Below are 57671 nucleotides of genomic sequence, written 5' to 3'. Positions count from 1 at the left end.
AGATGCAACTGTTGATTGGGAACGTAATTATGTAAATGGTAGTTTATTTCGTTCTGTATTAGGAAATATTACGAGTAGTGAAGAAGGATTACCGAAAGAAAATTTAGATTCTTATTTAGTACGTGGATATAACCGTAATGATCGTGTCGGAAAAAGCTATATTGAACAACGATATGAAGATGTATTACACGGCACAAAAGAAGAAGTGAAAAATATTACTGATAAATCAGGAAACATTGTTAGCGCAGAAATAATCTCTAAAGGAAAAAGTGGTAATAGTTTAACATTAACGATTGATATGGAATTACAAAAGAAAGTGGAAGAAAGTATAGAGAAAAACTTGAGAGCTTTTAAGAGTTCAGAGCCACTGCTCGATCGAGCTTTTGTTGTCATGACGAATCCAAATAACGGACAAATTTTATCTATGGCAGGCAAAAAGATTGTAGAAAAAGAAGGGAAAATAGAGGTTGAGGATTTGGCATTAGGTAACATGACAACTTCGTATGAGTTAGGGTCAGCTGTAAAAGGTGCTACTTTATTAACTGGATATGAGACAGGGGCAATACATCCAGGGGATCAATTTTATGACGCGCCGATGAAATTTAAAGGTACACAAGCTAAGAAATCGTGGAATGTATCCGGATTTGGTAATATTAATGATTTACGGGCTTTACAAGTATCTTCGAATGTATACATGTTCCAGACAGCTTTAAAAATTGCGGGAGTTAATTACGTACCAAATGGCTCATTGGATATTAAACAAGGAGCATTTGATACGATGCGCTATTATTTCAAGCAATTTGGTTTAGGTGTCCCAACAGGTATTGATTTACCGAATGAAATAATTGGACAAACGAGAAAAGTAGATAGTCAACCTGGGTTTTTACTAGATTTTTCTATCGGTCAGTATGATACGTATACGCCGTTGCAATTAGCGCAATATATTTCAACGATTGCGAATGGTGGTTATAGAATGCAACCTCAAATTGTACAAGAAATACGAGAACAATCAATAAAAGAAGAGGTTGGCAATGTTATACGTTCCATGGAGCCTGTCGTATTAAATCGAATTGATATGAAGAAAGAACATATCGATCGGATAAAAGAAGGGTTTAGATGGGTATTCCAAGAAGGTGATGGAACTGGCGTGAAGTATTTCAAAAACGCGCCATATAAACCAGCAGGAAAGACAGGAACAGCCCAAACTGTATATGGTGGAGATGACCCAATTGGCAGAAATGCAAAAGGAGAACGTATGGAATGCTATAACTTAACGTTAGTTGGATATGCTCCATATGATAATCCAGAAGTAGCATTTTCCGTAGTAGTTCCATGGCTCCATGATGATAAAAATGGAATTAATTCTATAATTGGAAAGGAAATTTTAGATGTATACTTTGATTTAAAACAGCAACGTATACATGGTGAAGCTACTAGTACAAGTAGTTCTAAGCAAAATTAGAGTACTTTTCTCAGGGAAGAGACCTGTTCATATAAAGCCATTTATAAGTAAAAAAATGAAATGTGAAATAAGAGATAGCGGCGATCATAGCTACTATCTCTTATTTTGTTAATAACTCTCATACTAGCTATAAATTTTTTTCAGTTTATGGAACAAGTTTGGTTCGGTGATTGTCTATTATGTGTACGTATAAAAAGGTGCTAAAAATTTGGAAGGAATGATGGTTTTGAAAAATAAGAGGATGCTAAAAATAGGAATATGCGTTGGTATATTAGGTTTAAGTCTTACAAGCCTAGAAGCTTTTACAGGAGGGGCACTGCAAGTTGAAGCGAAAGAAAAGACTGGACATGTGAAACATAAAAATCAGGCGACGCATAAAGAGTTCTCTCAACTTGAGAAAAAATTTGATGCTCGATTAGGTGTATATGCGATTGATACTGGTACAAATCAAACAATCTCTTATCGATCTAATGAAAGATTTGCCTTCGCATCAACCTACAAGGCTTTAGCGGCAGGAGTATTACTACAGCAAAACTCAATTGATACATTAAATGAAGTGATTACATTTACGAAAGAAGATTTAGTGGATTATTCACCTGTTACAGAGAAACATGTAGATACTGGAATGAAACTAGGAGAAATTGCTGAGGCTGCTGTTCGTTCAAGTGATAATACTGCAGGGAACATTTTATTTAATAAAATAGGCGGACCGAAAGGATATGAAAAAGCGCTTAGGCAGATGGGGGATCGGATTACTATGTCTGATCGCTTTGAAACAGCATTAAACGAAGCTATTCCAGGAGACATTCGTGACACTAGTACAGCGAAAGCAATTGCTACGAATCTTAAAGCTTTTACGGTCGGAAATGCACTTCCAGCTGAAAAACGTAAAATTCTTACAGAGTGGATGAAAGGAAATGCTACAGGGGACAAACTTATTCGTGCAGGCGTACCAACTGACTGGGTAGTTGGAGATAAATCAGGTGCTGGCAGTTACGGGACAAGAAATGATATTGCTATCGTTTGGCCTCCAAATAGAGCACCAATTATCATCGTAATTTTATCTAGTAAAGATGAGAAAGAGGCTACCTATGATAATCAACTCATTGCAGAGGCAACTGAAGTTATAGTTAAGGCTCTTAGGTAATAGTATTTTAGTTCTCGCATTTTTAACATGAAAGTATTAAAAGTATAAAGTTAGAAAACGACTCTTTTCGTGGGATAAGAGTCGTTTTTGTGTTCTTATTATTAAAAAGGTAAAAGTAAAAATATAACGAATATATATGACGTATCTCATATGAAATTTCAAGTACTGTATTATTTTATTAATTTAAACAAATATCAAGAAAGTATAATATAATTCAGTTAGCATATAGAAGTGTTTGATGAGAATATAAAGGAGAAAATATGAAAAAAAGATTAATAGAATCGTAATGATTATTTGTATATTAGTAGGTTTTACAATCTTTTTATATTTACAGAACAATTTAATAAGTATAACTGAGGTTAAAATAACCTCTAGTAAAATACCCTCCTCTTTTAAAGGGTATAAAATTCTACAAATTTCAGATTTACACAATAAACAATTTGGAGATAATCAAGAGGTATTAATTCAAAAAATAAAAAGCATAGATCCAGATATTATTGCAATTACGGGTGATTTAATTGACAGTACATCATACGATGCAGAAGTTAGTATGCAATTAATACGAGAAATTGTAAAGAAGTATCCTGTATATTTTGTGACAGGAAACCATGAACAATGGTCTGGAAAGTATAACAGTTTAGAAAAAGAGTTGAAGAAATATGATGTAAATGTTTTAAGGAATGAACATGTAGGCATTCGAAAGGGTGAGCAAGAAATAAACTTGCTAGGTATTGATGATCCAGAGTTTGTTACTGGAAACGGTGATGAAGGAAATATTATAATAGATGAAATTAAAAAAGCGAAAATTGAAATGCAGCCAGATAGATATAATGTATTATTATCCCATAGGCCTGAATTTATAAAGGAATATACGAATGAGAGATTGGATTTGGTTTTATCGGGACATGCTCATGGAGGGCAAGTTAGATTGCCATTTATCGGAGGATTAGTCGCGCCAAATCAAGGTGTTTTACCTAAATATACAGCGGGTTTATATGTAGAACAAAATACATCAATGGTAGTGAGTAGAGGATTAGGAAATAGTATCATTCCGCAAAGAATTTTGAATAGGCCAGAAATTGTAGTCGTGCAGCTAAATTAAGTTGTACGATTTTTTAATACAAAAATGAGTAAAGGGGCTTTATGTATTTTGTACGAGTTAACATTACAATTTTGTTAAAAATTTTCTACGTTACATAAAGTAACAAAATTTGACCCTGAGTGTTTGTTATAGTGTAAATAATCAAAAAACTTAAAATTTGTCGAGTGAAAATTGTGATAAGTAATTCATATAAAAAACTTAAAGGGGTGTACACATGCATAAAGAATATGAAATTGAAGAATACACGGCGATTGAGGAACAAATACATTATTATTGTAAATGTTTATTAGTAAGTCATCCTGATCAAATAATAAAGTATTTAGAAAAAAGGTTAGAAAAATATGCAGAAACATTACAATATGCCCATTTATATCCTGACACAGTTATTTTACCTTTACAGCAATTAGTTATCGAATATTCTTTAGATGTTGCTAGAATTCGGAAGTATATGAATTTAAAAACGTAAAGTGAAATTTATAGTTTAAATGAAACAGAGTCGACGTTAGGAAATGAAATTCTAATGTCGACTCTGTTTCATTGTTTAATATCGTTGAATGAACATACATACTAATCAATGAAGTTTGACATATAATTAAGCAAGAGTAAAATAAAAGTGAGTACTCACTCATTTTATTGGAAAAGGAGGATGAAACGTGCAACAACCTTCCATTATTTTACGGACTGTATCAAAAAGTTTTGGGAAAAAAGAAGTGTTATACAATCTTTCATTGCAAGTTGAAAAAGCAGAGATTTTTGGTTTTGTTGGACCTTCTGGATCGGGGAAAACAACGCTCATTAAAATGATTGCAGGTATTAATGAGGCAACGAAAGGTGAAGTGCTTGTTAATAATACTAATATGCCTAATTTAAATGAAATGAAAAGAATTGGTTATATGGCCCAGGCGGATGCATTATACGAAGAATTGTCAGCATATGAAAATGCAGATTTTATAGCTACGATGTATGGACTAAAGGGAAAACGTAAAAAGAAAAGAATTGCAGAGGTTTTTGAACTTGTACAATTATCACAGTATATGAAAAAGCAAGTACAACAATTTTCAGGTGGAATGAAAAAACGCTTATCATTAGCAATAGCACTCCTCCATGAACCAGAAATATTAATTTTAGATGAGCCTACAGTGGGGATAGATCCGCTTCTTAGAAAAACGATTTGGGAAAAATTTCATGACCTTAAAAAGAAAGGTACAACGATTATTGTAACGACGCACATTATGGATGAAGCTGAATTTTGTGAGCGTCTAGGATTAATTAGAGAAGGGAAGCTAGTTGCGGTTGGAACAACTGAAGAATTGAAAAAACGCGTGTCATCTGGACGGATTGAAGATGTCTTTTTGCTAGAAGAGGTGGTGCAATCATGAGAGTTACTGGTGTAATCATTCGTATTATTCGCCAATTTTTTCGAGATAAGCGTTCGTTAGCAATGATGTTTGGAGCACCGATGTTATTACTTTGGCTATTATCGCTAGTGTTTACACAGAAAGACTATATACCGCAAATTGCTGTTGTTGATATGCCCGCTCAAATAGTAAAAGTGATGAAAAATCAAGAAGCGTCAATTTATGAATACAGTAAAGAAAAGGCGATTTCTGAGTTGGAAAAACAAAAGGTAGATGCAGTACTTCGAATAGAGAATGGAAAAATGAAACTTCTGTTGGAAGGTAGTGATTCGTCAAAAAATCGTGCTGTACTTCAAGTATTGCAAAAAAGCACAGAGAAGAATGAAGTATCAATTATGAAACCTGAAGTAAATTATTTACATGGCTCTAAAGACTTTACGATGTTTGATGGGCTTGGTCCTGTATTAATTGGTTTTTTTACATTTTTCTTTGTATTTATATTATCAGGTGTATCTTTCGTAAGAGAACGTTTAAGTGGTACGCTAGAAAGGTTATTATCCACCCCAGTAAGAAGATGGGAAATAGTCGCAGGTTATATTATTGGTTTTGGAATCTTTGCCTTTATACAATCCATTATTATCGTAAGTTTTTCCGTTTATATTTTAGAATTATACGTAGCTGGATCCATATGGCTAACGCTACTTATTACATGTATGCTCTCTTTAACTGCACTAACATTAGGTACGTTTTTATCGGCATACGCAAATAATGAATTTCAAATGATTCAATTTATACCGCTTGTTATTGTGCCACAAATCTTCTTTTCTGGATTGTTTCCAATGGAATCTATGAATAAGTGGCTACAAATGTTAGGGAAAGTATTTCCACTCACATACGGCGCTGACGCAATGAGACAAGTGATGATTCGGAATCAAGGGTTTACAGAGATTGCATTAGATCTTACTGTATTATTACTTTTTTCAATATTATTTGCAGTAGGAAATGTATTTGCTTTAAAGAAACATCGCAAAATATAATAATGACAAAAAGGAGCTTTATAAATGCAGAAGGATTGGCTGGAGGAATTAATAGCTGCAACTAATACGGATAAACGAAATGAACGTCAAATGCGAATATTAGAGGCGGCTGTTGATATGTTTGGAGAAAAAGGATACGCTTCAACTTCAACAAGTGAAATTGCAAAACGGGCTGGTGTAGCGGAAGGAACAATCTTCCGCTACTATAAGACGAAAAAAGATTTATTACTAGCGGTCGTAATGCCAACTTTAACTAAGTTCGCTGCACCATTTTTCGTACAAACCTTTGCAAAAGAAATATTTAAATCGGAGTATGAATCGTACGAAGGACTTTTAAGGGTTGTAATTCATAATAGATTTAAATTTGCTCAAAAACACTTCCCTATGATAAAAATATTAATTCAAGAAGTACCATTTCAACCAGAACTGAAAAATGAAATACAACAATTAATAGAAACAGAACTGTTTTCACATTTCAAAAAATTGATTGTGAAATTTCAAGAAGAAGGGGAAATTATTGAGATACCGTCATCTTCCGTACTACGTCTTACTTTATCAGCTGTATTAGGATTACTCGTAACAAGATTTTTATTATTGCCTGAAGAAAAGTGGGATGATGAAATGGAAATTGAAAATACGATTCAATTTATATTGTACGGATTAACGCCACGGAGGTAATGAAATGCGACAATTTGCAAAACCAACAATCGTTGTAAGTAAATGTTTAGAATTTGATGCCTGTCGATATAATGGAGAGATGATTCCAGATGTAACAATACGAAATTTGCAGCCATTTGTTACATTTATACCTGTTTGTCCAGAAGTCGAGATTGGATTGGGGACCCCTCGTGAAACGATACGAATTGTAGAAGAAAATGGTGAGAATAGACTTGTACAACCGTCGACACGAGAAGATGTAACTGAAAAAATGGAGCAGTTTTCAAATGACTTTTTACAAACGATATCGGATGCGGATGGTTTTATTTTAAAGAATCGTTCACCAAGTTGCGGTACGCGTGATGTGAAAATTTATTCTGGTTTTGAAAAAGCGCCAGCAAAAGGAAAAGGATCGGGCTTATTTGGCGGAGCAGTAGTAAAAAAATTTTCGCATCTTCCTATTGAAGAGGAAGGCAGATTGTCGAATTTTATTATTAGAGAGCATTTCTTTACAAGGCTATTTACAATCGCATATTACAAAATGATTAAACATAATAAAAATATGAAAGACCTTGTATCGTTTCAGTCGGACAATAAATATTTATTTATGGCATATAATCAGGTGAAACAAAAGGAATTAGGGCGTATAATTGCAAATCACAAAAATGAAAAGATTGAAGTGGTATTTGAAAACTATGAGAAGACTTTATATGAATTATTTATGCGCACACCTCGCTATACATCGAATGTAAATGTATGTGAGCACATTTTTGGATATTTTAAAACAAAGCTAAAAAAACAAGAAAAAGATCATTTTATAGAATTGTTGCAAAAGTATTCGGAAAAGAAAATACCACTTAGTAGTTTACTCACAATTTTAAAATCATGGGCCATTCGATTTGATGAAAAGTATTTATTAAGACAAACATATTTCGAACCATACCCAGAAGCATTAGTAGAAATTTCTGATTCTGGAAAAGGTAGAGATTATTAAACAATAAATTACATAATTCGACACAAAACCTCCTATGTTGTTGTAGAACAATGTAGGAATTTTTTTGTGCATTAGTACAGAATCTGTTTTAAAATTAAGTTATGACAGAATTATAACAATTGTCTAACTAATATTCTTGTCTTTTAAGTTGTTATGTTTGTAGTAGAAACTCGCACGCTGTCGAAACTCAATATTCGATAAGGGGTGTGTAGCGGAATGGAATTTACTCTAACTCGCGAAAAACAAATGATTAAAGAAATGGTACGTGACTTTGCTGAAAAGGAAATCGCACCGAAAGCTGTATATTATGACAAAACTGCAGAGTTTCCATATGAAACATTTCAAAAAATGGGCGAACTAGGATTACTAGGCATCCCATTCCCAGAAGAGTATGGAGGTTCAGGTGGCGATACGGTATCGTACGCATTAGCAGTTGAAGAAATTGGTCGTGCTTGTGGTGGCACTGGTTTAAGCTATGCTGCAACAATTTCATTAGGTGCTTCTCCAATTTATTATTTCGGTACAGAAGAACAAAAACAAAAGTATTTAGTCCCAATGGCGTCAGGTAAAACATTAGGTGCCTTCGGATTAACGGAGCCGAATGCTGGATCAGATGCAGGTGGTACTCAAACGAAAGCGGTATTAGATGGCGATGAGTATGTAATCAGTGGTGAGAAGTGTTGGATTACAAACGCAGAGTATGCAAATACCATTATTGTAACCGCTGTCAATGGTATTGAAGAGAATGGTAGAAAACGCATTTCAGCATTTATCGTACCTACTACTAGTGAAGGATTAACAATCTCAAGTCCTTACGATAAGATGGGTGTTCGTGCTTCTAATACATGTGAAATCGTACTTGATGGTGTACGTGTACCGAAAGAAAATATTCTTGGTGATGTAAATAAAGGTTTTAAACAATTTTTATATACACTTGATGGAGGACGTATTTCAATCGCAGCATTGGCAGTTGGTATTGCGCAATCAGCTTTTGAACGTGCATTGCAATATGCGAAAGAACGTCAACAATTTGGAAAGTCAATTTCTAATTTCCAAGCGATTCAATTTAAATTAGCTGATATGGCGACTGAAGTAGAGTTAGCTCGTAATTTAGTACATAAAGCAGCTTGGTTAAAAGATAACGATAAACCTTTCGGCAAAGAAGCGGCAATGGCAAAACTATTTGCATCGGAAGCGGCAAGCCGTATTGCGAATCAAGCAGTACAGATTCATGGTGGATATGGCTATATGCGTGAATATGAAGTTGAACGACATATTCGTGATGCGAAACTATTAGAAATTGGTGAAGGAACTTCTGAAATTCAACGTCTCGTAATTGCTAGACATTTAGGATGTAGATAAAAGGGAGGAATCACTATGTTTCAAAAAATATTAATTGCGAATCGCGGAGAAATCGCTGTTCGTATTATGAAAACTTGTCAAAAACTTGGCATTCGCACTGTTGCTATTTATTCTGAAGCAGATGAAAATGCCCTGCATGTGAAAATGGCAAATGAAGCTTACTTAGTAGGTGGACCGCGTGTTCAAGAGAGTTATTTAAACCTTGAAAAAATTATTGAAATAGCTAAGAAGACAAATGCAGAAGCAATTCATCCGGGTTATGGTTTATTATCAGAGAATCCGTCTTTTCCGGTTCGTTGCAAAGAAGAAGGAATTGTATTTATCGGTCCTTCAGAAGAAATCATTACGAAGATGGGAAGTAAAATCGAATCACGTATCGCAATGCAAGCAGCAGATGTCCCAGTAGTCCCAGGTATTACTACAAATATTGAAACTGCTGAAGAAGCAATTGAAATTGCAAAACAAATTGGTTATCCATTAATGCTTAAGGCATCCGCAGGCGGCGGAGGCATTGGTATGCAGTTGATGGAAACTGAGCAAACGCTCACCAAAGCATTTGAAAGTAATAAAACAAGAGCGCAAAACTTCTTCGGTAACGGAGAAATGTATTTAGAGCGATATATAGCAGACGCGCATCATATTGAAATTCAGCTATTAGCAGATACACATGGTAACACAGTGTATTTATGGGAGCGTGAATGTTCGGTGCAGCGCCGAAATCAAAAAGTAATCGAAGAAGCACCTTCACCATTTTTAGATGAAGGTACACGAAAAGCGATGGGAGAAGTTGCTGTACAAGCTGCCAAAGCACTTGGCTATACAAATGCAGGTACAGTTGAGTTTCTTGTAGATGATCAGAAGAACTTCTATTTCTTAGAGATGAATACGAGATTACAAGTAGAGCATCCAGTGACAGAAGAAATTACGGGATTAGACCTTGTAGAACAGCAACTCCTTATCGCAAGTGGAGGGAAACTATCATTTACTCAGGATGATGTAAAACGTAGTGGTCATGCCATTGAAGCTCGTATTTATGCAGAGGATCCGAAAACATTCTTCCCGTCACCTGGGAAAATTACAGATTTAACATTACCGTCAAATGTACGGATCGATCACTTCTTAGAAAATCATGTAACGATTACACCTTTCTATGATCCGATGATTGCGAAAGTTATTGCACATGGCGAGACTCGTGAAGAAGCAATTTCGAAATTACATGATGCTCTAGAAGAATTAAAAGTAGAAGGTATTAAAACGAACACACCAATGCTACTGCAAGTTTTGGAAGACGAAGTGTTCAAAGAGGGTATTTATACAACGGGTTTTGTAACAAAACAACTCGTTAAAAAATAATATTTAACAATATTAAGGGGGAAAAATGATGACGAAAGTATACGCATCGATGGCAGGAAACGTTTGGAAGATTGTTGTAGGAATAGGAGATACAGTAGAGGAAGAGCAGGATGTCGTCATTTTAGAATCTATGAAAATGGAAATTCCAATCATTTCAGAAGAAGCCGGCACAGTTATGAAAATTAATGTGCAAGAAGGCGATTTTGTAAATGAAGGAGATGTATTATTAGAAATTGAATAGGGAGATATAGGGGGAAGCGAATTGAAACTACCTAATTTTGCTGTCATTAAAGAAGTAGGACCACGTGATGGTTTACAAAATGAAAAAAAGATTGTTGGCACAAAAGATAAAGTAAAATGGATTCAACTACTTACAGAAGCAGGATTGTCGTATGTTGAAGTTTCCTCATTCGTTCACCCAAAATGGGTCCCAGCATTAGCGGATGCAAATGATGTGTTTTCTGAGCTGAAAAGGGATCCAAATGTTACATATGCTGCGCTTGTTCCGAATCAAAATGGTTTGGAACGAGCTTTTTTGCAAAATGTAGATGAGGTGAATGTTTTTTTATCAGCAAGTGAATCTCATAATAAAAGTAATATTAATAAATCGATTAAAGAAGCATTAGTTGTAATCGAAGATATAACAAAACAGGCATTATTCGAAGGGAAAAAGGTAAGAGGCTATGTTTCTACTGTATTTGGATGTCCTTATGAAGGGGATATAAGTCTCGCAGCAGTTGACGAATTATGTAATCAACTATTTTCATACGGCATTTATGAAGTTTCTCTTGGGGATACAATCGGTGTAGCGAATCCATTACAAGTAGAACAAGTATTAGAACACCTATTAAAGAAGTATGATGCTTCGCAGTTTGCAATGCATTTTCATAATACGTATGGAATGGCTCTAGCGAATGTAGTTAAATCATTAGAATACGGTATTACAACATTTGATAGTTCTTGTGGTGGACTCGGGGGCTGCCCTTATGCACCAGGAGCATCAGGTAATGTTGCTACTGATGACCTAGTACATATGCTCCATAAATTAGGAGTCCAAACGAATATAGACGAAGAAAAGTTATTGAGAGCTAGTCAATTTATTCAAAGTAAGTTAAATATCCAATTACCGAGTCATGTGTATAGAGCGCTTCAACATAAAACGATAAGTAGGTGAGTAGATGCTACAATTACAAAACATTTCCGTTGATTACGTAACACCTCACGTAGTAAAGATTTCGTTAAATCGTGCAAGACAAGCAAACTCATTATCTTTGGCATTATTAGATGAATTACAAACTATATTAACTCAAATAAGTGAAGATTCAAACGCGCGTGTAGTTATTTTGACTGGTGCTGGTGAAAAAGCATTTTGTGCTGGTGCAGATTTAAAAGAGCGTGCCGATATGAATGAAGAACAAGTTCGCCATGCTGTTAGTATGATTCGCACTACTATGGAAATGGTTGAACAATTACCACAGCCAGTTATCGCGGCTATAAATGGAATCGCCCTTGGTGGTGGTACAGAATTAAGTTTAGCTTGTGATTTTAGAATTGCGGCTGAATCTGCAAGTCTTGGTCTTACTGAAACGACTCTTGCAATAATACCAGGAGCAGGTGGTACGCAGCGTTTGCCAAGATTAATTGGTGTTGGTAGAGCGAAAGAATTAATTTATACAGGAAGACGTATTTCGGCGCAAGAAGCAAAAGAATATGGTCTAGTAGAATTTGTTGTACCATCTCAGTTACTTGAAGAAAAAGCGATTGAAATAGCAGAAAGAATTGCTAGTAATGGCCCTATTGCTGTTCGATTAGCAAAAGAAGCGATTTCAAACGGTATTCAAGTTGATTTACATACCGGATTACAAATGGAAAAACAAGCGTATGAGGGTGTAATCCATACGAAAGATAGATTAGAAGGATTACAAGCATTCAAGGAAAAACGCACACCAACGTATAAGGGGGAGTAAATATGTTAGATCAAAAACAACAATCGAATACATTTGAAGAACGAGTTGAAACGATTAAACAAGGCGGGGCACCGAAATATCATGAACAAAATAAAGCAAAAGGAAAATTATTTGTTCGAGATCGTTTAGCGCTTCTATTTGATAATGGCGAATATGTAGAAGATGCATTATTTGCTAACTGTGAACAAACAGGCTTACCTGCGGACGGCGTTGTAACGGCAACGGGTAAAATACATGGTCGTACTGCGTGTGTAATGGCCAATGATTCTACTGTAAAAGCAGGATCATGGGGATCACGCACAGTTGAAAAGATTTTACGTATTCAAGAAACAGCTGAAAAATTACGTGTTCCGTTATTTTATTTAGTCGACTCTGCCGGAGCGCGTATTACAGATCAAGTAGAAATGTTCCCAGGGCGCCGCGGTGCAGGAAGAATCTTCTATAATCAAGTGAAATTATCAGGTAAAGTTCCTCAAGTATGCTTATTATTTGGACCTTCTGCAGCTGGTGGTGCGTATATTCCAGCCTTTTGTGACGTTGTAATGATGGTAGAAGGAAATGCATCTATGTATTTAGGATCTCCTCGTATGGCTGAGATGGTTATCGGTGAGAAGGTAACTTTAGAAGAAATGGGCGGAGCTCGTATGCATTGCTCTGTATCAGGATGCGGAGATGTTTTATGTAAGACAGAAGAAGATGCGATTACGCAAGCAAGACAATACATTTCATATTTTCCAAACAACTACTTAGAAAAGACTCCATTGGTTACACCTCAAGAACCGAAACAATTCGATAAAACGTTAGAACAAATCATTCCAGAAAATCAAAATGCTCCTTTCAATATGAAAGATCTCATTAATAGAGTTATTGATGAAGGTTCATTCTATGAAGTGAAAAAATTATTTGCTCAAGAGCTAATTACAGGCTTAGCACGTATTGATGGTAAGCCAGTTGGTATTATTGCAAATCAGCCGCGTATGAAGGGCGGCGTATTATTCCACGATTCAGCTGATAAAGCTGCTAAGTTTATTAATTTATGCGATGCATATCATATTCCATTATTATTCCTTGCGGACGTACCAGGATTTATGATTGGTACAAAAGTAGAGCGTGCTGGTATTATTCGCCACGGTGCAAAAATGATTTCTGCAATGAGTGAAGCAACTGTACCGAAGATTTCTATCGTTGTTCGTAAAGCATATGGCGCTGGTTTATATGCGATGGCAGGTCCAGCATTTGAACCAGATTGCTGCCTGGCATTACCGACAGCCTCTATTGCGGTAATGGGTCCAGAAGCTGCGGTCAATGCTGTATATGCAAATAAAATTGCAGCTTTACCAGAAGAAGAGCGTGCTAGCTTCATTGCTGAAAAACGTGAAGAGTATAAGAAAGATATTGATATTTATCATTTAGCATCAGAGATGGTGATTGATGGTATTGTTCATCCAAACAATTTACGTGAAGAGTTAAAAGGACGTTTCGAAATGTATATGAGTAAATATCAAGTATTCACGGATCGTAAACATCCTGTATATCCAGTTTAAAAGCCCTATTTAGGGCTTTCTTGCTCAAAAAGTTAAGGAGGGGAAAACATTGAAACAAGCAGTTTGGTTTCCAACAGAAGAGTACAAGGAAAAAACACGTTTATATAGTTGGATGAAATCATTGGGATATGAAGACTATGAAACTTTTTATAATAAATCTATTGAGGAAACAGCATGGTTTTGGGGAGAGGCAGAAGAAGCAGTTGGCTATCAATGGATGAAACCTTATACAGAAGTGTTAGATTTAGAAAATGGTACACCGTTTGCACAGTGGTATAATGGCGGAACATGTAACGTTGTAGAATCAGCTTTATCCCGCTGGCTTGCGGATGAAGAGACAAGAATACAGCCAGCACTTCAGTACGAAGGAGAAAATGGAACTTCAAAATCATTTACATATGAAGAGCTTGATAACTGGGTAAGCCGTGTTGCCAGTGGTTTGAAACACGCGGGTATTGAGAAAGGTGACCGTGTAACAATTTATATGCCGATGATTCCAGAAACAGTTGTTGCGATGCTAGCTATAATGAAAATCGGAGCAATTATTTCACCAATATTCTCAGGCTTTGCGTCTGATGCAGTTATGACACGTGTGCAAGCGGCAGGTTCAAAAATGATTATTACCGCAGATGGATTTTCACGCCGCGGAAAAATTGTTTCTTTAAAAGATGAAGTAGATAAAGCCTGTGAACATTGCCCAACTGTTGAAAAAGTGGTAATCGTTCGTCATGCAGGAAATGATTTTACACCACATAACTATGACTTTTCCTGGAGTACGCTAGAAAAAGAAAAACCATTTATACATGCCGAAGAAATGCAAAGTGATGATCCATTAATGCTCATTTATACATCAGGAACGACTGGTAAGCCGAAAGGAACAGTACACACGCATGCAGGATTTCCTTTGAAAGCAGCTTTTGATGCAGGATTCGGAATGAATATTAAACAAGGTGATCGTGTATTATGGGTAACTGATATGGGCTGGATGATGGGGCCATTTCTATTATTCGGTTCACTCATTAATGGAGCAACGATGGTTATGTACGAAGGTGTTCCAGACTTCCCAGAAGCAGACCGGTTATGGGAGACAGTTGATAAATATGAAATTACTCATCTAGGTATTTCACCAACGTTAATACGAGCATTAATGGCAAAAGGTGATGAGTATGTCAATAAACATTCTTTAAAGAGTTTGGAAGTATTCGCATCAACAGGAGAACCTTGGAATCCTGATCCATGGATGTGGCTGTTTGAAACAGTTGGAAAAGGAAATGTCCCAATCTGTAACTACTCAGGTGGAACTGAAATCTCTGGTGGGATTTTCGGTAATGTTCTTATTAAGCCAATCGCACCGATTAGTTTTAACGCATCTTTACCAGGAATGGCAGCTGTCGTACTGGATGATCAAGGTAAACCAATTCGAGATGAAGTCGGAGAATTATGCTTAGAGAAACCTTGGGTAGGTATGACGAAAAGCTTCTGGGAAGATGATGAACGTTACGTAAACACATATTGGTCGCGTTTTGAAAATAAATGGGTCCACGGTGACTGGGTCATTTACGATGGTGAACAATATATCATCACAGGGCGTTCAGACGATACGTTAAATATTGCAGGTAAACGTATTGGACCTGCTGAATATGAATCTATTCTTGTGAAACATAATGATGTAATCGAAGCTGCTGCAATTGGTGTACCTGACGAAGTAAAAGGTGAAGTTTGTCATTGTTTTGTAGTATTAAGAGATCATGTAACATTCACAGGAGAATTAAAGAAAGAATTAATGTGTTTAGTAAACTCTCATATTGGAAAAGCGTTGTGTCCTAAAGACATCCACGTTGTAGAAGATTTACCGAAAACACGTAATTCTAAAGTAATGCGCCGTGTTATTAAAGCAGCTTACTTAGGAAAAGAATTAGGTGATTTATCATCGCTTGTAAATCCTGAAGTAGTTCCGTTTATTCAGGGGTTACAGTCTAGTAAATTATAAAGTTAGAAAGGAGCTCTATATAAATAGAGCTCCTTTTTTATGTTTATAAAAAGAGAAGGAGTGAAGTTGATGAAGAAGAAAAATTCTACTATTAGTGTTAAGTATGTCTGTTTTATAGTTTTTATTAAAATACGATACTGTGGCATGTTTATTCATTGGAGTAATTAAATTTTGTTAAGGATGAAATTCAATAAAAGCGTTATTTTAATAGGTTGTTACGAAATTTAATTTGAAAGGCAAATCCAAATGATAAAAAAAAGCACTATAAATCAGTGCTCTTTTTATTAGAAATTGCTTAGTTCTTAAAAATAAAATTATTACGGACAATTTACAATGGTAATAATGACGCTAGCCATTGTTCCAGGAGAATCAAGAAGTGAAGCAGTAACGGTTACTGTTCCAGGCCCATTAGCGGCTAGAAATACAGCGGTAAAGTTACCTGAGGCATTGGTAATGACAGCAAGAGGAACCATGAAAGCAAGAGATGGGTTACTAAATGAAAAACTGACCACTACCCCTGGAGTAGGACTACCGTTTACTAATACTTGACCCGAAAAAAATAAAGTATTATTTCCTTGAGTGGATACACATGCTGTGGTTTCGTTAGAAGTCAAGGTAATAGATGCAGGTCCAGCAGGAAGATTAAATCCAGTTGGTCCAGTTGGTCCAGTTGGTCCAGTTGGTCCAGTTGGTCCAGTTGATCCGGTTGGTCCGGTTGATCCGGTCGATCCGGTTGATCCGGTTGGCCCAGTCGGTCCAGTTGATCCGGCTGGTCCGGTTGATCCGGTCGATCCGGTTGATCCGGTTGGCCCAGTCGGTCCAGTTGATCCGGTTAATCCAGTAGCTCCTGTAGAACCGGTGGGACCGGTAGGGAATTGAAAAGGTTGAACAGGTGGAAGTGTAGGTCCAATAGAACCCGGATTAAGTGCAGCAAAAGATAAAAACTCGTCCATTATTTATCACCTCTAAAAATCGTATTACTAATAGTAAATGTAATGATAGAGCAAAGTGAAACGGACAAGCGGTTGTATTTTAACAAATTAAACAAAGTAGTTATATGATAGAAAGAGAGATTAGTATGATTCCTTTAGAAATTAAATATAAAAAGGCGATTATCTTCAAATCGCCTTTTAGGTAATGCCGTGTAATTTTATTCAGTTATTTGAAATATAGTTTCATTTTGTTTAGAAAATCCATACAGTTTCCTTGCGAATTTTAAAATTTCTTCTTCACTACTTGTTAAAGCCTTAACATCATTTTTAAGGGAATGACTATCCTTCTTTATAGAAGATAATTTTTGTTGCTCCGTATTAAGTGTGATCTGTTTTTCTTTAATCATTTCTTGTTGATTATTCAGAGAATATTGAAGGACAAAAATTATAGGTAATATAAAAGCCAAAGTAGTTATAATACGGCGTCTTGTTTTTTTTATACTACCTTGTTGGGTATTAGGATTCACTTGCTGTGAGGGTATATTAGGATTTGATTGGTGTGATGATACTTTTGGGATGTTTCCCATTAAAATGCCTCCATTACTGATCGTAGAATTTAAACCGTTTAAAAGTATTATAAATGTTCAATAGGGATTTTAGAAGATATTTTGATATAGGTGAGTTTTGTAAAATTTAAACAAAATCTTTATTTAAATAAAAGAAACCCCGATTGTCTGTGGGGCTCCTGAAGATAATGAAAGTACTCGACTAATTAAAGATTCCATGAATTTTTTGGTGAAAATGCTGGTAAATTCGTCTGAATTAATGAGAGCATCTAAAGCTTTATACGTATGTGAAGTAATTAAAAATCGATTTATAAGAGTTAACTTCTTTTTTCTTAATACCCCACTTAATCAGTAAATATATATGTCTGTTGAAATCTTTATGTGTTCATTGACAAAAAGCTGACTATATTCAGTCAGCTTTTTGTATAATACATTCTAGTATTTATCGGTTCCAAAAGACATATTCTTTCCTTTAAGTTGACATTAAAAATATTACCAATTTTTTCTTTTGCAATGGCAACAAATAAAGAAACATTTACAACGACACTTATTTCGTTTAGAACTCCAATCATCATCACGATGACACTTTTCTTTAGATTTCCACCAATCATCATTACAATGTTTTTTCTGAGAACTCCAATCATCATCACAATGACACTTTTCTTTAGATTTCCACCAATCATCACAACAATGCTTTTTCTGAGAACTCCAGCAATCATTTTTCCAGGACATTCATTTCTACCTCCTTTCAATAGTGTTCATATTATTCTATGTTTTAATAAAAAAATGGCTTGTTTATTAACCTACTATTTTATCTTTATATGATAGAGTGTTTTCTACTCAATATAGAGTTCATACAAACTATGGTAATTTTTAAGAGATAGTGGAGGGAACTACTACTAGTTATGGTATTTTTTAATAAACATTTGTTGAAGAAAGCGTTCTGATTACAAATAATATCTTATTTTCGAGTACGCTTTTTTGAATGTATATTTCACAATAACAAAGGAAAAATCCACAAATAAAGTCTATGTATATGTGAGTTAATGGGAAAATTTAGTGCGTTTTTAAGGAGCGTCTTATTTAAAAGAAAAAAGATTTGTTTTAGAAAGCGGTGTCTAAACATTAAATGGAGTAGGACTAAATTCACGGCCGCTCATTAAACAAGCTTTTAATTAGGAGAGGTCTGTTTTTATAATGAATAATGAAAAGAAAGTTTGGTACAATTGCTTGTTTTTTTCTTTTTATGTGTTTGCCTCGTACCCTTTTAAGCTAGTGGACATACTTTACTAATAGAAAGGATTAGGGGGTGAGGTATTGGGTTCTCGATTTAATAATTGTAAAAAGAAGTGTACATGTAAACAAGATGATTGTTGGGAAGTATTCGAAGAGTGTAAAAAAGAACAGCATGAGAAATGTGATAATTCTTGTGTACAAGGAATTAGAGATGAACTTAAGAAATTAATTAATCGAACAGTTCAAATTAACACAGAGGGACGTACTTATGTAGGTACTGTTTCGTCTGTAAGTTGTGATGTAGTTAAGCTTGCAGCTATTCCTGGATCGGTTGGAGTAATTATTTCCATTTGCAAAATTGAAGCAATTTTCCCACCTGTTACAACGGTTACTGCTGACTTTGATTTTAATGGTATTGATGTAGCAAACAAAGCATAATTATGCTGCTTTTTTGTAAAGCCATTCACATGAATGGCTTTATTTTAATTTCATATAAAAGGAGAATATATTCTTTATATAGAAATAAGTTTGAGGTTATAAAGTATGATGTACGAAAGGAGCATGGAAGTGATTAAGCTAAAAACCTTTAAAAAATCTGATTTTAAACAATTAATAAATTGGATTAATTCTGAAGAATTTCTAATACAATGGTCAGGAAATGCATTCACATTCCCTTTAGACGAACAGCAATTAGAGAAGTATTTAGAAAGTGCAAATACACTCGCTTTCAAAGTGGTAGATGAAGAGACTTCAGACGTTATTGGTCACATTTCGCTTGGGCAAATAGATAATATTAATAATTCGGCTAGAATTGGAAAAGTATTAGTTGGTAATACGAAGATGAGAGGACGTTCTATAGGAAAAAATATGATGAAAGCAGTACTTCATATTGCTTTTGACGAATTAAAACTACATAGAGTAACTCTTGGTGTGTATGATTTTAATATATCGGCCATTTCATGTTACGAAAAAATAGGGTTTGTAAAAGAAGGCTTATTAAGAGAGTCAAAAAGAGTAGGAGAAACGTATTGGAATTTATGGGAAATGAGTATGTTAGAATATGAATGGAAGAAGTAGCAACGATAGTAATTTATAATTATATTATGTTAACAAAAGGGGCTTGGTGGGTATAGTGGATAATAAAACAAAAATAATCTCAATTGCAGCTGTTTCGGGGGGAGGTAAAACTACAATTACAGAAAGATTAAAGCATAAGTTTAAAAACTCAAAAGCTCTATATTTTGATAGTTATACATTTGATAACTCTCCTGCTGATATTTGTAAATGGATTGATGATGGGGCGAATTACGATGAGTGGGTATTAACACCATTAATTCATGATATTGAGCAACTTATACAAAATAATACCTTAGACTATATTATTGTAGATTATCCTTTTGCATACTTAAATAGTGAGATGCGAAAATTCATTGATGTAACTATATTTATTGATACGCCTTTAGATATTGCGATGGCTAGAAGGATTTTGCGAGATTTTAAGGAAGGTACAATAGATGAAATACATAATGATTTGGAACATTACATGACATATGCGAGAAAAGCTTATTTAGAGGCAATTCATACTGTTAAGCCGAATTCAGATATCATATTGGATGGTTCTTTATCTGTAAGTGAAATAATTAATCACGCTGTCGAGGAACTTGGCCGAAGAGAAGTGATTGTCAATGGTTAAATGTATAACAGATGCTGTTAGGTGGATAATTGAAGTAAGGGAGAGATAAATGTGTATACTTTATTTTAATATAATTGGCAAGTAAGAGATGATTGGTTTAAGAGGTGTGAACAACTTTCAGAGGAAGATTTACTTTGCAAACTGGTGGTATTTTAGAAACATTATTTCATATTGTAGATGTAGAGTATAGTTGGATTAGTGCTCTTCAAGGAGAAGAAGATAGAGAACCGTGATTTAAAGATATTCAAAAAGTGAAAGCGTTATCTGATTTATATAAACGAGAACTTGAAGGTTTTTTGCAGTCATGGTCATCTAGCCTAGAATGCTAGCACACTTAAAATAAGACGTATAAAAAGTTAATCATTGTGTGCTTTGATTATATAATGTCGCGAAATAAATAGTGTGAAGGACAGCTATCTTAGCAAGTGTTTCATGTAACGTTCATATACTTTAATTTTTTATAATTAATCAAATTTGAATTTTGTTTGTTGTTAAGAAAAGGTGAGAAGAAAATAAAAAAAGAGGGCTAATGCCCTCTTTTTTTATTAATTTGGTAATTAATCACAGATTGGTATCCCAAGCACTCTTAGAGCTAATGCTACTTGAAGGGAAATCTCTAATCTAGCAATTTCAATACCAGCTACCGAAAGAACTAAAAAAGGTTGTCCGTTTACAAATACAACGCAACTATCCATAGTTAAGCCTCCTTTGTAGTAATCTACTATAGTATATGGATTAAACTTTAATATGTAATAGTTAAATTGTTGGATTTAATAGAATTAATAGATTAACCTATTTAAACTAAATAAACGAACACAATGAATGGGAACAGAGATGGATGTATGCCTCAAAAAGCATAAGTTTTAAGACATGTAATTGTACATGAAATTCATAATATTGGGCAGCTATCTATATGGGCGAGGGAGTTAAACTTGCAACCAGTTTCAGCAAATTTGATTGGAAAAGGATTATAGAATTAGAAACCGACTTGCATCTCAAACGCAAGTCGGTTTTTATATATAAGAAGATTTCTTAATTGAAATCCTCGGATTTTTTCTGACGTATATGTAAAAACATTAAGGTGGTAATGATTAAAAAAATCATTATAGTTTGTATAATTAAATTTTTAAACTGAAGCAATATTGTCCACGATGTAAGGGTGTCTTTAAAAGCTTGGAGTGCAGAGTACGAGGAAGGATCAAAACCATACTGTAGCAACTTTTTTGTTTCAATAAATGAAATGTTTTCTTCATCTGCATCTAATATTACTGAAATTAGTCTTGTATCTCCTAGTTTTGCTGTACTGACAAAACTATAATTACCGTTAGTTGAAAAACTAGTTTGTAAGCCATCAACACCTTGAAGTTTAATGTTTTCATTAAGGGAATATATCATTTTATTCGTATTGAAAACCTGGGAATCTTTGAAGGTAAATTGGTAAGAGGTTAGTTTCGTAATATTCAATACATCTGGAAAATCTTTTACTAATCGTGCTGCTAGTTTAGCTGCGTCTATTGCTGTTGTAGTTGATTGTTTATTTGTATCATGATTAATTCCAGTAGAGTTTAGAAATGGAGATGGTTGTAATAACTTTAGTTCTTTTGCTTTTTTATTCATTAACATTGTAAAGTTATCTTCATTTCCAGCAATGTGTTCTGCGAGAGCGAGTGCAGAACGATTATTCCCTGCCAGTAGCAATGCATGAAGTAAATCACGAACCGTCGTTTTGTCATTCGATGTTACTTGTATAGGACTTGTTTCTACTCGGAAAACTTCGTTACTTATTTGTACGAAGTCATCTAACTGTATTTTTCTATCATTTAGTTGCTCCAATACGATATATTCTGTCATTAATTTAGATAAAGCAGCTGATTGTACTGGAGTTTCTTCATCTTTTTTATAAACAATTTCACCTGAATTAGCATTTATTAAAATAGCTGATTTAGCTTGAATAATCGGACCATTTACATAAAGGTAAAAATATAAAACGATAAGTGCAGTAATGAAAAAAGATAATAATAAAATAGCGAATTTTTTTAAGAATTGCATAAGCGATCCTCCTATTATGACATCAATAATAGTATTGTAAAAAGGAATGCTTAATTAGGAAGAAAGAAAAGGTAAAGAATTTCTAAAGAATTATAAAGGATTATTTATTTTTTGTAATTAATGGAAAAAGTTCAATTTCTTATATGTTAAGAAATTGAACTTTTTATTTGTGATATTAACCTTTGTAAGGGAGTAGTTTTACAGTGAAAGTTGTTTTTTCGTCATCACTATATACTTCAATTGTTCCTTTATGCAATTCGACTATACTTTTTGCAATTGCTAATCCAAGTCCAGATCCACCAGTGTTTGTAGAGCGTGATTTCTCAACGCGATAAAAACGTTCAAAAATATGAGGTAAATCCGTACTAGGAATAGGTTGTCCGTAATTTGTTATATCAATTGTAATCATATTATTGCTTTCATAAGCAGTAAGGTCAATATAGCGACCTTCGCTTCCATAAGCGATAGCGTTTATAATAAGATTTTCAAACACACGCACTAATTTGTCACCATCAGCTAATACCATGAGCTTTTGAGATGGGAAAGAAGGTCGACATTCTATATTAGCTTCTTGAACCTGTATTCGGAATTGAACAGTTAATTGTCCAAGTAACTCTACAATATCAATGGGGACAGAATACAGGCTTAATTCTTTATTTTGAACACGTGTATATTCGAACAAGTCATTCATTAATGCATTAAGACGAGTTACTTTATCGTAAATGACTTGAATATAGTATCGCAATTCCACTTCATCTCTATAATTATCATGATGGATTAAATTTACGTATCCAACTATAGAAGTAAGAGGAGTGCGTAAGTCATGTGATACATTTGTAATAAGTTCACTTTTGGCTTGTTCCGCTTGTCTTTCTTCATCAATTGAGACTTTTAATTGTTCAACAATTTCATTGACCCCGATTGCTAACTCTTCCAGATAATTATGATTTACAATAGAAACTTTATGATTGAAGTTTCCATTTGCAATATAACGAATTTCTTCTATCATTTTTTTAATACAAGTTTCATAGTAAAGTTTTCTCTCGTGACGATAAAAAATGTAAAGATAGGATGAAAAAATAGAAAATAAAAACAAATAAGAAACAATCATCATCCATAACGACTCTTTAATCCCTTTATACTTTTCATAACCAAAAATTCGAATGAATTCTTTACCAAGTTCGGTTAGAGTAAGTGAACTCTCAATTACACTCGTAACGAGGCGATAAATAATTAATTCAGTAATAGGAGTGAGTGTGATAGCTAATAAGAGCCAAAAAATAAGTTTCCATTTAGGAATATCTTTTAATATATCAAATGCTTCATTTCTCAATTTTATAGCCAACTCCCCAAACAGTATGAATCAATTTTTCTCCATTCATTACTGTTTCAAGTTTATCCCGTAAGTTGCTAATATGGACCATTACCGTCTTATTTGAACCATAACCATCTTCATTCCAAACGCGTTCGAAAATTTCTTCTGAACTAAATACTCTTCCTGTATTACTCGCAAGTAAATATAAAATATCGAATTCAATAGAGGTTAGTTTAATATACTCTCCATTTACTTTAACAGTATGATTATGTTTGTGTATTTCAACAGAGCGAATACGAATAATACCATCTTCATTCTTTTGCGAAGTAGCATTTTGGAAAGATGATCTTCGTAGTAAAGCTTTCACTCTAGCTACTAATTCTAATGGATTGAATGGTTTGATCATATAATCATCGGCACCTGTCATAAGACCTAATATTTTATCCATATCTTCTGCTTTTGCACTAAGCATTAGAATTGGTACAGTATTATTTTCACGTACTTCCTGACAAACTTCTAATCCGTTTCGTTTTGGCATCATAATATCCAAAATCATAAGGTCAACTTCATATGTAGAAACCTTTTGTAATGCTTCATCGCCATCATAAGCTTTATAAATGTTATAGCCTTCATTTCGCAAATAAACAGCAAGTAATTCAACAATTTCTTTATCATCATCAATAATTAATATGTTTTTATTCATTTTGTAGTTCCTTTCCTTACAAATCATCAACATTACTATAATATCAAACATTTATGTACTTGTAGCAATGATTCTGTATAAAATTTCATGTAACGTATTAAAAAGGAGTAAAAAGATTAATAACGAATATAAAATAACAAAGATATTTAAATTCTGCATTATAATGAAAGTTAGTTATAAGGGGGATTTTCTATGTTATATAATGATATATATTCATTTACTCCAACTGGAAAAATAGACAATGATATTAAAGATTTTCTACTAAAATATAATAAAGAGTTTACATATAAACATTCAATTCGTGTGGCAAATGAGGCAAAAAAGATTGCAGAAAAGTTTCACGTAGATAAAGAAAAAGCAGCAATTGCAGGATATTTACATGATATTAGTGGCATTTTTCCGAACGAGGAGTGGATTGCAGTTGCTGAAGAATTTGGGGTAGAAATAGAGGAAGCAGAAAGAAAGTTTCCTATGATTATTCATCAAAAACTATCGAGAGTAATCGCAAAAGAAATATTTAAAGTAGAAGATGAAGAAGTATTAGATGCAATTTGTTGTCATACTACACTGCGTAAACACCCAACAAAGATGGATTTAGTTTTATTTGTTGCAGATAAAATAGAATGGGATCAAAAGGGGACACCACCATATTTAATAGAAATAAAAAAAGGATTGGAAAAATCTTTAGAAAAAGCTGCTTTTGTATATATTTCATATTTGTGGGAAAGGAAAGATACATTGAAAGTTATGCATCCGTGGCTAGAAGAAGCATATTGGTATTTAAAAGAAATTGTAGAGTAGAAGGGACAAAAAAATGCAATTAAAAGAATATATGAATCAAACATTTCCAGGAGTTACATTAGTACCGTACTTATATTCTCAGTGGGGAAATCATTTGCATTTTGATTTTGGAAAAGATAAATATCAAATTGTAGAAGGAACCGACGATTTAAATATGGAATACTTTTCTCAACTATATACATATAATAAATTCTTATTTGAAGACATATTTTCAAAAGAAGATGTAGTGTTTGTAGTGACAAATGTTTATAGATTTAAAAAGGAAAACACAAAAACTCCACAGAAAATAAATGTATACAATAAATATATTAAGAAAAGAGATTTAAGATTTCATATAAGACAAGAAACGTTACCGTTTCTATTTGAAGATGAAGAGGCAGATTTATCCCGCTATTTGCCGGGCAGTAAGACCCCCACCTCAAAATTCAGCGAAAGCAAAGAAGGTAGGTGGGAATCAACTGCCCCTAAAAGCCCGATTGGTGAGGGCTGATAATCAGTGGGGGATGAACAAAACCCCCACTGATTAAAGTTTCACTTTATATTGTACATATCAATTTTCTTTAAAATGTCTTGCGGAAGATATTAAATATGAATCGCTTATACAAGCTGCTAATCATGAGGATTTCTCTGATTTGTATCCTCGATTTGGACGGAAAAAAGGAATTTCTTATCCAGATGTATTTCTCATAAATGCAACGAAAGATATTGTCATGTTTATGTATGATGATAGAGGATGTGAAGTAATTGCGAAGAATAAAGAAATAATACGAGATTTATATAAGAAATATAAAGAATGGATTCCAGATTATGAACGAGAAAGTATAGATAACTTATTTAAATGACAATAGGGGAAGTGAAGCGTGTAATGAAACGTATTGCAATTGTATCTGCATGGGAACCAGAACTGACGTATTTGCATCAACATTATCCGAGTGAACGTGTTGAAAAAAGAGCAGCTTGGGAATTTCATTTTCATACTATTAATGAGCTGGAAATTATATCAGTTGTTACTGGTGTTGGTAAAGTAAGCTGCGCTAGTTGTGTACAATTGTTAATTAGTGAGTTTCAGCCAGATGAGTTGTTTATGACAGGAATATGCGGAAGTTTATCAAACAAGGTGAAAAACGGTCATATTGTAGTCGCACTAAACGCAATACAACACGATGTTACTGCTGCTGGTTCAGGGGAAAATGTTTTTAATTTATATAACGGTAGAACAGCACCTATTGAAACAACAAAATCACTTGTAAGAAGAATAAAAAAAATACGATCGTATGATCCGATACATTTCGGTACATTTTTATCAGGAGATCAACGTATTCGTAGTTCGGAAATGAGATATTTACTCCATACCGTATATGGAGCATTGGCAGTTGATCAAGAAGTAGCAGCTTTCGCCTATGTGTGTCAAATAAATAAAAAACCATTTCTATGTTTAAAAGCTGCTTCAGATCAAGCAAATGATAAAACGAAAGAAGAACAAAAAATCTTTAAAATGCTAGCATGCGAAAGAGCATGTGAGCATTTAATTGCTTTTTTACGTGTTTATGAGATTAATGTAGTAAATAATAGATAGTTTGTTATAAAACAAATTAATAGTGAGTTATATGTAGGGAAATGTCCGTTCATTTCAAATTAAGAGATAAAATTAATAATAGATGGAATTTATTATATGCTTACATGTTGAGTTTAATACAAGCAATTGGAGGACAATTTTATATGATTCAATATAAAAGGTGTAGTGAAGTAAATATTGATTTAGTATATGAAGCTTTTAAAGAGGGATTTTCAGATTACATTATTAAAATGGAAGTTTCAAAAGGAGATTTTATACACCGTTTTTTTGGGCCAGAAGGTAACTTGCTAGAACATTCTTTTCTTGCTTTAGAAGAAGGCAAATCTGTTGGCGTAATACTTGGTGGTATAAAGGATTATGAAAGTATAAAGACTATGCGCTGCGGAACATTAGCGGTTCATCCTAATTATCGCGGTATTGGTGTGAGTCAAAAATTATTTGAGCTGCATAAAGAAGAGGCACTTCAACATGGATGTAAGCAACTTTTTCTCGAAGTCATTGTAGGGAACGACCGGGCGATTCATTTTTATAATAAGTTGGGCTATGTAAAAGTGTACGATCTTTCTTATTATAATTTAAATGATTTGACTAAAATAATGAATAAAGATTGTAAGGATATTGAAGTAAAACAATTAGAATTTCCAACTTTTAAAGATGAAATTCAGAAATGGTTAAACTTCCATATAAATTGGCAAAATGATGTTGATTATATCGAACAAACAAATAATGTATTTTATGGTGCATATGTCGATAATGAATTAAAAGGCTCTCTATGTGTAAATGAACAAGGTAAAATTAGTTTTATTTTCGTAGACAAAGATTATAGAAATATTGGTGTTGGGATGACATTATTACAAGTAGCAAGAGAAGAATTACATTTATCAAGTTTATCAATTGGGTTTCCTAACAATAATTTACTGGAGGGTTTTTTAAAGAAATGTAGATTTGAAAAGAATTCTTTAGCACAATATGAAATGTATTTATTACTCTAAGAGCGGAAAGATTTATTCTTTTCGCTTTTTATTTTGCTGTTATGTTGGTAAATGCTCCGTAACTATAATTTATAATGCGAGGGATTTTGTTTATCCTTAAGTTATTTTTTTAATTGTCAATTTCATGCTAATAATTTTCTTTGTATAATATTCTAATTTTATGTAGAATAGATACGATGGGAGGGGATGAAATGAATAATGGATTAAAGTTTAAGATTTTTGAATTGCATTGTCTTGTTCAAAAGACTTATTCTGATATTAAAATAGCGTGTGATATTGCTATTTATCAAGAAAACACTTCTAAATATTTAATTTCATTAGGATTTTTAAATAAATCATATATGACTTATATAGAAGCAAAAAGATTCTATCGCGAAAATGAAGAGCTAATAAGTGTAGAATTTGATAATTTCTTTAGTATGTATGATAAATTAGAAAACGAATTAAAACAAGTTATTTCAACTGAAGATACAAATCCTTCATTGCTACATAGCAGACTTGATCAGTTTCAGCAGAAAGTTGAAAATATAAATGACCTAATAAAAGTATTGCAAAATGCTCGTTAATGAATGCTTTTTTGTATAGAAATTATGTATTAAAAACATTTTAGGGATATTACATATTAAAGAGGTGGCTTTTGTTGATTACAAAAGTCATCTTTTTATGTTAGGAATTGATTGTATACATTTTAGCAGTTTCATATAAATAATAGGAATTTATACGAGGTAAATATCATGGGAAATAAAAAAGAAATAGCTATAGTTGCATTAACAACAGGATTCGTTTTAACAAGTGTAACACCATATGGAGTAGGTCATGCAGAGGAACCTGGTCAAATGCAAGTAGAAATTCAAGAGGATTCGTTCCGTACAGGTGATCTTACACAACCATCACAAAAGGCACCAGAGAATGTAGTGAAAGATGCACTTAAGGAAAATACGGATCATGCTTTGTCTCCAAAACAAGTTAGTGCAGAAACAGGAGTAGATTACAAGGTTCTTCAAAAACGTGGTTCTTATGATGGAACTACACTTGTGCGCATGCAACAAATATATGAAGGAAAAGAAGTGTATGGCCACCAGTTGACTGCTCACGTTGATAAAAAAGGTATTATTAAAAGCATTTCAGGAGCTAGCGCACAAAATTTAACACAAGAAAATTTAAAGAAACCTATTAATTTATCAAAAGAAGAATCGAAACAATATATTTATAAAAAGTACGGAAACGACACTAAATTTATTTCTGAGCCAGAAGTTAAGGCGGTTATTTTTGTTGATGAAAATCATGGGCAGGCTAGCAATGCATATCAAGTTACATTTGCTGCTACAACACCAAATTATGTATCTGGAACTTATTTAGTGAATGCTCATAATGGTGAAATGTTAAAAGATATGGTACAAGAATCAAGTTTGAAAATAAGTGAAGAGTATGTTCAATCCGTTAAGGAAAATAAAACTAGCAATTTCACATCATTAACTGGAACAGGAAAAGATGATTTAGGCGTAACTCGTACATTTGGTATTTCTAAACAGACCAGTGGGAATTATGCGCTTGCTGATTACACAAGAGGACAAGGAATTGAGACATATGATGTAAATTATAGAGATATTACAAATGAAGAAAGTTATTATCCTGGTATACTAGCAACTAGCACTTCAACGACATTTAATGATCCAAAGGCGGTAAGCGCTCATTTCTTAGCAACAAAGGTATATGATTTTTATAAAGAAAAATATAATCGTAATAGTTTTGATAATAAGGGAAAAAAAGTAGTTTCAGTTGTACATGCGTGGGATTCTGGAGGAACAAATGATCCTGAAAATTGGGAGAATGCATTTAGTACTAATATTAATAACATTAGTATGCTTTTATATGGAGATCCTATGGTAAAAGCATTCGATATAGCCGGTCATGAATTTACACATGCAGTTACATCTAGCGAATCTAACCTTGAATTTTCAGGAGAATCTGGGGCGATTAACGAGGCATTATCTGATATTATGGGAACGGCTATAGAGAAATACATAAATAATGGGGAATTTAACTGGACAATAGGAGAACAAACGGGATCGACTTTTCGTAATATGAAAAATCCAACTGCAATTAATTTTTCAGAAGGACTACCGTATCCTGATGATTATAGTAAATATAATGATTTAAATGGAGAGGATTATGGAGGCGTTCATTTTAATTCAAGTATTATTAATAAAGTTGCGTATTTAATTGCACAAGGTGGTACTCATAACGGTGTAAATGTAAATGGTATTGGTGAAGATAAAATGTTTGATATTTTCTATTATGCAAATAATGATGAATTAAACATGACTTCTGATTTCTCTGAATTGAGATTGGCATGTCTTAAAGTGGCAACTAATAAATATGGAATGAACTCAATTGAAGTTCAAGCAGTCCAAAATGCTTTTGATGCTGCAAAAATTATAGAAAAAGTGAAAGAAAACGAAAAAACAGCAGAAAACCAAGCTCCAGAGTTAACTGTACCGTTTACGATTACACTACGTGTAGGTGATACGTTTGATCCAATGAGAAATGTAAAAGCTGTTGATAAAGAAGATGGAGATTTAACAAATAAAGTAAAGCATAAAGGCGATGTAGATACTTCAAAACCAGGTACATACATTGTAGAATACCTGGTTGTTGATTCTCAAGGGAAGACTGCAACGGCTACACAGACTGTAATTGTAGAGGGAAATGGAGAAATATCAGATTTAGAACCTAAATTAACAGTGCCTGTTGAAGCGACAATTCATGTAGGAGATTCATTTGTTCCAATGGAAGAAGTATTAGCTATAGATAAAGAAGACAGTGATCTCACTGCTAAAATCACAGTTGATGGTGAAGTAGATACAACTAAAGCCGGTACTTACGTATTAACATACACGGTAACAGATTCTAAAGGTCATGAAGTAACGGCGAAGCAAACTGTAACGGTCAAAGTTAGAGAAGAAGTTACAAATGAAAAACCAATACTAAAAGTACCTGCTACAACTTCAATTACTGAGGGTGATCAATTTGATCCGTGGGTAGGAGTATCAGCTACTGATAAAGAGGATCGGGACCTTACTTCTAAAGTAGCGTATGAAGGAACTATAGATATAACTAAAGCTGGTACTTATGAAATATTATATAGTGTTAGAGATTCCGTGGGTAATGAGGTAAATACAGTACAAAAAGTATTAGTGAAACATAAAGAAACTAGCAAAGCTAATGGCCTTGCAAATAAAACAATTAAGAATAATATCTCAAACAACAGTAATACCGATAAAAAAGAATATACATATAAGGAGCTTCCAAAGACGGGTGTAAGTACCACTAACAGTGCAGCAATCGGCATATTAATGATTATTACAGGTACAGTACTCACTTTGGTTCGCAAATTTAGAAAGATACAAAAATAATAGTAGGGATTATTCGTTTGAAGAAAAGAGTTCATTATCCAGAAGAAATAAAGTAGAAAGTAAGTAAAATGAAATATGGATTTTTTACTTATTAAGATTTTAGTAGTTAAGCGGTACATTTGACTTCTGTAAAAATTTGCAGTTGGATGTTATTCTGTCTACTGAACTACATTACATAAAAAACACGTTACTATTCTCATTAAAATAAAAGAATAGTAACGTGTTTTTTGATTTGAAAATAGCATGAATTCTATAGTTCATGAATATGGGAGTGCTTCTAATCTGCCATTGATGAGTTACTGAAAACACTTTTTTTAATGGAAGTTTCACTCTAAATGACAACATGAGATTTTCGGTATTTACCAGGTGTTTCATTGGTGAATTTTTTAAAGATTTTAGTAAAATAACTTTGATCGCTAAAATTAAGCGAAGCGCATATGTCTGATAAGGGATAGGTGGTGAAAGTTAATAATTTCTTTGCTTCTTCGATTCGTTCACGTTGAATGTACTCAATTAATGAAATACCGACTTCTTTTTTAAATAATATAGATAAATAATCTGAATTCACATTTGCAAATTTAGCAAGTTGTTTAACAGATATTGGATTGTAAATGTTTTTAAAAATATAGTTTTTGCAAATAGCAATAGTTTGTGAATGTTGCTGTGTTTTTTGTGCCTTTACACGGTCTGCAAAGGTACAGAAAGCATTTTTTAATAAATCCCAAACAGATTCTTTGTCTTTTAAATCTTCTGTTCTTTGAATATGTAAATCATAAATTTTGTAAGCAATCCCAGATGGAAGTCCCCCTTTTATCGCATATCTAGTAGCGAGCGTGATGGATGAAATACAAATGTTTTTATGACGTCGTAATTGATGGAATGAAGATAAAGATGAAAGAGTCTCTTGTTGGAATTCGTAATAATATTTGAGTACGGTTTCTTTATCCCCGTTTTCTATAGACCTAAGTAGTTGCTGCTCTATATATAAATTATGATAAATGGATTCGCTTTTTTGCATTGAAATATATACATCTTCGTTTAAGATTCTGCTATGACTTATATGAAGTGAGTCACTATTATTTGAAAAGGTGCTTACATCTGAATTTTTTGTATAGAGAATGTTATAGAACAATATTGCTATATTTATAAAGAAATTTTGATCTTTGACTGACAATGAGAAATAATGGTCTCTTGTTCTTTTATAATTCGGAATAAAATTAAGGTTACTATCCGCTTTACTTGTAGAAAAGTTTACATGTGCCAAGGGCCCGATAATAACAGTACCGTTCACCATATAATCGCTCTTTATGTGAATTAAAATGAAGTGCCCTAGATGTTCGTGAGTTCTGAAGATGGGGGAATTATATGTATCATTTCTTTGAAAAAGCACATGTAACTGTTCTATTTTTGATGTATACAACGAATGTGAATCATTTTTTGATGTGAATTCTAAAAGAATATTTTTGTTACAATCTAAAAAACAAACTGGAATTTCAAAAGATTGGAAAAACACATTGCAAATGTACTCTATCTCAACTAGACTGAGCTTTTTAATCATATTCTTCCTCCTTACAGTTATGCGTAATAGTTAAATAAACATATATTCCTTTTTTCATAAGTAGAAAGGGAAAACCTTTATTAATAAAAAATATAAATAAAAGTTATAAACTTCTAAGAATAATACCATAATTTAACATATATAGCACATATTATTTGAATATACAGGTAATAGTTTTGGGCAGTAGCGTAAAATATGAATCGTCACACTTATTTGTTGGTTATTACTTATATGTATTAAAAAATGATTAAGATTGGATTTTAAATAGGGATAGGAAGGGAGAAATGAATGGATTGACAGTAAGTGACTAGTCGAAATTAGCAGTGAAAGCTATTATGTAACAAATGTAATGATTCTTGAAGTAGGGATATAAGTAGTAATTTAGGGGAGAAAATTACATATATCATGCGGAGAGACAACGTAATAATAGAAGATAAGAAAAGTGAATAAGTGATTGTAAACAATGGATTGTTGGACGACTATGTTTTATGTTATTCGTTTAAATCTGATACTTGGCACACTATTGCTTTTAAGAAGGTAATAGTAATAAAGAGATTTTTAAAATGATAGAAGTAGTAAAGGGGATAAGAGAAATGAAAAAAATATGTAGTGTGCTTTTAGTGTTTTTCTTAACATTTTCTACATGGTCTAGTGTATTAGTAAAGGCAGATTCACCATCTAAAGGTACTTTAACGATTCATAAGTATGAACAAGAAAAAGATGGAGCGCAGGGACTAGAAGGTGACGGTTCTGCAAATCAAGAGGTGCCAAAAGATGCGAAACCATTAAAAGGTGTAACGTTTGAAGTGAAAAGGGTTGCTTCTTTTGAAAAAATTTCAAACGATGGGAAAATCGTAAAAGAAGACGTGAAACCTGTAATGGGAGCCACTCCAAATCAAGTAGTAACAGATGATAACGGACAAGCTGTATTAAAAGATCTTCCGCTAGGACGTTATGAAGTGAAAGAAGTGGCAGGCCCTCCACATGTTAACTTAAATCCAAATACGTATACAGTGGATATTCCATTAACGAATAAAGAGGGTAAGGTGCTAAACTATGATGTTCACATGTATCCCAAAAATGAGATTAAACGTGGTGCAGTGGATTTAATAAAAACTGGTGTAAATGAAAAAGCATTAGCAGGTGCAGTATTCTCTTTATTTAAAAAAGACGGTACAGAAGTGAAAAAAGAGTTAGCAACAGATGCTAATGGTCATATTCGAGTGCAAGGATTGGAGTATGGAGAATACTATTTCCAAGAAACAAAAGCTCCGAAAGGCTATGTAATAGATCCAACTAAACGTGAGTTTTTTGTTAAGAACTCCGGAACAATTAATGAAGATGGAACTATTACTTCTGGTACAGTAGTTAAATTAGAAGTGAAAAACTATGAAGAACCAACAATTGATAAAAAGATTAACGGAAAATTGGAAGCGTTACCAATCAATCCGTTAACTAATTATAATTATGATATTAAAACATTAATTCCAGAAGACATTAAGGAATACAAAAAATATGTGGTAACAGATACTTTGGATAATCGTTTAGTGATTCAAGGAAAGCCAATCGTGAAAATTGATGGAGCAGAAGTAAATGCAAGCATTGTAGAGGTAGCTATAGAAGGTCAAAAAGTAACAGCTACAGTAAAAGATTTCACAAAATTAGATGGTAAAAAAGAATTTCATTTGCAAATTAAATCTCAAGTAAAAGAAGGAGTACCATCTGGTTCGGAAATTTTAAATACAGCAAAAATACATTTTACAAATAAAAATGATGTAATTGGAGAAAAGGAATCTAAACCTGTAGTTGTTGTTCCAACAACTGGAATAATTGAGTTAACAAAAATTGATGGTGCTAATAAGAATAAATTAAAAGGTGCAGAGTTTGTACTTAAAGATAAAAATGGAAAAATAGTTGTTGTAGCAGGAAAAGAAGTAACAGGTGTATCAGATGAAAATGGTGTTATTAAATGGTCTAACATTCCATATGGAGACTATCATATTTTTGAAACGAAAGCACCAACATATACAAAAGAAGATGGTACAAAAGCATCGTATCAATTATTAAAAGACCCCATTGATGTAAAGATTAGTGAAAATAATCAAACGGTTAAATTGACGATTGAAAATAATAAAAGTGGATGGATTCTTCCGGTAACGGGTGGCATAGGAACGACTCTTTTTACTGTAATAGGCCTTACGTTAATGGTTACAGTGGCATTTGTTTTCTTTAGAAAAAAGTTTGCTAATAATTAAGATTTTAGGAACATGTAACTATGGGAAAAGGGGAGAAGCAAAATGCTTCCCTCTTTTCGATATTTAAGCATATACAGAGGTGGAAATATGAAACGAAATCTTGTTTTGGGGGGTATTTTTTTATTTGGATTAGGTATTTTTTTATATCCTACTATTAGTAATTGGTTGGCGACTCGTGCACATTATTCTGAGATTAGCTCTTACGATAAGAAGATCAAAGCGCTACAAAAGAAAGAAGTCGAACGTAGGGAAAAAGAAGCAGCCGAATATAATAAACAAGTTCAAACTTCCACGAAAACATTTACTGATCCATTTTCTGAAAAAAAAAGTAATCATCAAGCGTATGCTGATGCGTTAAATTTAGGAGATGTAATGGGATATATTGAAATATCGAAAATTAATATAAAACTGCCAATCTATCAAGGGACCTCTGAGGAAGTATTGAGTCGCGGGATAGGTCATTTAGATTTTTCTTCGCTCCCGGTAGGTGGAGAAAATACGCATACTATTTTAACAGGGCATCGTGGTTTACCATCAGCAAAATTATTTACAGATTTAGATAAGTTGAGTGAAGGAGATCTTTTTTATATTCATTCTTTAGACAAAGTTCTTGCTTATAAAGTAGATCAAATTAAAGTAGTGTTACCATACGAAACGGACGATCTACAAATTGTAGAAAATAAAGATTATACAACTTTAATTACGTGTACGCCTTATGGAGTAAACACCAATAGATTGCTAGTTCGAGGTGAGCGTGTGGAGTTAAACGAGAAAGAAAAACAAAAAGTGAGTACAGAGATATTTATGTTTAATAAGTGGACTGTAATAGTTCCACTCCTATTGTTATGTGTGTTTCTAGTCGTAATTTATAAGAAAAGGTTTACTCGATAGAATGTATTTATCCTGCATTAATGGGCAATGGGACCGGAAATTCAGAGATAAGTAAAGAAGGTATATAGGGGATGAAGTAAATCCTCATTGATAAAAATTTTATTTTATTCGACTATAGAAAAAATACGGTAAAGGTGGGAACAAAGGAATTGAGGCTACGATTAAAGCTGGTAATTATTCATTTTATTGTTTTGTTAATGTTAAGTGTAAGTTTTGTCGTATATGTACCAAAAGAAGCATATGGATCCACGACAAACTTAGAAGGTCTAGGTGATATATCGCGTTATAATGCTGTTGTTTTTGGTAACCATAAAGCAGTAGGTGGCGACATTGAAGGAGCAATTGCAGTTCAAGGTGACATGGATGCATCTGGGTATACGATTGTAGGTGCTGCAGCGGGAACATCTAATATAGTAGGTGAAAAATGGGTTGATGAGGGATATCCGTCTTTGTTATTGTCTGGAAAATTTAAGAAATCAAGAGAAGAATCTTTTATCATTCAAAACGGAATAGTCGTAATGACAAAAGAGAGTGATCCAGATCGCATCATACAATCTTCTTATGATCGTATCGTTTATAAAGAAAAACTAGAAATTGACGCGAAATTTAATGAATTTCGCAATATAGTAAACCAAGTCAGTAAAAATGCAGGTCAATATAAAACGAATACCCCAATTCCAAATATGAGTCATGGAATCGGAAAAGATATAAACAATCCTAATATTTATGTTTCATCAGAATTGACAGGGAAAATTAATTTAGATATAAGAGATGTATTTTTACCGAGTGCTAAGGACAAAGATTTTATTGTAATGTATTCGGATGCGATAGAGGTTACATTTAAAAATGGGGCTATTCTATATGACAAGAACAATATTGGAAGGGCTACGGACATAATTCCCACATCACAACCCTATTCTCCTAATTCACCATTTACTGAGCTATACAGTAAAATGATTTGGGTTTTTCCTAATGCGAAAAAGATCACAACAGAAGGATATGGTGTTGTTGGAAGTGTGTTTGCTCCCAATGCTGTATTAGAAACAAAAGGCGGTTCGATTAATGGACAAGCATTTGTTGGTGCGGTACAACAAACTGGTGGATTTGAGTTTCACAATTTTAAATTTAACTGGAAACATTGGAACAAGCCTAGTACAGGAAAAGTAAAAATAAAAAAGGTTGATAGTAATAATGATAATAAAAAATTGGTGGGAGCAAAATTTAAAATTGAAGATTTAAATGGGAAAATAGTTGGAGAACTAGTAACAAATGAAGAAGGAGAAGCGATATCAAAAGACTTACCAATAGGAAACTATACTTTAGTGGAAAAAGAAGCACCTAAAGGTTACGAATTATCAAAAGATAAAATAGCTGTAAAAGTAGAGAAAGATGCAGAAGTAGAAATTAAAATAGGAAATAAGAAATTGCCAGATCCAATGGGAAAAATGAAGCTTGTGAAAGTAGACATAAGTGATAAAAATAAAAAGCTAGCAGGAGCAAAGTTTAAAATTGAAGATTTAAATGGGAAAATAGTTGGAGAACTAGTAACAAATGAAGAAGGAGAAGTAATATCAAAAGACTTACCAATAGGAAACTATACCTTAGTGGAAGTAGAAGCACCTAAAGGTTACGAATTATTAAAAGATAAAATAACTGTAAAAATAGAAAAAGATGCAGAAGTAGAAATTAAAATAGGAAATAAGAAATTGCCAGATCCAATGGGGAAAATGAAGCTTGTGAAAGTAGACATAAGTGATAAAAATAAAAAACTAGCAGGGGCAAAGTTTCATATAGAAGATGCAAAAGGAAAAGTAGTTGGAGAGTTAATAACAGATGAAAAAGGAGAAATGATATCAAAGGACTTACCAATGGGAAACTATACCCTAGTGGAAATAGAGGCACCTAAAGGTTATGAATTATTAAAAGATAAAATAGCTGTAAAAATAGAAAAAGATACAGTAGTAGAAATTAAAATAGAAAATAAGAAATTGCCAGATCCGACTGGGCAATTTGAAATTGAAAAAGTTGATGATAAGGATAGTGAATTAAAGCTAAAAGGCGCTGTATTTCAAGTGTTAGATAAAGAAGGGAAAGAAGTTAGTAGATTAATAACGGATGAAAAAGGAAAGGTAATTTCCAACCAATTAGCAATTGGAAAGTATACGATTAAAGAAATAAAAGCACCGAACGGATACATGTTACTTAGAGATCCAATAGAAATAGAAATTACAGAAGCAGTAAAGACACAAAAAATAACAGTGAAAAATGCGAAGAATAATTGGGGAATTCCTAATACTGGTGGGAGCGGAACAACAATTTTTTACGTAATTGGTATTATGCTAATGTTTGGTGTGCTATATTTCTGTAAGAAAAATCGTATATTATGAACTAATTTTATAGAGTTAGACAGATTGTTGCGTTAGAGAGTTTTTAGGGCATGAGTTCGGTATTGTACTGGACTCATGTTACTACATTTGTTGAAGGAGGAAGGATAATAGTAAACATAGAATATATTAATGAATTAAAATGTTTAAGAGGTGAACATGGTGGCAATAAAACAAGACGAAATTAAAGTAGTTGTCGGAGCTGGAGTGTTTAATAATAATCCAGGCTGGATTCAAACGCAAGAAGATGAACTTAACTTACTAGATAAAGCTACGTGGGAAGAAAGATTTGAATACAACTCTATTTCAGCTATTTTAGCTGAGCATGTATGGGAACACCTTACTTTTGAAGAAGGTGTAAGAGCAGCTGAAATCTGTTATGAATTTTTAAAACCATCTGGTCATATTCGGTGCGGAGTCCCTGATGCATTCTTTCAGGATGAGGTATATCAAAATATAGTTCAAATAGGGGGACCCGGTCCGAAAGATCATCCAGCAGCAAGTCATAAAATCGTTCATAATTATAAAACATTAACGAAAATGTTTGAAACTGCTGGATTCGAGGTAGTTTTACTTGAATATTGTGATGAAAATGGTCAGTTTTATTACAACGAATGGGATGCAAACGACGGTGTTATTTTCCGTTCGAAAAGGTATGATTCTAGAAATAAAGGCGATAAACTTGGTTTTCCATCGCTAATTGTCGATGCGATTAAGCGCTAATCATTCAACCAAAAAAGGAGTTAATCCTATGATTTCATAAGTCGCAAATGCGGCTTTTTTATTTGTACGTAAATCTATATTTAATTTTCAATACTATATAACTCGATTTAGAAAATATTTAAGTTTTTCTCAGCGTCATTCACTTTAAATTAACACTTCGTTGACATAAATATTTATTTTATATTTATATTCGTGTAAAATGAAATGAGAACATATATTCTATATAAGGAGGCAATCAAAATGATAGCTGAAATTGGGAAACTAACTGGTGGATATATTGTAAAATTTGAACGCGAATTTCCATATACGGTAGAGGAAGTTTGGTCTGTATTAACAGAAAACAGTAAGCTGAAAAAATGGATGTCCAATTTACAGATTGAAAGCCTTAAAACTGGTGGAATAATAAAGTTCGACATGATGGACGGTTCATTCATAAACATTGATATTTTAGAGTGTCAACTAAACTCAGTACTTGAATTTACTTGGGATAAAGACCGTGTCCGATTTGAAATACATAAAGAGGAAAATAGTACTCTTTTATTCCTTAAAGAGTACATTAATGAATTAACAGATCATACACCGAGAGATATAGCTGGTTGGCATATTTGTTTAAATCTTTTTTCTTACGTTTTAGAAGGAGAAGAGAAAGAATTTTCTAAAGATGAATGGCAACAGTGGTTTGAAATATACAAGGATAAGATTCATGAAATGAGAGGATAATTGCATAATAGGTAATATTCATTATGTAATTATTATATTTTAAAAATGCTTTTGTGAATAAATAAGAATAGAGGTTAATATGAAAGTAAATCAATTAATTGCTAATAACATAAATAAATTAGATGCAACTATACCGTTTAATAAATCGTTTGGAATTGCTGGGTTATCTGGATCGGGTAAAACAACTTTTTGCCAAACAATTGGTGAAGAGTCAAAAAAACGATTAGTTTCTTTATTACCAAAGGCTGAATATCAATATTTATTTCCTAACATTATGGAAACAAATTTTAGTGCTATTAAGATGGAAGAAATGCCATTAGTACTTTTTCTAGGAAAATCATCGATTTCGTCTAATCCGCGTTCAACGATTGGTACTCATACTGGTGTTTTTACAGAGGTTCGGGAAAAACTTGCTGAGGTATTTAATCTTTCTCCAGAGGTCTTTTCATTTAATAATCAATTAGGCTGGTGTACTGGTTGTAAAGGCCGTGGTACTACAAAAAATGTTGAGTGTAAAAAATGTAAGGGAAAACGTTATAGTGAAGAAATTGAACAACATGAAATTGATTTGTTGGAAAAGCCACATTCAATCTCAAATATTAATGATTTAAGTATTGAATCTATTCTTTCACTAGCAAAAGAGTTAAATATTAGTGAAGAAAAACAGCATATACTGCAAAATATTATTAATATGAACATTGGTTATTTAACATTAAATCGAATTATGGGTACGTTATCAGGTGGAGAGTTAACACGACTTTATTTGGCCGAATTCATGGCAGTAAGTGAAAATGCTGTAATTATTATTGATGAGATTTCAGTTGGACTTGATCAGGAAACTTTATTACAAATTTTAGAAGAGATTAAACGATTAGGGTGTAAAAATCAAATTTGGCTTATTGATCATTCAGATACGGTACTAGATACAACTGATGAGCAATTGTTCTTTGGACCTGGTAGCGGAAAATATGGCGGGAAAATTGTGAAAGAATCACCAAGACCACAGTCAATACTGTGGGATCGAAATAAAGAAATACCAACAGAATATTATACATTCTATGATTTATATTGCCGTAATATCCAAATGGCGGAGTTTCAAATTCCTAAAAACAGATTTGTAACGGTTACAGGAGAATCAGGATGTGGGAAATCTACACTTGTCAATGAATGTCTAGCTACAGATTTCTTGAAACGATATCCAAAAGATAAATTAGTTATGGTGGGACAAGACCGAAATCAATCAATTACAAGTCGATCAACTGTAGCAACTTTCCTAGATATTAAAAAGAAACTCACAAAGTATAGTGAAGACATTGATGATATTTTTGAGCGCTCGATTGAGGATATTATTGATGAACTTCCAAATGAAGATATCGCTTATAAACGTTTGAGCCTACTAATTAAATTAGGGCTTGGCTATTTAACATTAGAGAGAAAAACACAAACATTATCGACAGGTGAGTTTCAATGTGTTCATTTAGTTTCAGAATTATTTGCAAACACTAGAAATCCACATACATTATTCATTTTTGATGAGCCTTCAAAAGGTTTATCACAAAATATTTTAAATCAATTTATCGATAGTATTAGAGGTATTCTGCAAGATGAATCAGTTTCAATCATTATGATTGAGCATAATCGTTACATGTTAGAAAGCTCTGATTATATAGTTGATTTTGGAAAAAGGCAGAATGAATCTGTAGAGCATTTGGATGTTGTTAATCATGAGGATTACTATCGTCAAAAAAGTAATGTGAATAGCACAGAGAAAATATACATCTCTTCAATGCTTACGCAGAAAAAAGGAGTTCACTATTTAGAAGGGAATCATATTAACTATTTTAAAAATGCCGAAAACGTTTATAAGGGCGGTATTTTAAAAAGTTTATCATCAATGGCTAGGTTAATTTATGGTGAATATGAATCTGATACAATCGCACCTGTTATTGCTATTGATCTTGAAAGACATTTATATAGTCAATATAGTTTCTTATATGAGATTGGTGGATTAATTAATCATATTGTAGCTGCTCATCCAATTAATAAAGATACGAGAAGTTTTGATTTCTATTCACAGGACAATCATTGTCCATCTTGTTCTGGACGTCTTCAAATTGAAGTTTTTGATAAAGATATTGCCATTCAAGATAAAAGTGTTCCATTTTGGGATGGGCTATTCGATCAAGAAATCATGAAGGTATTAAAATTTTATCAGCATGAAAAAATAGAATTTCTATTCGAAGAAATAAAAAATGAGCTTGGTCACGATTTGTCAAAGAGCTATAATGATATGTCAGAAGAAGAAAAGCATACGTTTTGGTACGGATATTTTGAAAAATCATTTTATGATAAAAAAGGAAAGACACGCAGAACATGGGTAGGGTTTAATACAATTATTGGTGGATATATTGTTATTTCAAAAGCACCTATTAAAGAAGAAATTAAAAGTTCAAAAAAAATGATGAAATGTCCAATTTGCGAGGGGACGGTTTTAAATCATCATAAACCACTTAAATTTGGTAACGTAGATATTCGTGAAATAATTAATCAGCCTATTAATGAAGTATTGAAAACAGTTGGTGATTTACCGGCACTTGTTAAATTGAAGTCTATTGTTGGTGGCGATATGGTATTGACAGAAGATGTTTCTTTATTGCCAAGAAAAGCACAAGTTGCATTGAAAATGTTTGAATTAGAACAAGCAAGCTTTTCAAACTATGAAATGGTGTTACAAAATGTTTTACCATTCTGGGGTGAAATAAAAGGAAATATCGAATCCATTAGTGTTAATAATCAAGTAACTGTTTGTGATTTCCCTAATGTTTATGAAACGAGAGAAAACATTATAGATAAGTATTTCACAAATGGTAAATATAAAAAACTTACGTATGTATACGAAGCGTTTGGATACAAAAAATTAGTTACCCAAATTAATAAAATTAAAAAAAGTAATCCATGTCCATTTTGTAAAGGTAAGAAAGTGATAACCGAAGATAATCTACATGATGGTGTCTTTAAACTAACAATTCCATGTGTAACTTGTAATGCAAGTGGTATTAATGACGAAGGGTTAAAAGAAGTTGTCGAGGGCGTGGATGTACAAACGTGGTTAACTGGAAAAGTAAGTGATGTTGTGAATGAAAGCTTATTAACAGAAGCTGTTGGGCAAATACCAATTTTTAATCGTATTCGTGAGTTGGATAAACGAGATATGATGGCGGTTTATGAATGTCTTGAGAAAAATAACTAGTGATGATTTTGTCAATTGCAGTAGTCATAAAAACAGGAATATGGGTTTTTAATTATATAAATATAACATGTTAAATTGTTATTTAAATCGTTAAAAACAGTTGACCCTCACATAATGTCATTGTTTATGATGAAGTTGAGCTTCAAAGTAGATGTAATTTATAGGAGGAAATCATGTTTAAAATAGGGGATTTTTCTAAACTATCTTCCATTAGCATACGTATGTTGAGACACTACGATAAAGTGGAATTATTACAACCAGTAAAAGTCGATGAGCAGAGTGGATATCGATTTTATTCAGCTGACCAATTAAAAAAGGTAAATCAAATTCAAACATTAAAAGCTATGGGGTTTAATATTGCTACCATCAAAGAAATAATAGAATGCGATAATATAGATAGCATAAAAGAGCAATTTTTAAATCGTAGTGCTCAAATTAAAGAAGACATGAATAACCTCCAAAAACAATTACGTCTCCTCGAAGACTCAATGAAAACGATGAGAGAGGATGTTGTTGAGATGAATTATCATGTTTCAATAAAAGAAATTCCAGAAAGAACTGTAGCTAGTGTTAGAAAGATTATTCCATCGTATAATTGCGAAGGTGATTTATGGAGTATATTAATGCAAGAAATTCAAATGAAAAATATTAGTATTGCCCAACCGAGTTATAGTATTGCGGTTTTCCATGATCGTGAATACAAAGAAAATGATGTAGATATAGAAATACAGCTAAGTATTCTAGGTAAGCACGAAAATACAAAAGACGTTACATTTAAAAATATGAAATCAACCAATGTAGCTTCTATAACAGTTAATGGAAGTTATGAACAGATGACAGCTGTAAATGAAGCTGCGGCAAAATGGATTGAGACAGAGGGTTACAAATTAGCAGGCCCGATGTTTAATATTTATCATGTGAGCCCAGCGATGGAATCGGATCCTAATAAGTGGGTTACAGAAGTTTGTTATCCAGTTAAATGATGATAAAGAAAAAAGGCATTATTTATATGCCTTTTTTCTTTGTAAACTTATCCGTAAATCTCAAGACAAATTACTTCTAGATTCGATTCGTCAACTACTAGCACAATTTTATTTGCAAATGTACAAAATGAGCGGATTGTAATGAATCATCTAAAAACCAACCAGTTGGTACTAAAGTAATGTAATCATCTATTTGGAAATTTCAGCAATGTTTAAATGAGCAACAAAAGCCATCGTAACAAGGGGCTTTTGTCTTAAATAATTTAATGATATGTGTACCCTCCATCTGGAAATAATACATTACCCGTAGTAAAACTATTTTGCATTAAATATAGAACAGTATGTGCAATTTCATTATTATGGCCAGGCCTTTTTACAAGAGAAAGAGATTTATAAGATTCATAAGCAGCTAGTCTATTTTCGTTTTGTTCATTCTCTCTTTGTATCGTTCCAGGAGAAACAACATTAACTCTTTTAGGAGCTAATTCAACAGCTAAAGCTTTCCCTAAACTTTCAATAGCCCCATTGCAAGCTCCATAAGCAGGTGCCCCTTTAAGTGGTCTTTGACTAAATGCACCAGACATTAATACAATCGATCCAGAGTTTGAAAGAAAAGGAATTGCATATTTTACGGCATAATATTGAGGCCAAAACTTTCCGATGAAGCTACTTTCAGCAATTTCCTCTGTAGAGGTAATCGGTCCAAGTGTGTAAGAGGCTCCCGGTGTGAATAAATGATTAAAGTTCCCAACTATCTTGAAAAAATTTTGTAATTGCTCTTTATTTTGATTATCCAATATATAAGTTTGAAGATGATTGTTATTTATTACTTCTCGAGCAACTTTTAATTTTTCTTCCGAGCGTCCGGCAATAATAACATGTGCGCCTTGTTTAATTGCTTGTGTTGCTGTTGCTAATCCAATACCAGAACTCCCGCCAATAATAACGATACGACTATCTTTTAATGTAGTAATAGACATATTTTAGCCACTCCTTTAATAAAAAATTTAGAATATAACTAACTGTGCTATGCTTTTATTATTCGCTAAAAGGGAGCAAGTGAAAAGTACGCACTTTATATGTACATAGTCGCAAATTTCGTACTAATCGCTATACATGCGGATAAGTAATAGGAAAAATTTCTAAATATGGTTTATCCCGCATTAACGGGCAGTAAAACTCTCACCTCAAAGTTAGGAAAATGCAAGGAAGTTAGGTAAGAGATCAATTGTCCGTAAAAGCCCGATTGGTTCAACTAATAATCAGTGTGGGATGAACAAAACCCCCACTTATTAAAGTTTCACTTTATGATATCTGAGGAGAGGTGAGAAAAATGGATTTACAAGAACCGAAGTTAAAAGGGGTAATAGCAACATTACAAATAATCGGTGGGAAATGGAAGCCACTCATTTTGTTTATTTTGCTAACAGATGGAATGAAACGTTTTGGTGAATTAAAGCGATTGATACCAGATATATCTCAAGGGACGTTAGCGAAGCAATTACGTGAATTAGAGCAAGATCAACTAATAAAACGCGAAATTTATCAAGAAATACCACCTAAAGTAGAATATAGCTTAACTGAACATGGAAAAACAGTCAGTACTGTTTTGGATAGTATGTGTAGTTGGGGAAGAGGGCATTTAGAATATATAGATAAAGATAAACCATAAAAATGTTATGTAAACTTATTGTAGTGTGAAGGGAAATGTTGTTTTAATAATTTGTATTTTATAATATATAATTAAGGAGTGTCGTAGGTTATTATACATATTTAATTTATTTTTAAAAAGGGGAAGTAATAAGATGAACGAATTAGAGTATAAAAGCTTCTATGATAAAGTAGGAAGATTAAATGGATGGGATTTTAGCAAAATAAAATGTGAAACTGTAGGAGATACATGGGACTTTTATAGTGAGGTAAAAGAAAGGTGTAAACCATCACATATTTTACTTGATGTTGGTACAGGCGGAGGAGAAAATGTACTTAACATAGCATCATCAGCTAAATTGTTGATTGGAATTGATAATTCTAACGGCATGATTGAAACGGCACATTCTAACTTGAAAAAATCAGGTGTACAAAATGTTGAGTTTCTTCAAATGGGTTCTGAAGCTTTAACATTTCCACATGCACATTTTGATATTGCTTCAAGTTGTCATGCCCCGTTTCTGGCATCTGAGTTAGCAAAAGTAATGAAAAAGGGTGCCTTTTTCTTAACACAACAAGTAAGTGAGAATGATAAATTAAACCTGAAAGAAGCATTTGGTAGAGGACAATGCTTAGGTGAACGGGATGGTACTTTAAAAGAAAAGTATATGAATGCACTTATTAGTGCAGGATTTGATCTCGTGCAAGTACGTGAATATGATGTTACTGATTATTACAGTAGGTCTGAAGATCTCATTTTCTTATTAAAACATACCCCTATTATTCCTAGATTCGGAGAACAGGAAGAGGATTTTACTATTTTACAAAAGTTCATTGATACGTATAGTTCTGAAAAAGGGATTCGTACTAATTCAAAAAGATTTATGATTATTGCTGTTAAATTATAATATATTTTAGTGTAAAAGCTGCTTTTCATTTAAAGAAAAGCAGCTTTTTGTGTGGAAAAGAATACAGGAAATACTTGAAAATAATAGAAATAAATAAAGTGTAAATTAAAAAATCAAAATATGGAGGATAAATGTTTTGAAACGTTACTATATTAGCAATGAAAAAATAAATGTACATATTACTGAATGGGGGAATAATGACAAGCCCGTTATCTTTTGTTTACATGGATTAGGTAGTACGAGTTTAAGTTTTATAGAAATTGCTGAGGAATTAAAAGAAGAGTATAGATTTATCTCCGCTGATGCACCTGGACATGGTAAAACACCGCCCTTTGAAAGAACGGAAGATTATGAGATGCACAATTTAGCAAATTGGTTAAAGGAAATAATAAATGAATTGAGAATCGAACACTTCTATTTTCTATCACATTCATGGGGAAGTTTTGTAGCGTTATTTTATTTGTTAAATCATCCAGAAAAGGTATTAGGGAGTATCCTTATTGATGGAGGGTACCAAACGAAAAGGTTTAAAGAAGAAACCTTGGAAGAAGAAATTGCTTATTATGAAAAGGACTTTGAAGAGTATGTATTTGATAGTTGGGATGATTTCTTTAAAAGTGAAAAAGAAGTGTATACAAGGTGGTCTCCATTATTAGAACTTGCAGTTAAGGATCTTGGTATAGAAATAGATAATAAAGTATGTTGGCATGCGAGGGGTACAACAGCTGGTAATATCGTAAGAGGTATGCACAAGGATGAAACAATGGATATATATGAGGGGTTACCATCTAATATAATATTACTTCGTGCTACAGTACCAGAAATTTGGGATGAATATAGAGGGAAGACAGCGAGTATTTTTAGTGAGAGAACGAGAGCGACAGTAAAACTAATCCCAGATTCTACTCATCTGTTACATTGGGATTATCCGGAAGTTATAGTAGAAGAAATAAGAAAACATTGGTAAAGTCCAATATAACTTAAAAAGGTTGATTCTTGTAATGTATTAGAATCAACCTTTTTGAAGTGTATGTAATAAAACGTATTGAGTAAGTTGTTTGCTTAAAGTGTTATTTTTTTGCCGGTGTATTTCCCATCGCGATAGAAATTCTATTCCAACTATTAATTTGATTAATAATCAAGACAAGGTCAATATATTGTTTTTCATCATAATGTTCACGTACTCGTTTATATAGGGAATCAGGAACTCTTTTAGTAGGAATAAGTGTAATATGTTCAGCTAATTCAAGAGCGACTTTTTCCTCTGCTGTATAAAAAGTGCATTCATCCCAAGTACTTAAGCAATAAATTCTTTGCTCAGTCTCTCCCATTTTTCGTGCATCAGATGTATGTAAATCTAAGCAGTAAGCACAGCCATTGATTTGAGAAACTCTAATTTTAATAAGCTCTCTAGTTGTTTGATTAATTGGTGATTGCTTTGTGTATTTTTCCATGTCCATCATAATCTTCATAGCATCAGGTGCAGCATCATAATAAGAAATTCTTTGAGTCACAGTACAACACTCCTTTTAGCTTAAGATGGTATTCATTATATCTTGATGTGGTCGTTCATACCAATTACAAACTGTTTAAAATTCAGATCGTATTGCATTGGCTGAAAATGTTAACGTAACAGTTCTAATACAAAAGTAGTAGTTTGTTAATTAAAGTTTCAATCTCCAGATGGATTTTTCCTGTTAGTTTTTGAAATACAATACTAATAGAAATAATAAATTTGGAGGTTTATTATAATGATTACACACATTTCAGATATTAAACTACAAACAGTTTCTATAGAAGGAGTAAAACAAGTATACAGAGATATATTATCTTTTCCAATAAAAAAAGAAACAGCATCCTTCATTCAATTTGAAGTAACATCCTATACAACAATTAGTTTTCAAGAAGTGTATGAACCAATTGCACCTGCACATTTTGCTTTTGAAATCTCATATTCAAAATTCCATGAAACAGCAAGATGGTTAAAGGACTCTGGATTACTCATTGTGAAATGGCAAAATGGAAATGTAATTGGTGAAGAGAATGGTCTATTCAATTTATACTTTAAAGACGGAGATGGAAATCTACTCGAAATTATCGCACATAGTTATGTTAAAGAGGATGTATTAGTACCACACTCACCTTTAAACATTTTATACGTAAGGGAAATTGGTCTTCCTGTTAAAAGTGTACCTGTTTTTACGGAATGGTTAAAATCAAATCTAAATATGAAAACGATGGAAGATGGGGATATTTTTAACTTTGTTATAGGTGGCACTGCATATATCGTCGCGACTTGGTGGCAGCGACCTTGGATTCCAATCGCGATGAAAGCTTTGCCACCGAAAGTACACGTTTCTTTTGGAACACCGGATCCAGCATTTTTACAGCGCATCCAAAATAACTTTAAGAAAAATAATGTTCCCTTTGAATGTAAATATAATGAAGTATCATTTATTGAGCAGGGATATTCATTTTCTATTGTGTATACACCAGAGTTTCATGAGGATATTCCTAGTAAAATAAACTTACCGCTTTCTATATAGTTATAGAAAGCGGTAAGTTTATTTTGTTTTAAGGAAAATTAAAGCCTAGTTATTATGTTAATTTAACATTTGAGCTATTCCTTGACCGAATGACCAATTCTCCATAGGTGTCTCGTGTAGTGTAATGAAAACATCAGCAGTAGAGATTTGTAGAATATTAGCTGTATTAGTGGCTATAGCTTTATATAAATCTTTTTTTTGATTAATTGTTCTTCCAGGTCCACATGTAATAGAAATATAAATCATATTATTGGATCGTTTTAATGAACCTTCTAAAAGATAAGATGAATTATAAAAAAGTTGATGAGAAGGATAAGGTAAAAACATTTGAAAATAATCATTTTCGGGAATATTGAAATGTTTAATTAACGAATGGTGAATTTGATTGCTTATATTTTTTAATAACTTATTATCGGATAATTTTTCAGGATGATAAACAGTAACAAATGGCATAATAGAGTACTCCTTTCCTTTTGATTTCATTTTACTTCCAATATTTCTATTTGTATAATTGAAAATATATTAACTAATTATCAATAAAATCGATGAAGATGGTGTATGAAATGGAAATGAAAGAGTTACTTACATTTAAAAAAATTATTGAAGAAGGAACGTTTTCACAAGCTGCTAAACAATTAAACTATGCACAATCAACAGTAACAACACATATAAAAAAGCTGGAAAATGAAATTGGTTTTCTGTTATTTGAAAGAGGATGGGATGCAAGATTAACAGAAGAAGGAAAACTTTTTGCAGAGGAAGTAGAAAACTTAGTAACACATTGGGAATATTCTATAACTCAAGCACAACGTATTAGCAATGAAGAGAAAGGGAGTTTGAGAATAGGTCTATTAGAATCCGTTGCTAAAAGGTTAATACCAATAATATTAAAGTTTTTAAATGCTGAAAAACCATATATACATTGTGATTTTGTAGTGGGAAATACAGCAATTTTATCAGAAATGATAGAACATAATAAGATTGATTTTGCGGTGTGCGGAAATAATGAAAATAAATCAAAGGTAAAATTCACCCCAATATGTGATGAACAGATTGAATTTATAGTGAATAATCCCGAGCATCCTTTGTTACAAAAAGAATCCGTTGAAGCATTTGATATTATAGATTATCCAGTTATTGTAGGAGAAAGTAATTGTTATTCGTATCAATCTGTAAGTTCTCTCCTAGCGAAAAATAATTTATCTTTTAAAAGAGTTTATAATTGTAGTGCTTTAAACCTCATTCCAGAAATGCTTTTTGAAAATGCGATAGGAATTATCCCGAAAGGTACAATTTTGAATGAAGAAATACTATCTTTTAAGATTAAGGACTTTAATTCTAAAATCCCGATTGGTATATTAATTTCTACTAAAAATAACAATTATTTAAGTCAAACGAAACAAAAAATTATCAACATCATTAAAGTCGCCCTATAATTATGCTAAAAAATTATAGGGCTGTTTTCGATACGTACTTTTCTTTTAGCATTTCAGAGATTTTTGTAATAATAGGATTTATGTGAGTAGAAGGATTTCCTAACATTGCAGTGAATTTAAAATAGGAGTGTAGAATACTATATGGTTTAAGGAGGGTGAAACTTGAACTTAGGTAAGCCAATGGCTAAAGGAAATACAGCGGAAATTTATCTGTATGATAATAAGATTGTGAAGTTATTTAAAGAATATCTTCCAGGTACAGAGTCTATGAATGAAGCAAAAAAACAAAAATATGCTTATTCATGCGGGCTGCCAATTCCAAACGTATTTGAAGTGACAAAGATACACGATAGACAGGCAATTATTATGGAATACGTAAAAGGGGACAGTGTTGGTGATCTCCTACTTAATAATTTAAATGAGGCAGAGCGTTATATCGGACTTTGTGTTAATGAGCAAAAAAAGATCCATGCTATATGTGTGAATATCGATGATATGGAATCAATGAGAGAAAAGTTAAAACGACAAATTAAATCTGTACATAAATTGGATGAAAAACAAAAGGAAAATATATTAAATAAGTTAGATGCAATCAAATTTGAACATAGATTATGTCATGGTGATCTCCATCCATTTAATCTAATTCTCAGTAATGGTAATGTGAAAATTATAGATTGGGTAGATGCTACTTCAGGTGATATTCGTGCAGATGTATTTCGTACATATTTATTGTACGCTCAAGCTTCAGTAGAATTAGCTGAAATGTATTTACATATATATTGCAGAAATACGGGCTTATCAAGAGATGAGATCTTTCAATGGGCTCCTATTATTATTGCAGCTAGGTTAACTGAAAAGGTGTCAGCTAATAACAATGAATTACTAAATAAATTAATGCTTCAGTATTGTAATTAAATGAGTAAAATTATTGGATTTTGCTTACAAAGAATATAGTAGTAAAAAAGGAGTCTGTTTTATGAAAACTGATGAATCAATTTCATTGAATACCGAATTTGAGAAATCCGCTCCTGCGCTACAACTTTCGAAATTACATAAGCGATTCGGTGAATTTATTGCAGTAAATCGTATTGATTTAACTATTCCAAGTGGTTCTTTTTATGGAGTTGTTGGACCTAACGGAGCAGGAAAAACTACATCTTTATCAATGGCTGTTGGTTTGTTACGACCGGATGGCGGAAACGTTAAAGTTTTTGGGATTGATGTTTGGAGTAATCCAAAACAAGCTAAAACGTTGATTGGAGTATTACCAGATGGATTGGCTTTACCAGAAAGACTTACTGGTCGCGAATTATTAACATATATGGGGTTGTTAAGAGGAATAGATGCCAATGAAGTTGCTCAGCGGGCAGAAGAATTACTTGCAGTATTAGAGTTGAATAATACTGAGGGGACTTTAGTTATTAATTATTCTACTGGTATGCGTAAAAAACTCGGCCTTGCACTTGCACTTCTTCATGCGCCAAAATTACTCGTTCTCGATGAACCGTTTGAGGCGGTAGATCCCATTTCTGCAACTACTATTAAAAAGATTTTACAGAAATTTGTTAGTTCAGGTGGTTCTGTAGTATTTTCTAGTCACGTCATGGCATTAGTTGAACAACTTTGTGATCACGTTGCGATTATTTCGCAAGGGGGAGTAATTTCATCTGGAAAGATGGAAGATGTTTGTGGTGAAGAAAAACTAGAGGATATTTTCATTCGATTAGTAGGTAAACCCGCCACTAAAGGAGGGGAATTGTCTTGGTTAATGTTTTAATTCAAATGAAGTTATCAATACTTAAACATTCAATGAATCGTGGCAGGGCAGTGTTATTTATTATGACAGGATTAGTTGGTTTGTTGCTAGCGATTGGAACTATTCTACTTTTTTCTTTTTATCCAACAGAACAAACTATATCAAAAAGCATTTTATATGTAACATTCGCTATTTGGACACTAGGGTGGATTATAGGTCCGATGCTTACTGGAGGAGACGGAATATTACGTCCTGAATATTTTGTGTTGCTTCCGCTCAATTCTTATAAACTAGCTAGGATGCTTCTCGGTGTAACTTTTATAGGAGTAGGCCCACTGGTTAGTTTTTTAGCTTTCATAGGATTATTAATCTATGCAGCTAGAATTAGTATATATGCAATTGTAGTTGCGGTCCCGGCAATTATTTTACAGTTAGTTTTTGTAGTGTTGTTATCAAAAGTAATAGTTAGTATTATGGGTGAGGCGATGAAATCAAGAGTCGGTATGGAAATGGGAGCGATGTTCATTGGTTTCATCATTGCATTTCTAAATGTGGGCTGGTATGCACTTCCTGTAATCAATAGAATAATATTTACTGATACCGTGCTACTTTACATGATGCCATCTAGTTGGACAATACTTGCTGTTGAGTACGCAAGTCAATCTAATTGGTTATTAACCAGTGTTTTCTTGAGTGCAATAACGATATTTTGTGGACTTCTTTTATTTATATGGACTACATTATTGACTAGAAGTACAGTGAGAGATTCTAAAAAAATCCAAAGTGAGATTACTAAAAAGCATTATAGAAAAGTTTTTAAAATCTTTTTTGAAACTAAAATAGGAGCGATCATAACTAAGGAGCTAAAATGTTGGGGGAAGGATCCACAACGAGGGCGTTTCTTGCGGATGGGAATATGGATAGGTGTATTTTATGGGATTATAGTTACAATTGCGGATATACCATACTTAATGCCTTGGGCGGGAGTAATTATGATTGTATTTACAAGTATGTTTGCTTGTAATTTATATGGTTTCGATGGAAGCGCGTTATGGTTAACGTTGGTGACACCTGGCGCAGAAAGGATTGACGTGCGTGGTCGTCAATTAGCTTGGTTGATAGCTATTGGTCCTGTAGCAATTTTAACTACAATAATTTTCACTTTTATTAGCGGACTTACTTTCGTTTATCCATGGGTATTTGCAGTATTCCCAGCTTTACTTGGTGGGGCAGTCGGCCTTATTGTCTTATTTTCTGTAGTTAATTTAATTCCAATTACTGATCCACATCGCCGTGGAAGAGGAACGATAATATCTGGTGACGATATGAATGCGAGTAAAATGTTTATAACCACGTGGCTCATGCTGTTGATGGTGCAAGTAACAACGATACCCTCGTTACTAGTTGTATGGTTGGGGACATCATTACATATACAATTCATACAATGGTTAGGTGTACCGACTGGGGTTTGTACGGGAGTGTTTTTAGCATGGCTATTTGGGCGTATCGCTTACAAAAAACTTGAAAGAAATGGCCCTGAGTTGCTATTTGAAATGAAAAGTGGGGTGAAAATTAACAGTGATAATCACAAAAAGAAAATTCGCAATACAGAAATAGAATTACCGAAGAAAAAACTTGCCGTTATTGTTCTTCTTGTGTTTATGGGAATCTTTTTCTTAGTGCACCAAAGTATAGTGCCGATTGTCTTTGAAATATTTGATGTGGATGAAAGAGTCCGTCTATTCTTTCTTCCGCGCTACCTTCCTCATATTGCCCGTATTCCAGTAAGTATCATTTTCGCTGTACTAGGTATAGTGTTTTTGTATAAAGCAATATTAATTAAGATACAGCACGCAAAAGGATCACAACTAATAAAAGATGATATGTAAAACATTCCTAATCAATTAAGTTTTTAGCGGATGTTGTTCAACTATAGTTACATAGTTAAACAACATTCGCTTTACATATTTATTAAGGAATAATTATTTTCAAGTTTTAATCTATAAAGATTCATTATCCGTACTTGTTCCTCCGTTAATTCTTCTTTATCCCAATACATATGCATTAAGCTATATTCAAAAATCTCCTTTAATTTAATAAATAACGGAAACTTGTCTTTCATCTCTTTTGGTAGCTCATTTTCCTCTTGGTAGCCTTCAAATAGTGCTTTTGTAATAGAATACTCATAGTCAACGATATTCCCATTTCCAGCAAATGAATATTCTATCGCACTATAAATAGGAACGGCTAAATCGAATATGTAAAAATGTTTTTCGCAGTCTTGAAAATCTATCATTGTTAAGTTTGAATTATTTTCGACTAAAATGTTTTCTAACCATAAATCTCCGTGTATTAAGCCGTAATTTGAAGGGGATTTTGGTAGCTCTTTTATGGAAGTTAAAACGTCAGATGCAATTTCTCTTATTGTATTTTCTTCTTTAGGGATATATTTAAGAAAATTATATTCTTCATTTTCATACCAATCGTTTATATGTTTTACTGGTTTAATCTTTTCAAAGCTTTTAGATATACGATGTAATTTTCCAATTTGTTTACCAAGTTTTTTAAATATATTAGAATTCCATTCAGACCTTGGTAAATGTATACCAGGAGCAGCTTTATATAATACAGCAAAAATCTCCTTGTCTAATGTGAATTTTTCTACAAAATTCCCTTGTAATGAAGGGATTATTGGTGGAACACCTAAACCATTTTGATGTAAAAAATTCGTATATATAACTTCTTCTATCTGTTCTTCATATGTTTTGTAGTTTGTAATTCTACTGAAGTATGTACCTTGTTCTGTGAGGCATTTATACATCTCATTTGTTATTGGCTTAATGTTAATAAAATTAAACGGATACTGTTCATTTATGAATTGAAGTATTTCTTTTTCTAGCTCGTTCATTGAAACGTCCTTTCCAAACCTTAATTTTTTAACTAGGAAATTAAAAGAATCTTATTTTATAAAATTCGTGTTTAATTTTTGAAATCCTTTAACATGAAATATGATGTAAATTGACCTTTAATAATTAGTAAGGTGTTGCCAACATACTCATTAACGCTAAATTGAAAAATGAATAGAAGGTATGACAAAATAAGATAGATGAAAAAATATAAAATTAATACTTATATATAGATTATAAAGATCTTAGAGAAAGGCTCATGTTATAAAACACAAGAAATATCAAAAGAAAGAAACGCACTTCTCCTATACTTTTAAATAAGGAGTGAAGGAAATGAATGAACATATACAGCAGATGATTAATTGGATTGAGAGCAATTTAAAAAGGAGATTTTCATTAGATGAATTATCTCGTTACATGGGGTATTCTCCTTATTATTGCTCTTTTAAATTTCATCAAGTAACGGGTTTCAGTATTAGACGTTATATTCTTCTTAGAAGGTTGTATTTATCTACGGAAGATTTAAAGAATGGTAGGAAGATAATTGAGATCGCATTAGATTACGATTACTCTTCCCAAGAGGCTTATAGTAGAAGTTTTAAAAATGTTTTTGGAATGAATCCAAGAGAATACCAACTTAACAAAATGCCTATTCAATCATTTGTTAAACTAAATTTAAATAAAGAAGGGGCGTTTAAAATGAATATTTCTAGAAAAATAGAGGTTGAACAGTTACGAGATAGGAAGAGTGAGCTATTTGATAAAGAGGTACTTAACATATTAAATGGTCAAGTTATGTATGAAGAATTTAAAAACGAAAAGCTAATGGGTGATTCTAATTATGCCCCATTTAATGAGGCAATGTGTGTGAACTCGGCTACTACTCAAGTTTTTAATGAAGAGTTTATTAAAACAAGAGCGAAAGGACATAACAGTTCAGTAGAAAGTTATATAAAAAAGGTTATAGATCCGTTAGAAAACCTTTTTACGAAAAAGTATAAATGTATTGTTCTATGGTTTGGTGAAGATATGTTTTGCCAAATGAACCTACTTACCATACTTTCTCACCTTGAACAGTCTGCTTATGAAGGGAAGGTATACTTAAATAGCTTTAGAGAGGATGAATTTAAAGTAAATCAAATTGAACTTGAATTGGGGAATTATTCTTCTATATACAATGAAGTATTAGTAAACCATAAAAAGACCTCTCATAAGGTACCACCTGTAATGTATCAGGCTATAGACTTATTTTTAGAAATGTTAACAGAAGATAATGCAGTAATGAAATTCATCTCTAAAAATAAAGATTTATCAACTCGTGAATTATTAATAAAGTTGTTTTATCTTTTTCCAACAATCGGATATGGAGATACTCAGTACATAGAGCTGATTAATAAAATAAAGAAGAAAGCTACACCCAAAATATAGGTGCAGCTTTCTTCTTATAATTGCTCAAGTAATTCTAATTCTTTTTCTACAAATAGCATTAGTTCTTTAATTGTTTCACCAGAAAAATCAAAACGAATACCGGCTGCATCATACACTTCCTTTATAGATTGCGAGCTTCCTAGTGATAATGCCTTTTTATAATTTTCTAGTGCTTGCTTAGGTTCCTCTTTATATTGTTTATACATTTGTAATGCACCAAGTTGGGCGATCGCATATTCAATATAATAAAATGGTACTTCAAAAATATGGAGTACAGGTAACCAACTCGTTGCTATCCAGTTTTCGTAGCCATCAATATGTATGACGCTAGACTGATAATGTTTTTGAAGTTGTAAGTATTTTTCATTTCTTTCTTCAGAAGTATGACTTGGATTTTCATACAGCCAGTGTTGAAATTGATCGACAATAAGCATAACAGGTAAATATGAAATAACATCTTTAAAGAAGTTAATTTTTGCTTGTTTTAAATCTTTTTTGTCTGTATAGAAGATATCCCAATAATTAAGCGAGAATAACTCCATTGTCATACTGGCTAGCTCAGCCGTTTCAGCTGGAATTTCTATATACTGTCGTAATTTTAATGGTTTTATGAGTTCGTTATGAATACTATGACCCATTTCATGTATAAAAGTGACAATATCATCTTGTGTATAATTTAAGTTCATAAAAATATAAGATAATTGTGAAGCTGGTAAGTACTCACAAAAGCCACCAGCTGCTTTGAAGTGAACCCCGAAAGTTAGACAGGTCGTTTCATTAGGCAGGCTCTAGGGTATGAGCCCGGTATTGTACTGGGCTCATACCCTTTAATTTTGCCTTAATTCTTTTATGATTATAGTATTCTATATACTTTGCTAATTCTTGTTTGAAATGTGTTATACTTTCAAATTCTTTTCGATACAGAAATTCCGATTTCATGATACCGAAGAAATTTTCAATAACGGCATTGTCATAACAGTTTCCTTTGCGAGACATACTTTGAGTTATGCCACAATTCTTAAGAG

At 32.9% G+C, this 57671-nt stretch carries 53 protein-coding genes and 6 pseudogenes (1 of these 59 running past the window's edge); 45 read left to right on the top strand and 14 right to left on the bottom strand.

Annotation, left to right across the window (positions count from 1 at the left end; genetic code table 11):
* The 17 genes from C4S65_RS25035 to C4S65_RS35375 all read left to right on the top strand — a co-directional run.
* On the top strand, positions 1-1462 hold the 3' portion of the coding sequence (locus tag C4S65_RS25035; RefSeq protein ID WP_042972481.1) for a penicillin-binding protein 2. The gene continues 671 nt to the left of window position 1, outside the view; only the last 1462 of its 2133 coding nucleotides appear in the window; the start codon falls outside the window, past its left edge; the stop codon is at positions 1460-1462.
* 220 nt (positions 1463-1682) lie between these two features.
* On the top strand, positions 1683-2609 hold the full coding sequence (gene bla / locus C4S65_RS25030) for a class A beta-lactamase Bla1 (protein ID WP_140337757.1): 927 nt from the start codon (positions 1683-1685) through the stop codon (positions 2607-2609).
* Between the two features lie 286 nt (positions 2610-2895).
* Complete coding sequence (locus C4S65_RS25025; protein ID WP_003307094.1) at positions 2896-3711, top strand: metallophosphoesterase; 816 nt, start codon at positions 2896-2898, stop codon at positions 3709-3711.
* A 214-nt stretch (positions 3712-3925) separates the two neighbouring features.
* Positions 3926-4177, top strand: a complete 252-nt coding sequence (locus tag C4S65_RS25020; protein ID WP_000548621.1) for a hypothetical protein — start codon at positions 3926-3928, stop codon at positions 4175-4177.
* Between the two features lie 187 nt (positions 4178-4364).
* Positions 4365-5090, top strand: coding sequence for an ABC transporter ATP-binding protein (locus C4S65_RS25015; protein WP_001187084.1), 726 nt, complete (start codon positions 4365-4367; stop codon positions 5088-5090).
* Complete coding sequence (locus C4S65_RS25010) at positions 5087-6106, top strand: ABC transporter permease (protein WP_001266732.1); 1020 nt, start codon at positions 5087-5089, stop codon at positions 6104-6106. The genes C4S65_RS25015 and C4S65_RS25010 overlap by 4 nt, the downstream gene beginning before the upstream one ends.
* Before the next feature lie 24 nt (positions 6107-6130).
* On the top strand, positions 6131-6784 hold the full coding sequence (locus C4S65_RS25005; RefSeq protein WP_001168189.1) for a TetR/AcrR family transcriptional regulator: 654 nt from the start codon (positions 6131-6133) through the stop codon (positions 6782-6784).
* Between the two features lie 4 nt (positions 6785-6788).
* Positions 6789-7757, top strand: coding sequence for a DUF523 and DUF1722 domain-containing protein (locus tag C4S65_RS25000; protein ID WP_001248643.1), 969 nt, complete (start codon positions 6789-6791; stop codon positions 7755-7757).
* Positions 7758-7973: 216 nt separating this feature from the next.
* Positions 7974-9119, top strand: a complete 1146-nt coding sequence (locus tag C4S65_RS24995) for an acyl-CoA dehydrogenase (RefSeq protein ID WP_000397279.1) — start codon at positions 7974-7976, stop codon at positions 9117-9119.
* A 15-nt stretch (positions 9120-9134) separates the two neighbouring features.
* Positions 9135-10472, top strand: coding sequence for an acetyl-CoA carboxylase biotin carboxylase subunit (locus tag C4S65_RS24990; protein WP_000486745.1), 1338 nt, complete (start codon positions 9135-9137; stop codon positions 10470-10472).
* Between the two features lie 25 nt (positions 10473-10497).
* Complete coding sequence (locus C4S65_RS24985; protein ID WP_002094580.1) at positions 10498-10713, top strand: acetyl-CoA carboxylase biotin carboxyl carrier protein subunit; 216 nt, start codon at positions 10498-10500, stop codon at positions 10711-10713.
* A 21-nt stretch (positions 10714-10734) separates the two neighbouring features.
* A complete protein-coding gene (gene mvaB / locus C4S65_RS24980) occupies positions 10735-11646 on the top strand; it encodes a hydroxymethylglutaryl-CoA lyase (protein WP_000775429.1) in 912 nt (303 codons plus the stop codon).
* A 4-nt stretch (positions 11647-11650) separates the two neighbouring features.
* Entirely contained in the window at positions 11651-12439 is a 789-nt protein-coding gene (locus C4S65_RS24975; RefSeq protein WP_000939792.1) for an enoyl-CoA hydratase, read from the top strand.
* A gap of 2 nt (positions 12440-12441) precedes the next feature.
* Complete coding sequence (locus C4S65_RS24970; protein WP_000886755.1) at positions 12442-13983, top strand: acyl-CoA carboxylase subunit beta; 1542 nt, start codon at positions 12442-12444, stop codon at positions 13981-13983.
* Positions 13984-14032: 49 nt separating this feature from the next.
* The gene (locus C4S65_RS24965; protein ID WP_086406177.1) at positions 14033-15973 is read left to right on the top strand and encodes an AMP-binding protein; all 1941 of its coding nucleotides are present in this window, start codon (positions 14033-14035) and stop codon (positions 15971-15973) included.
* Between the two features lie 333 nt (positions 15974-16306).
* The gene (locus C4S65_RS35380) at positions 16307-16522 is read left to right on the top strand and encodes a hypothetical protein (protein WP_000236251.1); all 216 of its coding nucleotides are present in this window, start codon (positions 16307-16309) and stop codon (positions 16520-16522) included.
* A 45-nt stretch (positions 16523-16567) separates the two neighbouring features.
* Positions 16568-16852 (top strand): hypothetical protein, encoded by a 285-nt coding sequence (locus C4S65_RS35375; RefSeq protein ID WP_254905517.1) that lies wholly within the window; start codon positions 16568-16570, stop codon positions 16850-16852.
* Positions 16853-16869: 17 nt separating this feature from the next.
* Here the strand turns inward: C4S65_RS35375 and C4S65_RS35370 are convergent.
* From C4S65_RS35370 to C4S65_RS24945, 3 genes and pseudogenes are all read right to left on the bottom strand, one after another.
* A pseudogene (locus C4S65_RS35370) lies at positions 16870-16926 on the bottom strand (exosporium leader peptide-containing protein); the annotation flags it as partial.
* Between the two features lie 197 nt (positions 16927-17123).
* Complete coding sequence (locus C4S65_RS24950) at positions 17124-17492, bottom strand: septum formation initiator family protein (RefSeq protein ID WP_086406179.1); 369 nt, start codon at positions 17490-17492, stop codon at positions 17124-17126.
* Positions 17493-17884: 392 nt separating this feature from the next.
* Positions 17885-18190, bottom strand: coding sequence for a hypothetical protein (locus C4S65_RS24945; protein WP_000560144.1), 306 nt, complete (start codon positions 18188-18190; stop codon positions 17885-17887).
* Between the two features lie 598 nt (positions 18191-18788).
* Between C4S65_RS24945 and C4S65_RS24940 the strand changes: the two genes are divergently transcribed.
* The 4 genes and pseudogenes from C4S65_RS24940 to C4S65_RS35365 form a co-directional block, all read left to right on the top strand.
* Complete coding sequence (locus C4S65_RS24940; protein WP_000535573.1) at positions 18789-19145, top strand: hypothetical protein; 357 nt, start codon at positions 18789-18791, stop codon at positions 19143-19145.
* Between the two features lie 105 nt (positions 19146-19250).
* A complete protein-coding gene (locus C4S65_RS24935) occupies positions 19251-19784 on the top strand; it encodes a GNAT family protein (protein ID WP_140337737.1) in 534 nt (177 codons plus the stop codon).
* Between the two features lie 55 nt (positions 19785-19839).
* Entirely contained in the window at positions 19840-20400 is a 561-nt protein-coding gene (locus tag C4S65_RS24930) for an AAA family ATPase (RefSeq protein WP_000369206.1), read from the top strand.
* A gap of 51 nt (positions 20401-20451) precedes the next feature.
* Positions 20452-20726 (top strand): annotated as a pseudogene (locus tag C4S65_RS35365) (DinB family protein); the annotation flags it as partial.
* A 231-nt stretch (positions 20727-20957) separates the two neighbouring features.
* Here the strand turns inward: C4S65_RS35365 and C4S65_RS24925 are convergent.
* On the bottom strand, positions 20958-21095 hold the full coding sequence (locus C4S65_RS24925) for a DUF3956 domain-containing protein (protein WP_000376554.1): 138 nt from the start codon (positions 21093-21095) through the stop codon (positions 20958-20960).
* A 165-nt stretch (positions 21096-21260) separates the two neighbouring features.
* On the opposite strand from C4S65_RS24925, the pseudogene C4S65_RS24920 reads away from it, so the two are divergent.
* A pseudogene (locus tag C4S65_RS24920) lies at positions 21261-21374 on the top strand (DNA damage-inducible protein DinB); the annotation flags it as partial.
* Positions 21375-21432: 58 nt separating this feature from the next.
* Here the strand turns inward: C4S65_RS24920 and C4S65_RS24915 are convergent.
* From C4S65_RS24915 to C4S65_RS24905, 3 genes are all read right to left on the bottom strand, one after another.
* On the bottom strand, positions 21433-22449 hold the full coding sequence (locus C4S65_RS24915; RefSeq protein WP_001160041.1) for a D-alanyl-D-alanine carboxypeptidase family protein: 1017 nt from the start codon (positions 22447-22449) through the stop codon (positions 21433-21435).
* A 175-nt stretch (positions 22450-22624) separates the two neighbouring features.
* On the bottom strand, positions 22625-23782 hold the full coding sequence (locus C4S65_RS24910) for a HAMP domain-containing sensor histidine kinase (protein ID WP_001243313.1): 1158 nt from the start codon (positions 23780-23782) through the stop codon (positions 22625-22627).
* Complete coding sequence (locus C4S65_RS24905) at positions 23772-24467, bottom strand: response regulator transcription factor (RefSeq protein ID WP_001038809.1); 696 nt, start codon at positions 24465-24467, stop codon at positions 23772-23774. The genes C4S65_RS24910 and C4S65_RS24905 overlap by 11 nt, the downstream gene beginning before the upstream one ends.
* 192 nt (positions 24468-24659) lie before the next feature.
* Between C4S65_RS24905 and yqeK the strand changes: the two genes are divergently transcribed.
* The 7 genes and pseudogenes from yqeK to C4S65_RS24870 all read left to right on the top strand — a co-directional run bounded on the left by yqeK (position 24660) and on the right by C4S65_RS24870 (position 31252).
* The gene (gene yqeK, locus C4S65_RS24900; protein WP_000966601.1) at positions 24660-25268 is read left to right on the top strand and encodes a bis(5'-nucleosyl)-tetraphosphatase (symmetrical) YqeK; all 609 of its coding nucleotides are present in this window, start codon (positions 24660-24662) and stop codon (positions 25266-25268) included.
* A gap of 13 nt (positions 25269-25281) precedes the next feature.
* A pseudogene (locus C4S65_RS24895) lies at positions 25282-25653 on the top strand (hypothetical protein); the annotation flags it as partial.
* Between the two features lie 151 nt (positions 25654-25804).
* A pseudogene (locus C4S65_RS34070) lies at positions 25805-26110 on the top strand (DUF3885 domain-containing protein); the annotation flags it as partial.
* Positions 26107-26844: a 5'-methylthioadenosine/S-adenosylhomocysteine nucleosidase gene (mtnN, locus tag C4S65_RS24885; protein ID WP_029442355.1), complete on the top strand. Its 738-nt coding sequence runs from the start codon at positions 26107-26109 to the stop codon at positions 26842-26844. The pseudogene C4S65_RS34070 and the gene mtnN, both read left to right, overlap by 4 nt.
* Positions 26845-26987: 143 nt before the next feature.
* Positions 26988-27836, top strand: coding sequence for a GNAT family N-acetyltransferase (locus tag C4S65_RS24880; protein WP_086406182.1), 849 nt, complete (start codon positions 26988-26990; stop codon positions 27834-27836).
* 191 nt (positions 27837-28027) lie between these two features.
* Positions 28028-28402 (top strand): hypothetical protein, encoded by a 375-nt coding sequence (locus C4S65_RS24875; protein ID WP_086406183.1) that lies wholly within the window; start codon positions 28028-28030, stop codon positions 28400-28402.
* Positions 28403-28570: 168 nt separating this feature from the next.
* A complete protein-coding gene (locus C4S65_RS24870) occupies positions 28571-31252 on the top strand; it encodes a M4 family metallopeptidase (protein ID WP_086406184.1) in 2682 nt (893 codons plus the stop codon).
* A 331-nt stretch (positions 31253-31583) separates the two neighbouring features.
* On the opposite strand, the gene C4S65_RS24865 is transcribed toward C4S65_RS24870, so the two are convergent.
* The gene (locus tag C4S65_RS24865; RefSeq protein WP_061665880.1) at positions 31584-32810 is read right to left on the bottom strand and encodes a helix-turn-helix domain-containing protein; all 1227 of its coding nucleotides are present in this window, start codon (positions 32808-32810) and stop codon (positions 31584-31586) included.
* Positions 32811-33403: 593 nt separating this feature from the next.
* Between C4S65_RS24865 and C4S65_RS24860 the strand changes: the two genes are divergently transcribed.
* The 7 genes from C4S65_RS24860 (at position 33404) to C4S65_RS24830 (ending at position 44016) form a co-directional block, all read left to right on the top strand.
* The gene (locus tag C4S65_RS24860) at positions 33404-35065 is read left to right on the top strand and encodes a SpaA isopeptide-forming pilin-related protein (protein ID WP_103945522.1); all 1662 of its coding nucleotides are present in this window, start codon (positions 33404-33406) and stop codon (positions 35063-35065) included.
* Between the two features lie 87 nt (positions 35066-35152).
* Entirely contained in the window at positions 35153-35956 is an 804-nt protein-coding gene (locus C4S65_RS24855) for a class C sortase (RefSeq protein ID WP_086406303.1), read from the top strand.
* Positions 35957-36105: 149 nt separating this feature from the next.
* Complete coding sequence (locus C4S65_RS24850) at positions 36106-38343, top strand: SpaA isopeptide-forming pilin-related protein (RefSeq protein ID WP_103945518.1); 2238 nt, start codon at positions 36106-36108, stop codon at positions 38341-38343.
* Between the two features lie 156 nt (positions 38344-38499).
* Positions 38500-39063, top strand: a complete 564-nt coding sequence (locus tag C4S65_RS24845) for an SAM-dependent methyltransferase (protein ID WP_000225725.1) — start codon at positions 38500-38502, stop codon at positions 39061-39063.
* Positions 39064-39303: 240 nt separating this feature from the next.
* Positions 39304-39783: an SRPBCC family protein gene (locus tag C4S65_RS24840; RefSeq protein WP_103945517.1), complete on the top strand. Its 480-nt coding sequence runs from the start codon at positions 39304-39306 to the stop codon at positions 39781-39783.
* 79 nt (positions 39784-39862) lie between these two features.
* The gene (locus C4S65_RS24835) at positions 39863-43033 is read left to right on the top strand and encodes an ATP-binding cassette domain-containing protein (protein ID WP_086406186.1); all 3171 of its coding nucleotides are present in this window, start codon (positions 39863-39865) and stop codon (positions 43031-43033) included.
* 173 nt (positions 43034-43206) lie between these two features.
* The gene (locus tag C4S65_RS24830) at positions 43207-44016 is read left to right on the top strand and encodes a MerR family transcriptional regulator (protein ID WP_000472618.1); all 810 of its coding nucleotides are present in this window, start codon (positions 43207-43209) and stop codon (positions 44014-44016) included.
* A 263-nt stretch (positions 44017-44279) separates the two neighbouring features.
* On the opposite strand, the gene C4S65_RS24825 is transcribed toward C4S65_RS24830, so the two are convergent.
* A complete protein-coding gene (locus tag C4S65_RS24825; RefSeq protein WP_000029100.1) occupies positions 44280-44996 on the bottom strand; it encodes an SDR family oxidoreductase in 717 nt (238 codons plus the stop codon).
* A 353-nt stretch (positions 44997-45349) separates the two neighbouring features.
* Here C4S65_RS24825 and C4S65_RS24820 point away from each other — a divergent pair, with 353 nt between their 5' ends.
* From C4S65_RS24820 to C4S65_RS24810, 3 genes are all read left to right on the top strand, one after another.
* Positions 45350-45688: a helix-turn-helix domain-containing protein gene (locus tag C4S65_RS24820; protein ID WP_000365520.1), complete on the top strand. Its 339-nt coding sequence runs from the start codon at positions 45350-45352 to the stop codon at positions 45686-45688.
* Between the two features lie 133 nt (positions 45689-45821).
* Positions 45822-46574 carry a class I SAM-dependent methyltransferase gene (locus C4S65_RS24815; RefSeq protein ID WP_086406187.1) on the top strand — a complete coding sequence of 251 codons (753 nt, stop codon included), beginning with the start codon at positions 45822-45824 and terminating at the stop codon, positions 46572-46574.
* Between the two features lie 136 nt (positions 46575-46710).
* Positions 46711-47541, top strand: coding sequence for an alpha/beta hydrolase (locus tag C4S65_RS24810; protein ID WP_103945516.1), 831 nt, complete (start codon positions 46711-46713; stop codon positions 47539-47541).
* Between the two features lie 103 nt (positions 47542-47644).
* Here C4S65_RS24810 and C4S65_RS24805 read toward each other — a convergent pair whose 3' ends face one another.
* On the bottom strand, positions 47645-48088 hold the full coding sequence (locus C4S65_RS24805) for a carboxymuconolactone decarboxylase family protein (RefSeq protein WP_000194098.1): 444 nt from the start codon (positions 48086-48088) through the stop codon (positions 47645-47647).
* A gap of 237 nt (positions 48089-48325) precedes the next feature.
* On the opposite strand from C4S65_RS24805, the gene C4S65_RS24800 reads away from it, so the two are divergent.
* A complete protein-coding gene (locus C4S65_RS24800) occupies positions 48326-49120 on the top strand; it encodes a glyoxalase/bleomycin resistance/dioxygenase family protein (RefSeq protein WP_086406188.1) in 795 nt (264 codons plus the stop codon).
* Positions 49121-49177: 57 nt separating this feature from the next.
* On the opposite strand, the gene C4S65_RS24795 is transcribed toward C4S65_RS24800, so the two are convergent.
* The gene (locus tag C4S65_RS24795; RefSeq protein WP_086406189.1) at positions 49178-49573 is read right to left on the bottom strand and encodes a tautomerase family protein; all 396 of its coding nucleotides are present in this window, start codon (positions 49571-49573) and stop codon (positions 49178-49180) included.
* A gap of 110 nt (positions 49574-49683) precedes the next feature.
* Between C4S65_RS24795 and C4S65_RS24790 the strand changes: the two genes are divergently transcribed.
* The 4 genes from C4S65_RS24790 to C4S65_RS24775 all read left to right on the top strand — a co-directional run bounded on the left by C4S65_RS24790 (position 49684) and on the right by C4S65_RS24775 (position 54201).
* Entirely contained in the window at positions 49684-50556 is an 873-nt protein-coding gene (locus C4S65_RS24790) for a LysR family transcriptional regulator (protein ID WP_086406190.1), read from the top strand.
* Positions 50557-50718: 162 nt separating this feature from the next.
* Complete coding sequence (locus tag C4S65_RS24785) at positions 50719-51471, top strand: aminoglycoside phosphotransferase family protein (RefSeq protein ID WP_097820939.1); 753 nt, start codon at positions 50719-50721, stop codon at positions 51469-51471.
* Positions 51472-51532: 61 nt separating this feature from the next.
* Complete coding sequence (locus C4S65_RS24780; RefSeq protein ID WP_086406191.1) at positions 51533-52333, top strand: ABC transporter ATP-binding protein; 801 nt, start codon at positions 51533-51535, stop codon at positions 52331-52333.
* The gene (locus tag C4S65_RS24775) at positions 52318-54201 is read left to right on the top strand and encodes a hypothetical protein (protein ID WP_103945515.1); all 1884 of its coding nucleotides are present in this window, start codon (positions 52318-52320) and stop codon (positions 54199-54201) included. Before C4S65_RS24780 ends, C4S65_RS24775 begins: the two co-directional genes overlap by 16 nt.
* Before the next feature lie 71 nt (positions 54202-54272).
* On the opposite strand, the gene C4S65_RS24770 is transcribed toward C4S65_RS24775, so the two are convergent.
* The gene (locus C4S65_RS24770; protein ID WP_086406193.1) at positions 54273-55220 is read right to left on the bottom strand and encodes a phosphotransferase; all 948 of its coding nucleotides are present in this window, start codon (positions 55218-55220) and stop codon (positions 54273-54275) included.
* A 331-nt stretch (positions 55221-55551) separates the two neighbouring features.
* On the opposite strand from C4S65_RS24770, the gene C4S65_RS24765 reads away from it, so the two are divergent.
* A complete protein-coding gene (locus tag C4S65_RS24765) occupies positions 55552-56646 on the top strand; it encodes a helix-turn-helix domain-containing protein (RefSeq protein WP_001002112.1) in 1095 nt (364 codons plus the stop codon).
* A 14-nt stretch (positions 56647-56660) separates the two neighbouring features.
* Here C4S65_RS24765 and C4S65_RS24760 read toward each other — a convergent pair.
* Positions 56661-57417 (bottom strand): annotated as a pseudogene (locus C4S65_RS24760) (M3 family metallopeptidase); the annotation flags it as partial.
* A gap of 6 nt (positions 57418-57423) precedes the next feature.
* Positions 57424-57671: IS3 family transposase (locus C4S65_RS24755; protein ID WP_142391581.1), on the bottom strand; the 248-nt coding region annotated here is incomplete at its 5' end.

It is taken from the genome of Bacillus sp. ok061, assembly GCF_900108285.1.
GTDB lineage: Bacteria > Bacillota > Bacilli > Bacillales > Bacillaceae_G > Bacillus_A > Bacillus_A thuringiensis_S.
The sequence above is the reverse complement of the archived record's forward strand: the minus strand, read 5'-3'. Positions and strand labels throughout refer to the sequence as shown.

Excerpts from the sequence above, each read along its gene's own strand:
- bla (WP_140337757.1), top strand. The coding sequence starts at position 1,683 with ATGGTTTTGAAAAATAAGAGGATGCTAAAAATAGGAATATGCGTTGGT.
- C4S65_RS25025 (WP_003307094.1), top strand. The coding sequence starts at position 2,896 with ATGATTATTTGTATATTAGTAGGTTTTACAATCTTTTTATATTTACAG.
- C4S65_RS25020 (WP_000548621.1), top strand. The coding sequence starts at position 3,926 with ATGCATAAAGAATATGAAATTGAAGAATACACGGCGATTGAGGAACAA.
- C4S65_RS25010 (WP_001266732.1), top strand. The coding sequence starts at position 5,087 with ATGAGAGTTACTGGTGTAATCATTCGTATTATTCGCCAATTTTTTCGA.
- C4S65_RS25005 (WP_001168189.1), top strand. The coding sequence starts at position 6,131 with ATGCAGAAGGATTGGCTGGAGGAATTAATAGCTGCAACTAATACGGAT.
- C4S65_RS25000 (WP_001248643.1), top strand. The coding sequence starts at position 6,789 with ATGCGACAATTTGCAAAACCAACAATCGTTGTAAGTAAATGTTTAGAA.
- C4S65_RS24995 (WP_000397279.1), top strand. The coding sequence starts at position 7,974 with ATGGAATTTACTCTAACTCGCGAAAAACAAATGATTAAAGAAATGGTA.
- C4S65_RS24990 (WP_000486745.1), top strand. The coding sequence starts at position 9,135 with ATGTTTCAAAAAATATTAATTGCGAATCGCGGAGAAATCGCTGTTCGT.
- C4S65_RS24985 (WP_002094580.1), top strand. The coding sequence starts at position 10,498 with ATGATGACGAAAGTATACGCATCGATGGCAGGAAACGTTTGGAAGATT.
- C4S65_RS24975 (WP_000939792.1), top strand. The coding sequence starts at position 11,651 with ATGCTACAATTACAAAACATTTCCGTTGATTACGTAACACCTCACGTA.
- C4S65_RS24970 (WP_000886755.1), top strand. The coding sequence starts at position 12,442 with ATGTTAGATCAAAAACAACAATCGAATACATTTGAAGAACGAGTTGAA.
- C4S65_RS35380 (WP_000236251.1), top strand. The coding sequence starts at position 16,307 with ATGGTAATAATGACGCTAGCCATTGTTCCAGGAGAATCAAGAAGTGAA.
- C4S65_RS24950 (WP_086406179.1), bottom strand. The coding sequence starts at position 17,492 with ATGGGAAACATCCCAAAAGTATCATCACACCAATCAAATCCTAATATA.
- C4S65_RS24945 (WP_000560144.1), bottom strand. The coding sequence starts at position 18,190 with ATGATTGCTGGAGTTCTCAGAAAAAGCATTGTTGTGATGATTGGTGGA.
- C4S65_RS24935 (WP_140337737.1), top strand. The coding sequence starts at position 19,251 with ATGATGTACGAAAGGAGCATGGAAGTGATTAAGCTAAAAACCTTTAAA.
- C4S65_RS24925 (WP_000376554.1), bottom strand. The coding sequence starts at position 21,095 with ATGGATAGTTGCGTTGTATTTGTAAACGGACAACCTTTTTTAGTTCTT.
- C4S65_RS24915 (WP_001160041.1), bottom strand. The coding sequence starts at position 22,449 with ATGCAATTCTTAAAAAAATTCGCTATTTTATTATTATCTTTTTTCATT.
- C4S65_RS24905 (WP_001038809.1), bottom strand. The coding sequence starts at position 24,467 with ATGAATAAAAACATATTAATTATTGATGATGATAAAGAAATTGTTGAA.
- yqeK (WP_000966601.1), top strand. The coding sequence starts at position 24,660 with ATGTTATATAATGATATATATTCATTTACTCCAACTGGAAAAATAGAC.
- mtnN (WP_029442355.1), top strand. The coding sequence starts at position 26,107 with ATGACAATAGGGGAAGTGAAGCGTGTAATGAAACGTATTGCAATTGTA.
- C4S65_RS24880 (WP_086406182.1), top strand. The coding sequence starts at position 26,988 with ATGATTCAATATAAAAGGTGTAGTGAAGTAAATATTGATTTAGTATAT.
- C4S65_RS24875 (WP_086406183.1), top strand. The coding sequence starts at position 28,028 with ATGAATAATGGATTAAAGTTTAAGATTTTTGAATTGCATTGTCTTGTT.
- C4S65_RS24870 (WP_086406184.1), top strand. The coding sequence starts at position 28,571 with ATGGGAAATAAAAAAGAAATAGCTATAGTTGCATTAACAACAGGATTC.
- C4S65_RS24865 (WP_061665880.1), bottom strand. The coding sequence starts at position 32,810 with ATGATTAAAAAGCTCAGTCTAGTTGAGATAGAGTACATTTGCAATGTG.
- C4S65_RS24860 (WP_103945522.1), top strand. The coding sequence starts at position 33,404 with ATGAAAAAAATATGTAGTGTGCTTTTAGTGTTTTTCTTAACATTTTCT.
- C4S65_RS24855 (WP_086406303.1), top strand. The coding sequence starts at position 35,153 with ATGAAACGAAATCTTGTTTTGGGGGGTATTTTTTTATTTGGATTAGGT.
- C4S65_RS24845 (WP_000225725.1), top strand. The coding sequence starts at position 38,500 with ATGGTGGCAATAAAACAAGACGAAATTAAAGTAGTTGTCGGAGCTGGA.
- C4S65_RS24840 (WP_103945517.1), top strand. The coding sequence starts at position 39,304 with ATGATAGCTGAAATTGGGAAACTAACTGGTGGATATATTGTAAAATTT.
- C4S65_RS24835 (WP_086406186.1), top strand. The coding sequence starts at position 39,863 with ATGAAAGTAAATCAATTAATTGCTAATAACATAAATAAATTAGATGCA.
- C4S65_RS24830 (WP_000472618.1), top strand. The coding sequence starts at position 43,207 with ATGTTTAAAATAGGGGATTTTTCTAAACTATCTTCCATTAGCATACGT.
- C4S65_RS24825 (WP_000029100.1), bottom strand. The coding sequence starts at position 44,996 with ATGTCTATTACTACATTAAAAGATAGTCGTATCGTTATTATTGGCGGG.
- C4S65_RS24820 (WP_000365520.1), top strand. The coding sequence starts at position 45,350 with ATGGATTTACAAGAACCGAAGTTAAAAGGGGTAATAGCAACATTACAA.
- C4S65_RS24815 (WP_086406187.1), top strand. The coding sequence starts at position 45,822 with ATGAACGAATTAGAGTATAAAAGCTTCTATGATAAAGTAGGAAGATTA.
- C4S65_RS24800 (WP_086406188.1), top strand. The coding sequence starts at position 48,326 with ATGATTACACACATTTCAGATATTAAACTACAAACAGTTTCTATAGAA.
- C4S65_RS24795 (WP_086406189.1), bottom strand. The coding sequence starts at position 49,573 with ATGCCATTTGTTACTGTTTATCATCCTGAAAAATTATCCGATAATAAG.
- C4S65_RS24790 (WP_086406190.1), top strand. The coding sequence starts at position 49,684 with ATGGAAATGAAAGAGTTACTTACATTTAAAAAAATTATTGAAGAAGGA.
- C4S65_RS24780 (WP_086406191.1), top strand. The coding sequence starts at position 51,533 with ATGAAAACTGATGAATCAATTTCATTGAATACCGAATTTGAGAAATCC.
- C4S65_RS24770 (WP_086406193.1), bottom strand. The coding sequence starts at position 55,220 with ATGAACGAGCTAGAAAAAGAAATACTTCAATTCATAAATGAACAGTAT.
- C4S65_RS24765 (WP_001002112.1), top strand. The coding sequence starts at position 55,552 with ATGAATGAACATATACAGCAGATGATTAATTGGATTGAGAGCAATTTA.